We start from the raw sequence: 56,748 nt of genomic DNA on the forward strand, positions 1-56,748 counted from the left end.
TCTCTATCTTGACGATGAAGGGCGGATATCCGGAGGATATTGCTTACCGCTCCATTCATCAAATGAACAAGGTGGCGGCAACGCTGGGGGATTTATTCGGCTTAATAGTCGTGGCGGGCATCGGTCCCTCCAGTGCCGACGCCATGGACATTGCCTCCTCCTACGAAGCGGCGAAAGGGGCCATCGGCGGCATCGATCTGCTAAAGCTGAAGAGTGGAGCGGTGCTGGCCGGCGTTGATAAAACGCATGCTCCCGCTGCAAAGGACAATCCTTCGCTGACAAGCCGCATGATGATGATCCGAAGTGCCTTGGAGAGCGGCAGTATCCAAAACGCCAAAACCGTTTTGGGCGATTTCGTCAAGAAGTGGCGAGCATCAGACGGCTTCAGCCTAGGAGATGCGGACCGTACGATTCACGAGTTTATTATCCTGCTCAATGATATGGCGCTTGAGCTTGGCGTTCAACAAGAGCGGCTGCCAATGGGCGGCCTAAGCGGGCTGCGGGCCATCGGCCTGTCAACCGATTTTGCCGCAATGGACGCTTTCGATAAGCTGCTCTGCGATATTTTGGACTATTACAGCGCTGAAATGAGGAAATCGCAGACGGTGAATCAGCCGTTCGACGTTGGGGATATTAAGTCTTATATCGATAATCATTATTTTGAGGATATCAAAATATCGATGTTCGCGGAGAAGTATTTTTTAAGCAGAGAGTACTTAATGAAGCTGTTCAAGCAGCAGTTCGGCTACGGCATTCACGAGTATGTGCAGAAGGTCAGAATGGACAAGGCCAAAGAGCTGCTGGACGATCCTGGCCTGAAAATACAGGATATTTCAGAGATGCTTGGCTACAAGGACAAAAACTATTTCAGCAAGGCATTCCGGAACTATTATTCCGTATCGCCAACCGAGTATCGTGCCGGCAGCAGTAACGGATAAAAAGTGAACAAGCGGCATCACTACACTTTTTTACCCTTAACTATTCACTTATGTACATTCTTATCCTGTTTCTTTTTCCTTACAATAGGCAGCAAGAACAACAATCAACAAGGGAAATGGGGGCATCACCATGAAGAAAAAGATTTTATCGTTATCCGTCAGCATAGCGTTGGTTGTTGGCATTTTGTCCGCTTGCGGAGCCAATAACAATGGGCCTGCGAACAACGAGGGAGCCGCTAATAACGGGGCTGCCGGAGATAAACCGGTTACGATTAATATGTTTACCGCTTCTCCCGAATACACGGACGCTTTTAACGCATACATCGCTGAATACAAAAAAGTAAAGCCGAACGTGACGATCAACCTCGAAATCATGCAGGCCGACTATAACACGGTATTGAAGTCAAAGATTGCGGCAGGCAGCACGCCTGATGTATTCCAAACGACGGCTGGCGGCGATATCGACACCTTTGCCGAATACAGCGCGGATCTGACAAACGAGCCGCTTGCGGCAGCGATGACCGATTCCGTGAAAATCAACATGAGTTCCACTGACGGCAAGGTTCTCGGCCTTCCTGTAAAAGGAAATCTGATGAATATGGTTTACAACAAGAAGCTGCTTGCCGATGCAGGCATTACGGAAGTTCCAAAAACGACTTCCCAAATGGCAGAAGCAATTGCTAAGCTGGAAGCAAAAGGAATTACCCCGTTCGCCAACGCTTATAAAGAGTGGTGGGTGTGGAAGCATATTTTCCAAAACTTCGTGAACACTGCCGCTGAAGATGCGGGCACGACGCCGAAGGAATTGGTTGCTCAGTTCATTGCCGGAGAAACAACGTTCAAGGAACACCCTGTCTTGCAGGATAATTTTTTCAGCTTCATCGATACGACGGTTAAGCACGGCACGAATAAGCCGTTAGAGCGCGACAGCAACGCGGGCGTAAGCGACTTCGCTTCCGGCAAAGCCGCTTTCATGACCGGTAAAGGCGCATGGGATGAAGAAGCCATTAAGAAAATTAACCCGGACTTCGAATTGGGCATCGTAGGTTACCCTGTCAGCGAGAAAGCTGAGCAAAATCAGCTCATCACAGGCGCGGACCAAGCGCTTCGCATCAATAAGGATTCGGCTGCAGTGAACGAAACGATTGCGTTCTTCAACTGGCTGTATACTTCCGATTACGGTAAAGACTGGTTCTCCAGCGTTGCGAAGGTTATTCCTCCAATCAAGGATGCTCCGCTTCCAGACCTGGATATGCCGAAGCAAATGGAAGAGATTTTGAAATCGGAAAAATCGGGCGACCTGACGGTTAACTATTCCCTGGATACGTTCCATCAAAAGTTTGGCGAGCTGATGCAGGCCTACATTGGCGGCAGCAAATCGAAGGATCAGGCAATCGACGAAATACAGAAGGCTTGGATCCAATTCGGTTCTGCACAGTAAGCTTACCCATAAGTGAACCCTTGACTCAGCACTTTACGGTGCTGGGTTAAGCTGTTTATAGACCCTTAAAATCCGGGTGAAAGGATGAAATTGCAGTATGAGTAAACGAATTGAATTAGCGGAAAATGGACTATACCTCGTTTTCGAGGTGACGTATAGCGGAGATGTCCGGTTTCTCCATTTCGGAGCGCAGCCGCTTGATGAAAACATCATACAAGAGAAGCAGAAGCCGGGCTTTCGCCTGATGGAGCTTCAGCTGACGGGGGAGGACCGGGCGGAGTATCACGGGCGGACGCACCGGGCGTCTTACCCGGGTCTTCGTATGGTGTACGATTCGCATAACGACACCCGAAACGAGCTTGGACGTAAGCTGGAGATCGGCTTGCGGGATGAGGTCACGGGATTGAAGGCAGCGCAGCATCTGCAGTTTTACGATGGCGTACGGACGGTACGGAGCTGGACGGTGCTGAAGAACGAAGGGCAAGCGCCAGCCGAGGTGGAATATGTCTCATCTTTCGCTTTGACAGGTCTGGATAAGGAAGGCGAGCGGGATCGCGATGACAAAATGAGACTATACCTCGCCCATAACGGCTGGCAAAGCGAGCTGCAGTGGAGATCGTATACGCTGCCCGAGCTCGGCATGTCGCATTTGATCGACCGCGGCTCGAAGCGGGTATCCTGCAGCAATACCGGCTCATGGTCGGCGGCCGAGCATATTCCGATGGCTGTGCTGTATAACGAGGAAGCGGGTACGAGCTTGTTTTGGCAAATCGAGAATAATGGCTCGTGGCATTGGGAAATCATTGAGCAATCCGATCTGCTTACGGTGCTGATCAGCGGTCCGACGGAGCATGACAATCATTGGTGGCTGAAGCTGCAGCCGGGTGAGGAATTTGTTTCCGTACCGGTTGCGGCAGGGACCGTGGAGGGCGGCTTCGAGCAGGCGATCGACCAACTGACGGCCTATCGCCGGACAATCCGCAGACCGAACGAGGATAACGAGCTGCTTCGGGTTATTTTCAATGATTATATGAATTGTTTATGGGGCGCGCCTACGACAGAGAAGCTGCTTCCGCTTATCGATGCGGCGGCTGACGTAGGCTGCGAATACTTCTGTATCGACGCAGGATGGTATGCGCCAGGCGAATGGTGGGACGGCGTGGGCGAGTGGCTGCCCTCGGAGGAAAGATTCCCCGAGGGAATCAAATTCGTGCTCGACTACATCCGCGGGAAAGGACTTATTCCGGGTCTTTGGCTGGAGCTTGAAGTGATGGGAATCAACAGTCCGAAGCTTGCGGATACGGACGACAGCTGGTTTTTCATGCGCCATGGCAAACGAGTAAAGGACCGCAGCCGTTACCAGCTCGATTACCGCAATCCGAAGGTCATTGCCCATGCGGATGAGGTAATTCGCCGTTTGGTAGAGGATTACGGCGTCGGTTATATTAAGATGGATTACAATATCAATGCGGGAATAGGTACGGAAACAGCGTCTGACAGCGTCGGCGATGGCTTGCTTCAGCATAACCGTGTCTACTTAAGCTGGCTGGACAGCGTCTTTGCGCGATATCCCGAGCTAGTCATTGAGAACTGCTCGAGCGGAGGCATGCGCATGGATTATGCGATGCTGAGCCGCCATAGCATTCAGTCGACGAGTGACCAAGAGGATTACGTGAAATACGCGGCTATTGCAGCCAGCTCGCCGGCAGCGCTGACGCCGGAGCAATCGGCGATTTGGTCGTATCCGCTGCGCGAGGGCGACGATGAGGAAGTTATTTTCAACATGGTCAATGCCTTATTGCTTCGTGTACATCAGAGCGGCCATTTGGCTGAGCTGAGTCCAAGACGGCGCGAGCTGGTGAAAGAAGCACTGGATTACTACAAATCAATCCGCGGCGACATTCCCGAAGCGCTGCCGTTCTGGCCGATCGGGCTGCCGAAGCAGCAGGATGACTGGATCAGCTGCGGCTTGCGCCGCGGTGATCGGATTTACCTCGCCGTATGGCGCATTGCCGGCAATACGTCGGAAATTCAGTTGCCGCTCGAGAGATGGCAGGGTCGTGAATTGACCGTCACTTGCGCTTATCCGGCTGCGTCGCCCGGAACTGAGTCGAAGTGGAACAAGGCGGATGGTATGCTGCATGTCAGGCTGCCTGCTACCAAGACGGCGAGATTATTTGAGCTTCAAGTTAAGAGCTGAACATTTATGTTGTACTTCGGGACAAAGTAGCTTATCAAGAGCTCGGTGCCGATTATTTAGGTTCGCGTGAAAAGACCGTCGATTACTAGGTTCGAAAGATCCAAGAGATAGGATTTCAAGTTGAACTTGATCAATGGAAATGAGAAAGCCAACTCAGCTTCTAATTAGACGACTACTGGCTTTTTTAGCGGCTTTTGTGCAAACGGTTTGTCCGTATTTTTCCTCTAGTTCGGGGAAACGTATGGTTGAAGGAGGATGAAAAGGATGCGCATAAAAATCGCTTTGTGGTTGCTGGCTATTGCGTTGTGTTTGGCCGGAACAGGAAACGCCGCATTCGCCGCCAAGGAAGACGCCGAGCTCCAAGCTGCATTTGTCCGGGGCGGTGATCTGTGGGTTAAGATAGGCAGCAGGGAGAAGAAGCTTGCGGGCGGCCCCCATATCTACGATCCAAAATGGTCGTTTGACGGAGCATGGATAGCCTTTGCGAAGGGCGAGGCGCGACAAGAGCTATGGATCCTTGACATGCGGACTGGGCATGGCAGTCTTGTGTCAGCGGAAGGCGGGCTTAACTTTCAATGGTCGCCTAACGATAACAAGCTAGCCTATCAGACCGGGCAGCAATTGCAATATGTGGATGTGTCTCAACCGAATACACTGCTTGAGACCGCTGAGGGCATCGGCAATTATTCGTGGCTGCCGGACGGGAAGGGCTTCTTCGCCTCCTCGCAATCGGAACTGTTGACCGAAGGCTGGACGCCGATCAGTTTATATCAAATTCCGCTGCAGCAGCTGGGAGATCCGGGAAAATATGTGACGGTTCATGTGCTTCCTAAGCCATCCGATGATTTTTTTGCCGTCGGTACGAGTCCCTTCAAATGGTCCGCGGATGGGCGCTGGATCGCTTTTCTTGCTACGCCTACAGCTTCATTATCGGCTGACAGCAATACGCTGTGCGTCGTATCCTCCGACGGCGTCGTGTTTAGAACGCTGGATCAGATGGTGAATCATGAGCAGTGGTTTGAGTGGGGCCCGCGTGATGCGCAGTTAGCTTATATCGTGGGAGTAGGACGCGAGGCCGGCAGCAATAAAAGACTTAAAGTGCTGAAAGTCACCTCCGGCAAATCCGGGATTTATACGCCGGAGGGCTTCGTCGACAACGATTTTGCATGGCAGGGAGCTGAGCACATCGTAGTCTCGAGAGAGATGGAGCTGAAGCAAGCGGACGGACTGGCCGAGCGGAGTAATCCCCGTTTGCTCACTGTAGAGCTGGCTAGCGGGAAGCAATCGGTAATTACGAAGCCACCGGACGCATTTGGCGATTATAATCCGCAGTCACTGCCGGAGAAGCTGTCTTGGGTGAGAAGCGATTCGAAGACCGCGAATGTCATCGTCAGCCGTCCGAACGGATCCAAAGCGAAAAACTGGCTGACGAGCATCGATCAGCCCGACTCCTATTACGGACAGATGCGCTGGGACAGCGTGCTGAGATTTTTGATCAGGTAAGAAAGCACGGGCTGAAGGAGCAGCTGGCAAGCGGCTGTGGAGGATGGAGTTACTCTTAAAGAAAGCCCGCGGGCGCATCAACAAGTGCGCCTGCGGGCTGTTTTCGTTGTAGAGCACGGGTATGGAAAGAAACCGGGACCCTTTTCCCGGTTTTCATGATAAAGCGCCAAAGCCTCTAAGCATTTAGCCAATCGCTGCGGGCATAGTGCATTCATCTTAGCATGAGCGGTCTCATTGTTCTATATAATTAGGTATAAACTACCTTTTTTTTCGACAGGGTTGGGGGTGAGCGACATGTGGCTGGATTGCGCCATTATAGGCGGGGGACCGGCAGGTCTGAATGCGGCATTAGTGTTAGGCAGATCCAGGAGACATGTGCTGTTGTTCGATCATAACCGGCCTAGAAACGCCGTGACGCATGAGTCTCACGGCTTCATAACCAGGGATGGCATCCCGCCGAGGCGGTTTCGCGAGCTTGCCCATCAGGATATCGCCAAGTATCCTACCGTTACGATTAAGCCGGACAAGGCAATCGAAGTCACGCCTTATTACGGGGGATTTCGGATCAAGACGAGCAACGGCGTATGGTTTCAAGCCCGCACGATTATTTTAGCTGCAGGGTTAAAGGAATTTTTGCCGTCTGTGCCGGGCATCCAGCGTTTTTATGGAAGAAGCCTGTTCAGTTGCCCTTACTGCGATGGCTGGGAGCTGCGGGATAAGCCGATCGCCATCATTTCGGAAAGCGCGAATGCGTTCCATTCGGCCAAAATCGTCTATAACTGGAGCAAGGACATCCTCGTTTGTACGAATGGAGAGAACTGCTTAAGCGAGGCGCAGCAAGGGCAGCTTGAGAGGAAGGGCATACGGGTAAATCGGCATCGCATTAGAGAGTTAGTCGGCGAGAATGGAATGTTAAACAGGATTAGATTTGAAAATAACGCAGAAGTGAAGCGGACTGGCGGCTTTATATCCCCGCGGTGGGATCAGGCTGTTTCTTTCGGAGAAGCGCTTGGCTGCGCGATGACCTCCCAGGGCGGCTTCGTAACGGATGCTTTCGGGCGTACGAGCGTGAGAGGCGTATACGCTGCGGGAGATTCCTCCATCATTGCGCCGACTCAGCTCATTATTGCCGCAGGCGAAGGCAGCAAGGCCGCGATTGGCGCGAATACGGATTTGACGAATGAGGATTTTTATAACTAATTCGGTTACATAAGGCTTATAATTGGGTATTGCTCTTGTATAATCATTAAACTTATTCAAGGCTATGAGTGGCATCGAATAACGATTGGGATGTCGGAATCAAGAACATACCGACGGCTTCTGTATGCAAATGGAATTAGTGTATCTAAATCGACACTATTTCGTTAAAAGTCCTCTTTTCGAGCGAAATAGATACATCTTTTCCATTTGGATAAACAAAAAAGAATGAAACGTCGAAATTAGATACACATTTTCCAGTTATGATCATGCATGCATGCGGCTATTCCTCTCGGTAATCCTCGACAAGAAGCTCTATAGCGCCTGTCTCCGGATGAATGACGAAGCCATGCACCGGAATGGATTTCGGGAACAAGGGATGTTTGCGGATCATCTTCACGCTGTGCATGACACCCTCTTCCGGGCTGTGGAAGCCGCGCAGGAATTTATCCATGCGGATGCCGGAGTTCTCAAGCGTCTCAATCGCCAGCGGATCAACCCCGTATTCGGTGAATTTGCTGACCATAGCCTGCGTATCGAGATTCGTCATCCCGCAGCCATGGTGGCCGATCACAAGCATTTCGCGCGCGCCAAGCTCGTAGACCGCGACAAGGATGCTGCGCATCGCGCTCCCGAACGGCTGGGTCAGGATCGCGCCTGCATTTTTGATAAACTTGGCGTCGCCGTTTTTTATATTCAATGCTTTGGGCAACAGCTCGACGAGTCTTGTGTCCATACATGTGAGCACGACAATTTTTTTCTCAGGGAATTTATCAGTCAAATAGGCCTCGTACTGCTTCTCTTCGACAAACTGCTTGTTATACTCTAAAATATGCGGAATGATGGACATCGGTTTCCCTCCCATTGTGAAGCTTTTTATCTATTTCTATCTATTATTCATAGAAATGCTTGTATAGTCAACTGCCTGCAAGAAGAAAATGCTCGGTTTTCTTCCATCCAATGTAAAGAAGGCGGCATCCCTGATATATAACGGTCGATGCCTCTTCGTGATTAATTGTGCTTCGTCATATCCGACGCATGTATGATATGATTTCAAATAGATAGCAAGAAACTGCCATTTTTAAAAATGATAAATGTTTCATGTTTATGCGAAAGGAGTCATTTATTTTGGGAGATCAGCATTTCAAAGAAACGGTTGAGCTAACCTTGAAGGTAATCGGCGGCAAGTGGAAGCCCGTTATCCTATGCCATCTGACTGAGGGGACGCACCGCTTCGGCGAATTGAAGAGGGAGATGCCGGCGATTACGCAAAAAATGCTAACGCAGCAGTTGCGAGAGCTGGAGGAAGACGCGATTATTGATCGCAAAGTTTATTCGCAAGTGCCGCCTAAGGTAGAGTATTCTTTAACGCAGTATGGATCAACCGTCAAGGAGCTGCTGAATGTCATGTCCGAGTGGGGCGAGAAGCATCAACAGAGGGATGAATAATATGATCAAAAATGATTGGAATCGCTCCGCATAGTACCCAAACGGGTACTGCGTTACATGAAAGTGCGTACTGTTTTTTTTGACTGAGAGTATCTAGAATAAGGGTTGTCAGTCAAACAAAACCTATGAGGAGTGAACGATAAATGAAATTGCAATTAGCGTTAGACCTTGTCGATATCCCGGGAGCCATTGAAGTCGTGAAGGAAGTCGAGCCGTTCGTCGATGTTGTGGAAATCGGTACTCCGATCGTTATTAACGAAGGCTTGCATGCGGTAAAAGCGCTCAAGGAGGCTTTTCCTAACATGACCGTGCTTGCCGATTTAAAAATCATGGATGCAGGCGGCTACGAGGTGATGAAAGCTTCCGCGGCCGGTGCGGATATCGTTACGATTCTTGGCGTAGCGGAGGACGCGAGTATCAAGGGTGCGGTTGAAGAAGCGAGGAAGCAAGGCAAACAAATTTTGGTCGACATGATTGCCGTGAAAAATCTTGAGGAGCGCGCAGCGGAAGTCGATTCCTTCGGCGTTGATTATATCTGCGTTCATACGGGCTATGATCTTCAAGCAGCCGGCCAAAACTCCTTTGAAGACCTTCGTACGATCAAAGCCGTTGTCAAAAACGCGAAAACAGCCATTGCCGGCGGGATCAAGCTAAGCACGCTGCCCGAAGTTGTCGCGGCTTCGCCGGATCTGGTTATCGTTGGCGGCGGCATTACGGGCCAAGCGGATATGAAAGCGGCAGCCGCTGAGATGAAGCAGCTTATCGCGCAAGGATAATGGAACGCATGACGACGACTCCTTACGTTGCTGCGATCTTGAACGAGTTGAATCGTGCTGAGGATCAGCTTGCGGATGAGCAAGTAGAGCAATTGGCGGCTAGCATTACTGCGGCTGATCGCATCTTCGTTGCCGGCGCGGGACGCTCCGGGCTGATGATGCGCGCCTTCGCCATGCGGCTCATGCATCTTGGCCTGGACGCGTACGCGGTAGGCGACACGGTTACCCGGAGCTTTAAGAAGGGCGATCTGTTTATCATTGGATCAGGCTCGGGAGAGACCAAATCCATCGTGCCGATGGCGGAGAAGGCTCGCAGCCTTGGCGGGACGGTCGCCGCTCTGACGCTGTCTCCCTTCTCTGCAATCGGTCGGCTGGCGGATATCGCGGTCCGTCTGCCCGGCGCTCCGAAGGATCACGCGGACAATGAGGAAGCGACGATTCAGCCGATGGGCTCGCTCTTCGAGCAAATGCTGCTGCTCGTATGCGATGCCATTGTATTACGGCTAATGGAGATGCAGGATTTGCGGGGCAAGACGATGTACGGCAATCATGCTAATTTAGAGTAACCAATATGATGTAAGCAGGTACCTGTATACAAGAGACTGCCCGACACGGCCATTTTCGGCCCGCGGGCAGTCTCTTCTGATATATAAGCATGGATAACGGCGTCAGCCGGTGTAGCCTACATCTAATGTACCAATTCAGACCCTATGCAGTTGTAGAAAATATTATTGTAGATAAAAACCTGAGAGGGAGTGGAATCGGTAAAAAACTGTTAGAGCATGTGGAACAATTATGTATCTCAAAATGCTGTACGAAGATTATGTTACTAAGCGGTGCAAATAGGATTGCTGCACATGAGTTCTTCACGAAATATGGATATAGCGGAGTTGTCAGCAAAGGATTTAAAAAATATATTCCGATAACTTGATTCAACTAACGAAGAACTATAGCTTAATAAACATAATGAAAAGGCAGTCAATTTATGGTATGAGAGAATTCGATAGGGGTTTAGAAGGACCCGGCGAAAGAATTCGAGAAAATACCTTTGTCGCCTTCATTCATGAACGAATTGTCGGGTACATAAAAGGGCGCCTTCTATGTATGGATAGGGTATAATATATAGGCAGAAGTAAACCCTAATAAGAGCTTCCTTGTGTTGATATGAAAAGAAAAACCTAAGATACAAAAGAAAAAAGGAGATACGATGACAGAGAAAAAAGCAATTACAGAAACAGGATGGAATTTCGACAACAGTTATGCTCGTCTGCCGAAATCAGTTTTTACCAGACAAGACCCCACCCCTGTACGCTCACCGAAGTTGATCATTCTTAATGATCCGTTGGCAACATCCCTGGGGTTGAACGTCGAGGCGCTGCAAAGCAATGATGGCGTAGCGGTGCTTGCTGGCAACCAGATTCCTGAAGGCGCTCTGCCTCTTGCTCAAGCTTATGCAGGGCATCAATTCGGGCATTTCACCTTGTTAGGGGACGGCCGGGCTCTGCTGCTTGGCGAACAGATCACTCCGCCAGGTGAGCGGTTCGATATTCAGCTTAAGGGTTCAGGAAGAACGCCATACTCCCGCCGAGGCGATGGTCGTGCTGCACTTGGACCGATGCTGCGCGAATACATCATCAGTGAAGCGATGCATGCGCTTGGTATTGCTACCACCCGCAGTCTGGCGGTGGTGACAAGCGGTGAGACAGTAATCCGCGAAACCGGGCAGCCTGGTGCAATTCTGACCCGCGTGGCTGCCAGCCATCTGCGCGTCGGCACCTTTCAATACGTTTCAAATTGGGGCACTGCACAGGATCTCCAGGCACTGGCTGATTACACATTGCAAAGACATTTTCCAGAAGTTGACGCAGATGAGAACCGCTATCTTTTCCTGCTTCAGGAAGTGATCAAGCGTCAGGCCGGGCTGATTGCCAAATGGCAGCTCGTTGGCTTTATTCACGGGGTGATGAACACCGACAACATGGCCCTTAGCGGGGAAACCATTGATTATGGTCCTTGCGCCTTCATGGATGCCTATGACCCGGCAACGGTATTCAGTTCCATTGACATGCATGGCCGCTATGCCTATGGCAATCAGCCGCCTATTGCCGCGTGGAATCTCGCGAGATTTGCTGAAACCCTGTTGCCGCTGCTGCATGAGGGCGAGGAGCAGGCTGTCGAACTGGCCGAGGATGCGATTTCGGATTTTACCGAGCTGTATCACCGTAATTGGCTTGCGGGAATGAGGGGAAAACTGGGAATCTTTAACGAAGAGCAAGAGGATGAATCCCTTATTGAAGGCCTGCTCAATATGATGCAGAAGTATAGTGCGGACTACACCAATACCTTCCGCGCATTAACTTTTGATAAGCCTGAAGATACGGTTCTGTTCGGCGCCACGGAATTTGCTCAGTGGCATGAGCTGTGGCAGGCGAGACTAGCCAGGCAGCAGGAACCAAAAGCCTCCTCGCATCAGTTGATGCGCGTAAGCAATCCCGCACTAATTCCTCGCAACCACCGGGTAGAAGACGCACTGGAAGCCGCGGTGAAACAAGGAGACTACAGCGTGATGGAGCGGCTTCTTGATGTTCTTTCGAGTCCCTATGAGCACTCCCCCGAACAGGCTGATTACTCCACGCTGCCTGCGCTATCAACCAGTCCTTACCGAACCTTTTGTGGTACCTGATATAAATGCATTGATCCTGCCGAAGAGTTCATGAAGCGGTTGGAGAAGTAGACTTTGAAGATTAGCTAATGATCGCCTTATTTCTGCTCTCCTAGAGCAGGGACAGGGCGATTTGCATTTTCTTTTGCCATTCTTATGGTTTATTTCTCCGCAGGTCGCTCCCCTTGAAAATATTGCCCGCTCCGCAGGCCATCGACGAACGATTGCAGCCATTCATAATATTGGACAGCGTGGCGCATTTTATGCAAATCCTGCAAGCACGCCTGCCGCTCGTCATCCGGCGTGTCTAAGCTCAATATAAGCTCCTTCAGCTCCGGCATGACCTCGTTGATAGCGCCAAGCATCACGTCGATCTCCCGCTGCAGCTTGATTGTGAAAAAGTTCTGGAAGGCGTTGAAAAAATTCGTCTCGGCCACGTACAAGTCCTGCCGATCCCGCTTGTCCTCCAATCGGTCGACCATCCTCGATTCCATCAGCGAACGAACGGCGTAGCTCATATTGCTTTTGCTCATATTCATCTGGGTTTTCATCTCATCCAACGTCATCGGCCGATCCTCAAAAAACATAATGCCGTACAGCTGACCAAACGAATAGTTGGCTCCGTACAAGTCCATCGTTTGGGCGATGGCGTCAATGACCTGGCGGCGCCATTTCAGTCTTTGCTCGGATGGGTGTGGCGTTTCACTTGAGGACACGTTTGTCACTTCCTTGACCATAAAGTTCGTTGTTCGCAACATTCATAGTTTCATTATACAAGAAGCAGGAGCCGGTTACGAACCAATAAAATTGCCATCCTATTTACAAAAGCTTTAAGTTCGGTTGATGTTGCGTTAACCATTGAAAACAAATATTTGTGTACAATTATTTTTGTACAGAAATCAATAATAGTTTTAATTACCAATTATTTATCTATTATTAAAAAAATATTGAACGGAGAATATGAAGAGATGATACGAAGAAAATGGATAAAAGATGTGCACGCTTTACTGTTCACGCTGCCGGCTCTTGTGCCTCTCACGGTGTTTTGGCTTGCGCCGCTCGTCTATGTCTTTTATTTAAGCTTCACCGAATGGGATTTCATGAGCCCGGAAAAACCGTTTGTCGGATGGAGCAATTACAAGGAGCTGTTCGACAATCCCGCTTTTTACGACGCGCTTCGGGTGACGCTGCTGTTCTGTGCAGGCAATGTCGTGCCGACCTTGGTAGGCGGCTTGGCGCTTGCTCTGCTGCTGAACTGGAAGCTTGCCGGCTCATCGCTGTACAGGCTGCTCGTTTTTTCACCTTGGGTGACGCCAACCGTAGCGGTGTCGATCGTATGGTCGTGGATTTTCGAGCCGGATGTCGGTCTTGCTAATACGGTGCTGAATGCGCTTGGCTTCGACAGCGTCGGATGGCTGCAGGACCCGAAATGGGCGATGGCGGGTGTGCTGATCGTAACGGTGTGGAAATCGGTTGGCTGGGCGATGGTCTTTTATTTAGTCGCCTTGAAGAATGTACCGTCTGACTTGCTGGAAGCAGCGGCGCTGGATGGGGCCAACGAACGCCAAAAGTTTTTCCGTGTCACGCTGCCGCTCATTTCGCCAACAACGTTTTTCCTGTTCATCGTCCTGACGATCGAATCGCTGCAAGCTTATGACCAAATCAATGTCCTGACGCAAGGCGGCCCGTCGGGGACAACGCGTACGCTGCTTTATTTGTACTACCAATCCGCTTTTGAATCGTTTAACGTCGGACAGGCATCGTCGGTTGCGATCGTGCTTGTATTCTGCTGCGTCGCGCTGTCGCTCATTGCGTATGCGTTCAGCCGCAAAACGGTTCATTATCACTAAATGCTTGCCACGGGAAGGAGAAATGAAGCAACGATGAAAGAAATGAATGCTTCGAATAAGACAAATACAGTTAATGTCACGAAATTGCTTGGAACGGGTTTGCGCCACATCCTGCTGCTGGCGGTTGCCGTCATCATGGCGTTTCCGTTTTATTGGATGGCGACCAGCGCGCTCAAAACGAACGATGAAATATGGCAGTTCCCGCCGACCTTCTGGCCGGTTGATCCGCAATGGGGCAATTATGCCGAGGCGTGGCTCCAGGCGCCGTTCGGCCGTTATATGGCGAACAGCATTTTTGTCGCCGGAGCTATCGTCATCTGTCAAATTTTCAATTCGGCGATGATGGCTTATGCCATTACGCACATGAAATTCCGCCTGCGGGGTGCGTTCACCGGGCTGATTCTGCTAGGTTACATGATTCCAAGCACAGCTGTTTATTTGCCGAGTTATATCGTCTTGTCCGAGCTGCATTTGCTCGATTCCTACGGCGGTCTCATCCTGTCCAACTGCGTCAGCGTGTTTGCGATATTTTTGGTGCGGCAGGCATTTATGCAGGTTTCACATGAGCTTGTGGAAGCCGGTCAAATCGACGGGGCGTCGCATTTCCGCATATTGTGGACGATCGTGGCGCCGCTTACCCGCTCGACCTTTACGGTACTGGCTTTAACAACGTTCATTTCGCAATATAACAACTATTTCTGGCCGATGCTCATTACGAAAGATCCCGACTTGCGGCTTGTATCAGCAGGTTTGCGTGACTTTTTTATAGAAGGGGGTGCATACGGGCTCAAGTGGCCGCTTATTATGGCGGCGAGCGCTTTTACGATTTTACCGTTAATCGTGTTGTTCCTCGTCGGGCAAAAGGCGATTATGCGCAGCGTGAACTTTTCGGTCGGCGTGAACAAAGGGTAATTCAACATTAATTCTAAAAAAGGTGGAGAGAAAAACGATGTTACGAATCAAATCAGTATTGGCGATGTCGCTTGTATTATGTTTTATCGTGTTGACGGCTTGCGGACAAGCCGCGGATAAAAAAGCGGTTGGCAGCTCAGAGCAGCAGCAGACGGAAACCCCGGCGGCGGAGACGGCCCCAAAAGAGCCGGTTACGATCGAATTCTGGTACGGACTGGGCGGCAAGCTGGGCGAAAATATGAAAATCATCATCGAAAAGTTTAACGCTTCGCAAGAAGAAGTCATCGTCAAAGGAGTAGCTCAAGGAGACTACTCCGAAACGTTGAAAAAGCTGCAGGCGGCGATTGCGACCAGCCAAGTGCCGGCGGCCGTCCTGTCCTCCAATGTGGATTGGGCGCGCAAAGGCTTGTTCCAATCGATGGACGACTATATTGCGAAAGATGACGGCTTCAAAGCGGACGATTTCGTACAAACCTTTTTGAATCAAGGCAAGGTCGACGGCAAGCAATATTTCCTTCCGTTGTACGGCACAACGCAGGTGCTTTATTACAGCAAGGCCGCATTCGAGAAAAACGGCGTTAAGCCGGAAGATCTGAAAACGTGGGAAGGTTTGGCCGCAGCCGCAGCCAAAATGACGGTGAAGGACGGCGACAAAACGAAGTTTTACGGCTGGGAGCCGATGTGGGGCAGCGGCAACATGATGGATGCGGCGTACAGCAACGGAGGCCGTGTGCTGAGCGAGGACGGCAAGACGGTGATGATCGATTCGCCGGAATGGGTGCAAGCTTGGGACATGTTCCGCAAATGGATTCATGACGATAAGATCATGCGTATTCACTCCGGCGGCCAAGGCTGGGAATATTGGTACAAAACAATCGACGATGTGATGAAAGGCCGGGCGGCCGGGTATACCGGCTCGAGCGGCGACCAAGGCGACCTCGACTTCAACATTGTAGCGGCACTGGAGCAGCCGGGCTGGGAAGGCAAAGGCGAAGGACGTCCCGAAGCGGGCGCGATTCTTGCCGGCATTCCGGCGAAAGCGAGCGACGAGCAAAAGCAAGCCGCGTATAAATGGTTCACGTTCTTTACAAGCGCGGAGAATACTGCATTCTGGTCGATGAACACAGGGTATATCGCCGTACGTCAATCGGCGTTGGAAGATCCGGCGTTCAAAGCGTACAGCGACAAAAATCCACAGGCGAAGGTTCCGCTCATGCAAGCGTCGCACGCCACCGACCCGTTCAAGGATCCGACGGGAGGAAAAATTACCGATGCGTTAAAAATAGCTGCGGATAAAGTTCAAATCGAGAACGTGCCGGCTGCCGAAGCGTTGAAAGAAGCGAAAGAAGCTGCGCAAAAGGAATTGGACAAAAAATTGCAGGGGAACTAATGTGGAACAAGGCGACCGAGCGGGAACGTTCCGCTCGGTTGTTGTTTGTTTTAGGGTTAACTGTACAAGAATATTTGAATAATAGTGAATTATCGGCATGGTTTTTTATATTTACTAAGTATTATTATTACTTTCTTCTTATCGTTAAAAAAATATTGAACGATAAATGAATCGCATGTTAATATATATAGCAAACGAAATGAAGTGAATGAATGGGGGGCAGCGGATGCCGCATTTGCTGATCGGCAGTAACAAGGTTGAGATAGACGGAATTCTGTTTGATAAAGACGGGACATTGCTTGATTTTGTCGGGTTATGGGGTTTTTGGAGCGAAGTGATGCTGCGCTGCTTCAACAAGCGTTTGGCGGAACGCGGGCTTGAGCTGCCGCCGGATATCGTACCCGCCTTATGGGGGACCGTTCACGATGCGGAAGGCCGAATCGTCGGGTACGACCGGAAAGGCGCACTGGCTATGGGCACGGTCGGCGACATGCTGGCGATCGTCGCTTGGCAGGCCTGCCGTCTTGGATTGTCGTGGGCTGAAGCGATGGTCATCGCCCGTGAATGCAAAGAAGCGGCGGATGCAGAAATCGAGCGGGAACGTCCAGCACGGCCCTTGCCCGGAGCGGTTGATTTTCTGAAGCAGTGCCGGCAAATCGGGCTGCCGATGGGCATCGTTACCGCGGATGAAACGGCGGCTGCGGAGCTGCATCTCGGATGGATGGGCATCCGCGACCTGTTCGATATTGTCGTTGGCACCGACCAGACTGAACGCGGCAAGCCTTTTCCGGATATGCTGCTTCTCGCTTGCCGGGAGTTGAAGCTTCAGCCGTCCCGGGTGGCGGTCATCGGCGATACGAACGGCGATATGGTAATGGGGAAGTCGGCAGGCGCCGCCATCTCTGTCGGACTGTCGGTGTCCCATGAGGGGGATGAGGGCGCGATCCCCGACGCTGACGTTGTCATAACAACGTACGGGCAAATGAGTATTGCAGGTCAAACAGATGAAGGGTGAGAACGTCTTGGGCTGGATTTATTTATCGCTGGCGATCGTGCTGGAATTGTCAGGGACAGTGTCGATGAAGCTGTCCGAAGGCTTTACGCGGTTATGGCCTTCTATTCTGATGTTTTTATTTTACGGCGCGAGCTTCACATTTTTGAATTTCGCGCTTACTTCCATTCCAGTGGGTGTCGCTTACGCTATTTGGTCGGGCGTTGGCATTGTGCTCATTACACTGGCCGGTTTTTTCGTATTTCATGATCGGGTGCCGCTGTCTTCAATGATATGGATTATGGTCATTATTATCGGAATTGTTGGATTGAAAGTAAGCGGCAAGCCTTCATAATTCAGCAGAACCTGAATCGATTACGGGGAGATGTCTACGATATGGAACATTCATACAAAGCGCCGGCAGAACAACCGGTCATTCGCTTCCAGGTCATTACAGATACGCATGTTACGACAGATCCCGAGCATGTGTACAATTTCCATTTCGGCCAAGCGTTGCGCGATATTAAGGCGACCGCTCCGGACAGCATCGGCATTATGCATGTCGGCGATTTGACCGATTCCGGCGCCGATGCGGAGTACGCTGAGGTGCGCCGCATCTGGAACGAGAACAAAGCCGGACTGCCCGATTTGTTGACGACGTCCGGCAATCACGATGTTTCCACAGGGGACTGGCGCGCGCGGATCGAGAACTTTCTGGGCCAAACAGGCATGTCGGGCGCTTATCACGATCATTGGATCAACGGCTATCATTTTATTTTTCTCGGTACGGAAGACGGGACTAACGGATTTGCCGACTTGTCGGAAACGCAGTTGGCCTGGCTCGATGCCAAATTGGCGGAGGAGGCAGCTTCCGGCAAACCGAAGTTCGTTTTCCTGCACCAGCCTTTAATGAATACCGTTGCCGGCTCCTCGGAAACCCAAGGCTGGTACGGAGTCAACCAGGACAAAGAGACGAAGGCGATCCTGGCCCGCCACCCGCAAACGATTTTATTCACGGGCCATACGCATTGGGTGTTCGGCTCGCCCAATACGATCCATGGAGGCAACGGAACGGCGACCATGTTTAACGCTAGCTCGGTCGCGTATTTGTGGACGGACGAGGACGTCGAAAAAGCGGGCAGCGAAGGCTTTTTCGTGGAAGTGTACGAGGACCGCGTACTTGTCAGAGGCCGCGATTTTATAACTGGCACTTGGGTAGAAGAAGCACAGTTTACGGTACCGAATGCATTGGTGCTTTAATTTTTCGTGATGTTGAGTCATTAGTGCAAGCCCCCGGCTTGTTCCTTGTCGGAGCAGCCGGGGCTTTTTTTGATTTTGCTTCGTATGTAAGCTCGCACATAAACACGTGGTGCGGGGTACCCCTGATTCGCTGTGTTGTTTCGGGAAGGACTGATTTACCTTCAAAACCTTGTCCTTCTAGCCTGAACCAACGGATATACGTGCTATGATGGATTTATACAGCAACTCCACGCTCCCAGGACTGCAGCGGTATAGAAAATCGCAACTGCAGTCTGACAAGCTCGCCCGTCAGGGGAGCTTGATTCTTGTGATGCTCCGCTTCAGCACTCGTATCGTCATGCTGCCGTCAGCCGCATGCACTAGATAGCGGCCTAACGAAGCAGCGACAGGTCGAAGCGAGGCACGAGCCCCTCTACGGCGGCACGTCCCAGCAGGGCTTCAATGGCAGCATAGCCGTCTTCACCGAGGTCCGAAGTGAACTCGTTGACATAGAGGTCAATGTGAGACTTGGCCACCTCCTGGGAAAGCTCCTGCGCATGCTGCATCACGTAAGCTTGCGAAGCCTGCGGATGGGTCCAAGCATAGTCAACGGAAGCCTGGATCCAGCCGGTAATCGCCGTGGTATCGAGCGTGCGGCGGGCAATAATCGCGCCCAGAGGAATGGGCAGGCCCGTATCGGACTCCCACCAGCTGCCAAGGTCGGTTAACAGGCTGAGTCCATACGAGGGATAAGTGAAGCGGGCTTCATGAATGACCAGTCCGGCGTCGATGCTGCCATCGCGAACGGCCGGCATAATTTCGTGAAAGGGCATGACGACAATTTCGCCGACGCCGCCCGGGACATGGCGCGCGGCCCATAGCCGGAACAAGAGGTAAGCGGTCGAGCGCTCGCTCGGAACGGCTACCCGTTTGCCGGAGAGCATGGCTGGAGTACTCGTTTCCGCCGGGCGGCCGCTCGTCAGGACCAGCGGTCCGCAGCCTCTGCCGAGGGCGCCGCCGCAGGGCAGCAGCCTGTATTCGGACAATACCCACGGCAATGCGGCGTATGAAATTTTCATTACTTCAGGGCCTTCCGAGTTTGCGGCCCAATTGTTCGTTATGTCGATATCCGCATACGTAACGTCCAGCACCGGCGCGCCGGGGACGAGCCCGTGTACCCAAGCATGGAAGACGAACGTGTCGTTCGGACATGGGGAAAAAGCAATATTCATTGAATAACCTCCCGAATGGCTTTAGTTGCTGCTTCCAAGGCTGCGAGCGCATCGCCGATCCGCCAAGCCGCGCGGTCGCGCGGACCGACCGGATTCGAGATCGCCCGAAGCTCGACCACTGGAATGCCGAAGCCCGAGGCGGCAACGGCAACGCCATGGCCTTCCATCCCTTCGGAAGCCGCGCCGGGCACCCGCCCGGCAAGCGCGGCGGTCGTCTCTGCGGAGCCTGTCGCGGTCGTCACGGTGAGTGCGGGGCCGGTGCAGACGGACAGGCCTGCCGAGTAAATCGCATCATATACCCGGTTGCTCCAAGCCTCGTTCACCTCTATACGCGACGAGCCGAAGCCCAGCTCGTCCAAGCTAAGGAAGCCGCAATCCGGCGTCTCGGCGCCAAGATCGGCGGCAACGATGCTGTCTGCGACCACGAGCGAGCCAATGTCCGCTTTGCCGCCGAAGCCGCCGCCGATGCCGGCGCTTATGACGAGGCGGTATGCTCCAGGCGCCGCGGCAAGCGCCGCTGCCGTACTTGCGGCTGAGGCCGCCGAGCCAACCCCGGCGGCTATGACATGTGCACTCGAACCGCCTTGCAGTCCGCGCTGCACAGCTTCTTTCTCGGCAGCAACGGCAGTCACAATCAGCACGCGGCCTCCTGGTCCGTGTTTTTCCCTGACCGGAGCAGCATGAGAATCGATATCGAATATTTGTGTCATCAGGTCATTATCTCCTTTGGCAAACGGGCTAGCCGATCGTTATTTTACCTTCAGGGAAGCGATATAGCTCCTTCTTCGAACGTGTGTTCAATGCAAACGCAAGCGTAACCGGTCCTAACCGGCCGACGAACATCAGCACGATCAGTATGATTTTACCCGTATCCGAAACATGCGACGTTAATCCGGCGGACATGCCGACGGTACAATAGGCGGAAGTTGCCTCGAACAGTATGGAGAGGAATGATACGCTTTCCGTAATCGACAGGAGCATCGTCCCAGCGCATATGATTGAAAATGCAAGCAAGGTGAACATGATCGCTTGATGAATTTGCCGCTTGGCAATGCGGTAGCGGAACAAGATGACATCCTCTCTGCCACGAATCATGGCGATCATAGCTCCAAGCAGGATCGCGAATGTCGTCACTCTAATCCCGCCGCCCGTGGAGCCTGGACCTGCGCCGATAAACATAAGCAGGACGAGGAAGAACTGGGTGACCTCCCGCAGCATGCCGGGATCCACCGTGCTAAGCCCCGCAGAACGCGCAGTTACTGATTGAAACGTCGCTCCCAGAAATTTGCCGGCGGCAGACAACGGCTGCAGCGTATGAGGGTTGGAAAATTCCAGAGCGAGAATAACAATGGTTCCAATAACGGTTAGCGCGCCGGTAAAGGACAAGACCACTTTACTATGTAAGCTGAACTTTTTAATTTTAGGATAGGTAACCAGCTCGGATATAACGATAAAGCCAATTCCCCCGAGGAAAATGAGCAGCATGGACACCACATTGACGAACGGATCCTCTACATAATGAATGAGACTGCTTGCTCTTTCAGGAAATTGGGCGAACAAATCGAATCCGGCATTGTTGAAGAAGGATATGCTATGGAAAATACCGAAGTAAAGCGCTTGTCCTGCCGGCATTTCCAGCATGAAATAACTGCTGAGCAGCACCGCTCCCGACAACTCTATGACTAAAGCATAGAGCAAAACCTTGCGAATCATGCGGACGATACCTTCCGTAGAGCCGTAATTCATCGATTCCTGCAGCACAAGACGCTCGCGGAACGAGATGCGCTTGCGGAAGAGCAAGGCAAATAAGGTAGCCATCGTCATAAAGCCCAAACCGCCGATCTGGGCAAGCGCGATAATAACGATTTGTCCAAACACGGAGAAATGGATGCCGGTGTTCAGGACGGGAAGGCCCGTTACGCAGGTCGCGCTGGCAGACATGAATAAGGCGTCAAGATAGGGTATGGAGGTGCCCTCCGCGATAGAAACCGGTCGAGATAAGAGCTGTGCGCCAATTAATATAATGAAAATAAAGCCGAAGGCCATGACCTGCGGCGGACTCGGTCTGAACCGCAGTCTGTTGCGTAAAGCTTCTAATTTTTGCATGGCGTCAGCTCACCTGCCTCTTTCGTGCTAGTATGGTTATTTTATTTCGTTAGCATGTACATGAGCGCTTTCATGCAAATGGACCATGTTACGGCCGCTGTGCTTGGAGCGATAAAGGGCGACGTCGGCTTCGCGCAGCAATACCTCAAGCGGCACTTCGGCCGTCTTGGCATCGGTCACGCCGAAGCTTGCCGAGAGCGAGATCGCCTTCGCCGAGCTGTACATCGGGGTGCTTGCAATCTCCCTGCGAATTTGCTCGGCGACCTGTCCGGCCTGCTGCAGCCCGGTGTCCGGCAGGCAAACGGCAAATTCCTCGCCGCCGTAACGTCCGAACAAAGCCTTAGGGTCAAGCTGCTGCTTGCAAATATTAACGATATGCAGCAAGGCAAAATCGCCAACGCTATGGCCGTAGCGGTCATTGATTTGCTTGAAATGATCGATGTCGAACAAAATGAAGGAGAGCGGCTGCTGCAATTGATTAGCCTTCGCGAGCAGGTCCCGGCTCTTGTCCATAAAGGTGGTTCGGTTATAGATGGTGGTAAGTCCGTCAATTTCGGCCAGATGGCGCAGCTTGTTCTTCAGCAAGGTATGCTCCGTGACATCGATCATGACAATCGTCCTTCCTGCCAGCTGACCGTTAGGCTTCAATAGATTTGATGCACGGATTCGGTAGTAGAAGGTTTCTTTCCCGCGAATCCATTTGAATTCCTGCTCGTACTGAAACTCGCTGTCCGGATTGGCATTAAAGGAAAATGCACCGGATTCAGCGCCTCGTTTCCAAATATCCTCGAGCTTCTTGCCGATAGCCAGCGGTGTGAGCGCAGGAATAATTTGTGCGGCCGCGCTGTTGAAGTCCATAATCTGATTCGATAAATTCAGCACCAGCACGCCATCGCGCATGCTTTCGAATATATGCTCGCGCGCGATTGGGGACACGGTGAGCATCCCGGTTGAGAAGATAGAAAAAATATAGAGAGCCGAAGTGATGCACATAAGCATGGGAACGGGATCAATGTCGAGGGGTGTTAGCCCCAGCACATAAGACAGCCCGCCCAACATGGGAAGAGAGATGCCGAATGCCATCGTCGCCATTTGTTTGCGATAGATCGATTTCGTTTTTCTCCAGTACCTCAGCAGTAGAAATAAGCTGGCGAACATAGAGCCGGACGTAAAGCTCCCATGGACGTAGTACCAAAATCCGGGAACGACATCGGTCATCGGAGTTGGCGCATCCGGCCGCAAATAAATCGATTTATAAAACAAATGGTGGTAATCGTTGGTTAAGACCATGAACAGCGTCAAGCATGGAATAACGAACAACCCCCAAGCTTTTTTGGGAGCAGTGAATTTCTCAAGTCCTACATAGTGCATGACGAGCAGTAAGCTTAATGGAGCAATAAAAGGCATTCCGATATATTCGACATTGATCCAGAACCGGATTTCCTGAAGCGTATCGCTGGCCAGCTCGAAGGCGAATGCAAAGGTGTATACGGCCGATAGCGATGTGGACCACATAAATGCATTCATGCCGGAAAAGTTCGTTCTATTGTAGAAAGCATAGATGGCCAGCAGCACGCTAAGCACGCCGGAAATAATGACAATGATCATATATTGAGAGATTAGAGAATTCATAGGCATCGGCATAGATGGCTCCAAATGTTGCGGAATTGTTGGTTTTCTTAGAAGCAGCCGGAGAAAGATTCGAAGGCTACTCAAACATTTTATCATAGGGGCTCGGTTTTCATCAAAACAAAAGGAAAAAGGACAGAAAGGCCGTTTCGCCTTAGCTGTCCGCAGGTAGTGAGATTTCAACGCAGGTGCCTTTGCCAAGCTCGCTGCGAAAGACGATGTTCCCTTTGTGGCCGGCAATGATTTGCTGGCTGACCATCAGACCGAGACCGTTGCCGCTGTCTTTCCTCGTGAAGAACGGCTCCCCGAGCCTCTGCAAATCCTCCGCGGCAATGCCGCAGCCCTGATCGATAAAACGCAGCATAATGGCTTCCGCTCCGGCCCGTGCAAGCTCTACGGTAAGCTCACCGCCGGCAGCCATGGCTTCCATCCCGTTCTTCATGACGTTGACGAAAACTTGCTTAAGCTGATTAGCTTCGCCAATGACCGTGGGCAGGTCGCTCTCAGACGATAATATAAGCTGAACGTTGTTCATCTTCGCTTCCGATTCAAGCAGCATCATTATATCGTTTACGATGCTTTGCACGTTCACAGGCTGGTAGCGGCTGGCCTGAGGCTTGGCGAAAACGAGAAATTCGCTCACGATCATATTGATTTGATCAAGCTCGTTAAGCATGATATCCAGATGCGTCCGGGACAACGAGCCGGATTGCTTCTGCAGCTGTACGAAGCCGCGCAGCGTGGTGAGCGGATTACGAACCTCATGCGCGACGCCTGCCGCGATTTGTCCGACTACCGATAGCTTCTCCGAGCGCCTGATCATTTCCTCCGTCTGCTTACGGGACGTTATATTACGCGAGATGGAAGCAATCGCGATAATCGAGCCCAGCTCGTCGCGGATCGGCGATATGGTAATGCTGATGTCCATAGGTGTGCCCGACTTCGTGTAACGTACCGTTTCAATGTCGGTGACAGAACCGCCGCGCAGCACCGTAGCCTCAAGCTCGTTGTGCGAGCGTTCGTACTCGTCAGGCACATTATCGAGCGGCTGGCCGAGAATCTCCCGGCTGGTCCACCCGTACATCTTCTCAAAGGCTTTATTCACCTGGGTAATCCGGCCTGCCAGGTCGGCAACATGGATGGCATCCGACGTATGATTGACGAAGGATTCCAAGTATTGCTTCGTGCTTCGAAGCTCCTCTGCCGCATCCTTCAGCTGCGATGTATAGTCATGAAGATTATTGCCCATGGTGTCAACGCGAGAGGCGAGCAGCCCAAGCTCGTCCTTGCTCCGGATCGTAATGATTTCTCCGAAGTTTCCTTCGGCGATCGCATTTACTTTTCGGAAAATTTGGTTCAGGCCGCGCAGCATAAAGTCGGCGATAAAATAGCTGACCGCCATCGTGGCGAGAGTGAGTCCCAGCGAGATGAGCGTCTGCAAAAGCAGATGTCGATTGAGCGGCTCCTCGATCGTATCATTGTCAAAGGTAATGCCGATGACATATGTTTTGTCTATGATAATCGGAATGAAAGTTTTTAGCAGGTTTTTACCCTTTACGCTGCTTTTGGCCGAAACAGGCTCGCCGCTTGCGATAGCTTGCTGAATATAGAAGGCATCGTTCTCGGAGTCTTTAAACGTATAGGTGCCGAATGGAATGTCGCGAACGTCCAAATTATAAACGGGCATGCCTTGTTTCATTTTGATAATCGGGCTTTTTCCGAAAAATTGCGGGTCGAAGCCGGTGATTTCCAGCAGGCCTTTTTGGTCTGCCATGATTTTTTTAATAAGAGAGTCCGTACCGGTCGTTATATTGAAATCTTGAAGCGGTTTCGCGCTGACGAACGGATTGATCATATAATTGGTAGTGCCGTCGTAATAGTAGCCCCATTTCCGAACCTGCGAAGGATCCGTGGCGGCGAAGTTGAACGGCCCCGACCAGAAGTTCTCCAGCTTCTGACCCTCAGCAATCGTAACCTCGCCATTATCGAACAGCTGATGAAAGGCGGTATGCCAGTAATCCCATGTTTTGGAGCTGAAATCGATTTCGCTCGGTTCCGATGACCTGCGGGCGATGATATCGTCGCCTTCTCTTTGCCACAGCGTGATATGATCGACGCCGAGCCTCTTGCTAAGCTCTACGAGCTGCTCATTCTTTATGTTATTAATATCGGGATCGAGCAGAAGCTTGGCGGACATAGCGGCAGCTCGGAGCTTATCGCCTATGGTTTTCTCCATGAATTGCACGGCGCTTTCCGAGGTTTCGAGCGTACTGCCGATTTGCCCGGCAATGAAAGCAACCTGCTCCTCAACGCCTTTCTGAATTTCCGCTTTGGTCGAGAAGTAATAAATAATAATGCTAAGAGCCAATATGACGGCTACGATAATGGATATGGAAAAAGATAGCTTAGCTTTAATGGACAACCGGAATTCCCCCCATGAATCTAAGATGCACTTACTACAATTAGACATCGGGCGACAAAATCCTGTTTGGTTTGACATAAAAAAGGGAGAAACCATAAATCGGCTTCTTCCTCCGCGTTCCTGTATGCTGCGCGGTTATGCGCGAGTGAACTGTTCTTCTTCCAAATACTGCTCGGCTTCCTCATACGTTTCAAATGCGGATTCCAGGTTAAGGCCGGCATATAAATACCACAGGTCCTCTTCGAACAGCAGCGTCAGCACGGCATCGTCCGGCCCGATCCAGCGCTCCTCCTGCGGCGGCTTGCGTTTCTTTTTCTTGGCGCTGACCGGCTTCTCGGGAGGTGCGACCGAAAGGGAGCTGATCGACCGTTCGATGAGCGAGCGAAGTTCTTCTTCGCTGTAGTCGCGAATGTTGACGAGCCCTTTATCATCGGTGTCGACACCGTTTATCAAGCCAGCGAATACGTAGCCGTTGCCGCTGCGATGCAGATGATGCACGACCGACTTTTTCTCATGGGCGCTTTCCTCGTAATGAAAGTTTACCCGGCCGAGGGAAACGTCCTTGCGCTGCAATTCGGGAAAGGCTTCAATTATAGCGAGTTTTTGTTCGAACGATAACATCGGTTGACTGGCCCTCCTCAAAGGTTTGCAAAGCAAACCTGCTTCGTAAGCGTGTTCTTAGAATTGCTGACGATGCTTGTGATTATACCATACCGGAGGAGGAGACTGTTAAACGTCTTTTTTCTTAATGAATGGCGGGAGACGGAATCGATTTTTCCCGAATATGCTCGAATGCAACAAATTGCGAGAATAGTTCTTATGAAACGACATTTTACACCTCTTGTTTCCTGCTATGAAAGCGCTACAATTAGAGTATCAAGAGGCAGGAGGTGATAAGAATGAGCCAAGAACAAGAAGTAGTTCAGGATGGTGCGGAAGATGCCGCAGAACTGATTTCGGAAGAGGCTCCAACAGAAGAAGCAGTTGCAGAAATTGAGTCGGCAGAGGCTGTAGGGGCCGATGCAGAAGAAACGGAAGAAGCTGCGGCGGCTGTGGAAGAAGCAGCAGCGGAGGATGCGGAAGAAGAGGAGGCAGAGGAAGAAGCTGCCGAAGAATCGACTGAAGAGCAATAATGATATCTATCATTTTAAATTATAAAGAGGAAGACTGCTTTCGGGTCGTTTCGACGATCTGCTGCAGTCTTTTTTTTGTATGCGCTTCAATAAATATTTCCAATAATTAATTCCTTGTAAAAGGAGGATTCCAGCGTGCAATAGCCTCATGAATGTGCTACGATACCTTGTGCTTAACTTTTCATATATAGAAGAAGGTGACATCATGACAACGGCGGCAGCCGGGAACGGGCAAGGGGAGAAGGAGCAGAAGGGACTAAATCTCTTTTTTCTAACGTGGCCCATATTTTTGGAAATCTTTTTGTTTATGCTGATGGGTATTACCGATACGCTGATGCTGAGCGGAATTTCGGATAATGCGGTATCAGGCGTGGGAGCGGCGAATCAATATTTGCACATTGCCATTTTGCTTCTCGAAGTCATCGGCAACGGAGCGTCGATCGTTGTCGCGCAATATATCGGTTCACGGAAATTTATCGAGGCCGCAAAAATATCGGCGCTGGCGGTTACGCTCAACTTAGTCGCCGGATTGGCGATTAGTATCACATTCGTCCTATTTGGCGGACATTTGCTGCAGATGCTGAATTTACAGGGCGATATTTTGGAATATGCGAAAAGCTATCTCGCTATCGTAGGCGGCATGATCTTCCTGCAGGCGATTATCAACTCGGTTTCGGCTATCATTCGCGTTCATGGCTTTACGAAGGAAGCGATGCTCGTGTCGCTGGGAATGAACATCGTTCATATTGTCGGTAACTATCTGCTTATCTTCGGGAATTTCGGCTTTCCGGCAATGGGCGTTGAAGGTGCGGCGATTTCCTCGGTTGCCAGTCGCTTATTGGCGATTATCGTATTTTTCTGGATGCTGTATCGGATTATGTCGGTGAAAATTGAGCTTCGCTATTATCTTTCCTTGTCGAAGGAATACATCGCGAAAATATTGAAGATCGGCATTCCGTCAGCGCTTGAACAGGTCATGTATCAGGGCTGCCAAATTGTGTTTTTGTATTATGCGACATATCTGGGCGCGGCATCCTTGGCGGCCAAAAATTACGCGAACAACATTTCGATGTTTACTTATTTATTCGCATTCGCGATCGGCATGGGGACGGCGATTATCGTCGGCAGGCTGGTTGGCGCGGGCGAGCAAACGACGGCCTATCACCGGGTTTGGAAAAGCGTGCGCTGGGCCAGTGCGTTTACGCTCATTGCCGTCGCGCTCGTTATCGTATTCCGCGAGCCGCTTATGCGTATGTTCACAGACGATGAGGAGATCATTCGTTTGGGGATAAACGTGCTGCTGCTTAGCATCGTATTGGAAACGGGACGCACGATCAACATCATACTCGTCAATTCCTTACGGGCGTCGGGAGATGCGAAGTATCCGCTGTGGATCGGCATGGGCTCGATGGTCGCGATGAGCTTGCCGCTAGGCTATTTCCTGATTTTTTATCTGGACTTAGGTTTGGCGGGCATCTGGCTGGCGATTGCGGCGGATGAGTGGGTGCGTGCATTTATTATGTTTTTCCGCTGGCGCAGCCGGGCCTGGGAGAAGCATGCGCTGGTTGGACGCGAGCAAAAGGAGACAACGACTGCTTTGCAGTCGTAACGCGGTGTGAAGCCGCCTAAGCAAATGCGCGTAAAGCCGCTTGCTTGGGCGGCTTTTTTATGCTGACCCAGTATAGGGCGCCGAAAGGTGCCGGAGCGGGCGAAGTTACTGGACAAATCCAGTATAGGACGCCGAAAGTGTGCTGAGTGAGACACTAAAAAATACAATTGACAAAATAAAGGCCGCACCATAAAATATGCATATACAAAATAAAAGTTAGTTTATTGTTAAAAGTAAGTAAATGATAAAACAAACCTTAACCAAACAATTATAGGAGGAATTTTAAAATGGCAAAATCCCAATGGACTGTCGACCCCACGCACAGCAGCATTGATTTCTCGGTAAAACACATGATGATCGCTAAGGTAAAAGGCTCGTTCCATACGTTTGAGGCGAACATCGCAGCAGACGCCTACGATTTGACTTCGGCCGACATTCAGTTCAGCATTGACCTGAACAGCATCGACACGCGTAACAGCGACCGCGATAATCACTTGCGCTCCGCGGATTTTTTCGAAATCGAGAAATATCCGGCGCTTACATTCCAAGCAACGGCAATTACGAAAACAGATGACGGCGAATATTCCGTCACGGGCGATGTCAGCCTGCACGGCGTAACGCGCTCTGAAACTTTCGCAGCGGCCTTCGAGGGTGCGGGCAAGGATCCATGGGGCAACGAAAAAGTGGGCTTCAGCGCAACAGGCAGCCTCAAACGCAGCGACTATGGCCTCACGTACAATGCGGCGCTTGAAACAGGCGGCGTTCTGATCGGTGACGAAGTGAAAATCTTCATCGAAATTGAAGCTATCCAACAAGGATAATCGCCATAATTATCCTATATAGAGCGGCTTATCGGGATTTGCCTGATAGGCCGTTTTTTGTTGCCGCGAAGCGCCTTCAGAGTTAGGATAAGGGGAGGGAAAGCAAGTTAGGGGAGATACGACGCATGGAGCAAATCGATGCAAAATATATACGCAACATCGGCATTTTCGCGCATGTAGTGCAGGCGGAGCGGGCGCGCCGGGGCGTTAATCCGCTTGACCAATCGAAATATATATTGTCCGTGCGCAAGGCGCTTTTGGGCTCATAAACGATTCTTTTTTTAATCAACGAAAACAGAGTTTTCTTTACTGAAACCCCTCCGTGTTCATGCACCTTATATCCCGATTTTTATAGGATATAGAAATGACATGGGGGAGTCTGATTCTAATGGCCAGCTCGAAATGGAATCTGCACAAATTTTATAGCCAGAACGCTAGCATTAAGCAATTTCTGCCGGACACGGCTTTGTTGAGCCAAGAGACCTTACAGCAATTTATGGATAAATATTCATCGGTTTATATCAAGCCGGATTCCCGCCACGGCGGAAACGGAGTGATTCTCGCCCATAAGTCGGAAACCGGGTTTTCCTTCACCGCGATTAAAGGCAAGAAGGCAGAGAGCGAGTCGAATGTCAAAACAGTTGAAGAATTGTACCGTAAAATCGTTAAGTGCGCAATCGACGACAAATATATTATTCAGCAGGCCATTTCTTTAGCCGCCATTAATGGCCGTCCTTATGACATTCGTTCTATGATGATGCGAAAGCCAGGAAGCGCTTGGAAATTTTATGGGTACTTCGCCAAGGTTGCAGGGCCTGTTACGATTATCACCAATGTGGGCCGGTCCGGCGGTTATGTAATCACAATTGAAGAAGCGCTGCGCAAATCCCTTGGCTTGACTGATGCCCAGATTGAACAAAAAAAACAGAAAATGCTGGATTTAAGTCATAAAATAAGCAACCGTTTTAATAAGTACAAGGCTTCAACTACTCAGATCGGGATTGATTTTGCCATGGACGAGAAAGGAGATATTTGGATCATCGAAGTGAACTTTGACCTGCCCAATCATTCGGGCAACGCCTTCGGTAAGCTTCCCGATAAAACAAATTACTGGAGAATAAAGAAAATGAAACTATTTTTACGGTCGCTCAAACAAAAAAAGATAAATACCGGCAAACGCAAACAAGGAAAGGGATGACCGTCATGCCGGAAATTAAGCTTGCAGCCGTTGGGGATATCTTAATGATCGGGCCCATTCTCACTCATGCCAAACTTCAGGGCCAAGACAAGTATGATTTCAATCCTATTTTCGAGCAGGTCGCTCCTTGCCTCAACCAAGCCGATTTCGTTATCGGCAATCAGGAAACCCCTCTGGCTGGCAGGGAACCCCTTTATACGAAAAAAAATGCCCGTACCGGATTTTCCATGTTCAATTGCCCGGACGAACTGGCTTCAGCCTTGCGGGATTCCGGGTTTCATTTTTTGACTACAGCCAATAACCACTGCATGGACAGGGGAGAAGCGGGATTGACCCGGACGCTCGAGGTGCTGGATAAACACGGACTGGAACATACTGGTACCTTTGCCGCCAATCCCGGAGACGACAATCACTGGATCGGGGAAGTCAAGGGAATTCGTATGGGGATTCTCAGTTATACGAAATCCACCAACGGTATTCCGCTGCCCAAAAACAAGCCGTGGATGGTGAACATGCTCAATGTCAGAAATCCTGATAAGCTTCTTCAACACGTTCGCCGTTTAAAATGCTTGGTCGATGTAGTCATTGTTTGCATTCATGCCGGAACGGAATGCCGCCCATACCCGAATCCTTCACAGCGGCGTCTTGTTCAATTGCTTCTCGAGAACGGAGCGCATATCGTATTGGGCTGTCATCCCCATGTCATCCAACCGATGTTTACATTAAACGGCAAGTTCGCGATTTATTCTATGGGAAATTTCGCTTCTACCCGCTTATATAACAATTCCAACACGAATTGCGGGCTTATTCTGCAATTAACGATAGCGAAAGAACCCAACAGCCCAATCAAAGTCTCGAACGCCGGCTTGATTCCGACCTGGGTCACCCGACTCAAATCAGCTAACGGCATTCGGTATAAAATCCTTCCAATCCGGAAAACCATGAAGAGGCCGGTACCCGAACAATCAGGCAGCGACCGGGATTTAATGCAGAAGGTGTGGAAGAAAACCTCAGCGCGGCTTTAACAAGGGACCGTGGTTAGGCGATTATTGACGAGCTTATTTCTTGAAGCGAGTATGATCCCATCCGCCTGCCTTGCGGCCTGCCTCAATTGCTGAATGGAATCATGGTCCGGCGGGATGCTGTCGGGAGAATAGAACGGCAATGGTTGTTCAAATAAGTCAAACAGCAAGCTGGCACTTGTATATTCTGGATCGAATACGTTATAATACAAAAAATTAAACATCGGATCACGCCAGTGAAGAGAATCCAACTCGGAGGCGTTCTCGTCAAGGGGAAGAAGAAACTTCCCCCTAAGTTTACCGGACCCGCCCGTTATCGCGGAGCAAGAGGATTAAACGGCTGCGGCTGTTTAGTCAAATTGGGTGGCACCGCGAGTAAGAGCGCTCCTCGTCCCATAGGGATGAGGGCGCTTTTTGTATTTTTTTCTATAGAAAAGGAGCGTGGCGTCATGTTGGACATGAAATGGATCAGGCAAAATCACGAGCAGGTGCAAACGGTGGCGAGACAGAAGGGCATTAAGATTTCAATAGCGGAGCTGTTGGCTTGGGATGAGAAGAAGCGTCTGCTATTGCAGGAGACCGAGAGTCTGAGAGAGACGCGTAACAAGCTGTCGCAACAAATTGGAGCCTTCGTTCATCGAGGGGCCCTTGAGGAAGCGAATCAGATCAAGCAAAGGGTAAAGGAAAGCAATGAACGTTTAGCGGCTCTGGAAGCGGAGCTTGCGGGGGCGGAACGCGAATGCGATGCGCGGATGGCGCTTGTGCCGAACGTCGTTTCGCCAGACACGCCATACGGCAGGTCAGATGCGGACAATGTGGAAGTGAAACGGGTAGGCACAGCGCAGAACTTCGCATTTGAGCCGAAGGACCATATCGCTTTGGGCGAGCTTCATCAGTTGGTCGATATCCCGCGCGGGGTCAAGGCAGCCGGCACCCGCAGCTATTTCCTGAAGGGGGCGGGTGTCCTTCTCCACCGGGCCGTTCAACAGCTGGCCGTCGACCTGCTTCTGCGAAAAGGCTTTACGCTGTTAGAAGTACCTCTAATGGTACGCACGGAGACGATGAACCATACGGGCTTTTTCCCGCTGGGCGAGGACCAGACTTACCGGGTCGCCAGGGAGGATAAATGGCTGGCCGGCACGTCGGAGGTTCCGATGGTCGCTTATTACGCGAACGAGATCGTAGACGCCGAACAACCGATCAAGCTGGCGGCCGCATCGGTTTGCTTCCGAAGCGAGGTCGGCTCGGCGGGCAGAGACGTTCATGGGCTGTATCGCGTTCACCAGTTCGCGAAGGTGGAGCAGGTTATCCTTTGCAAAGCCGACCCGGAGCTGTCGGAGGCGCTGCTTCAGGAAATAACGGCTAATGCTGAAGAACTCCTGAAATGTCTGGAGCTCCCTTACCGGGTCATGGCGGTATGCACCGGCGACATGTCGCAAAAAACGTATAAGCAATACGATATTGAAACGTGGATGCCAAGCCGCGGGGCGTATGGGGAGACGCACTCGTCGTCGAATTTGCACGACTTCCAGGCTCGGCGCTCGAATATTCGTTATCGAGACGAAGATGGCGAGCTAAAGTACTGTCACACGCTCAACAACACGGCAGTTGCAAGTCCGCGCATTCTCATTCCGCTCCTCGAAAATCATCAGGAAGAGGATGGCTCGATTCGGATTCCAGCAGCGCTTCAGCCTTATATGAATGGACTAGAACGATTAATCATGAAGTAAACGCATGCGGCAAGGAGTTCAACGAAGAAAAGGAACGGAATCCATATGATGTATAAAAAAAGTTTATTTTTCAAATTGCTGGTCGGCATGCTCATTGCTGTGGTGGTGCCATTTGCACTATCCAATCTGATCTCGTATAAAACCACATCGGATTCGGTAGAAGAGCAGGTTATCGCGCTCAACCAGAATACGCTGGATATCGGCATGGACAATGTGAAGCGTTACTTGCTTAACCTTACCCAATTGTCGGTTGCGTTCTATAATGATCAAACGCTTATGAGTTATTTGCGGTCTAAGGAAACGGCCCCATACCAAATGCTTTACATTACCGATAAAATTTCAACCTTGCACAACAGCTATTCCGAATTAAAGGCGGTACGTTACGTTAGCGCAGCAAGCGGACAGACGTACATGAACTCGCATTCTACACTGCTCGAGCTGTCCCTTCAGCTGTCGCCTTCGGAAATTCCGAAGAAAGAGGGAGAGAATTGGGATGTAAGCCGAGGGTATGAAGTGATGATGCTTGGCGAGGAGCGGGTATTGGCTTTCCATAAACCGCTCGTCGATTACCCGAGGCCCGCCGTTCTCGGGCTCGTTTCCCTTTATGTAGGACAAACGGAAATCTCCAGCATCATTCGTCCATTGTCCGATGCCCAAAGGGGAGAAGAGGTATTTCTATATATACAAAAGCAATTCGAGCTGCTTTCTGCATCCGGCCGGGAACCGGGCGTGGAGTTTGACGGACCTCAGTCTCAGCCGGAGTATTGGGGTGCGCGCGGATATATAAAGGGAAAACTGGACGGACAAAAAGGAGTATTCGTATACGTTCAGGACCGGTATCAGAATTTACCGTTGTCCCTCGTCAAATTCGTACCAGCTGAAGTTATCAATGAGGCGGCCGAGAGAACCTTGAACTTTACGCTGGTTCTTCAACTCATCGCTCTCTTTTTTCTAATCGTTTTCGCTTCCATTTTATCTTACCGGACTATTGTTCCGATCAAGAGGCTGCTGCGCAACATTGTGCAATTGGAATCGGGAAATTTCCGCGTTAGGGAGACTTCCGGGCGTATGGACGAGATCGGCGTGCTGGAGCAGCGCTTCCAAACGATGGTCGGCAGACTGGACGATTTGATCAACAATGAATACCGCAGCAGATTGGAGCTTACAACTGCAAGGCTCAAAATGCTGCAGGCGCAAATTAACCCGCATTTTCTATATAATGCTTTGCAGTCGATCGGCACGATGGCCCTTCGCCACCGTGCCGACGAAATCAGCGATAAGATCGCCGAGCTCGGCGCAATTATGAGATACAGCATGGATTTGAAGTCGGAAACCGTGCGTCTGCAAAAGGAAATCGAGCATATCGAGCACTATTTGTCCCTGCAAACGGGCAGGTTTAGAAATAAGCTCTCCTACACGCTTTCCTGCCCGGTCGAGGCGCTGTCCATCAACGTTCCGAAGATGATCCTGCAGCCACTGGTGGAAAACAGCATTATTCACGGCATTGAGAGGGGCAAGGGAACAGGAACGCTTCATATCGGCATTGAGTTGGGTCAGGGTCTCGTAATTCGGGTTATGGATACCGGGAAAGGAATCGAACCTGAAGTGCTGGAACGAATCAGAATGAGCTACGAGAAGCGTCAATTACAAGGATCCGATGAAGGCGGTATCGGGCTCCTCAATGTGCTGTACCGATTGCATTTGTCTTACGGAGCGGATTTCGAATGGGAAATTAGCAGCATTCCTTATGAAGCAACCGTAATTACGTTTCGTTTTCCGGTTGAAGCTGGCAGCGAAGGAGGGGAACGGCATTGAAAGTATTGATCGTGGATGATGAAGAACATGTGCGGGAAGGCATTGACCTAGCCGTCGATTGGGAAAAATTCGGAATTTCCGAACGGCTGCAGGCGGAGGATGGCCGGCAGGCGCTCGACTTATTACGGCTTCATAAGCCTGCCATTATGTTTTGCGACATGTGTATGCCGGGCATGGACGGTACGGAGCTTTTGCGCCAGCTGCGTGAGGAATGCTTCGATACACAAGTCATAGTAGTCAGCGGGCATGATAATTATCAGTACACGCGTGCTGCGATTCGGGCGAATGGACTCGATTATTTGCTCAAACCTTTTTCCAAACGAGATCTGGAGCAAGTTCTCGAACAAGCCGTAACGGCTTGGAAAAACCGGGAAATCAATCTGCTGGAAGAGCGGGAAACCGGCTTCAAGATCAAGCGGGCAGACGCCTTGGTCGATGAGCAGAAGCTGGCCGCTTATTTAAAAGGGGAATCCGCCTTTCATGAGGGTGTACGGGGACTGCTGTATAAAGTGGGTCTTTCCTCAGAACGGCTAAGAGTGGCGCTCATACTGCCTTGCAACCGCATGGATCTTGTGGACAGGCGATTTAAGGGCGATAGGGAGCTGTTTGTTTTTGCGGTCAATAATATTGCACATGAAACGCTTAGAGCGTACGGCGCCCATTACTTATGCAGGCTCGATGACTATCAGTGGATTCTGCTGACGGACTTGACCGGCAGCTACCGGTCAGCTTTAGAGCATCGGCGCTGCATGGAGAAGGTAACGAAAGCATGGCGGGAAATTCTGGGGCTGGACGCGCTTATAGGAATAAGCGATTCGGAGGCTGACGCTGCCGGAATTTTGGGCGCGATTGGTGAAGCCCGGTCTGCCTTATTGAAGTCCGAAATAGGGGGAGATTCCGCTAGAGCGGAAATCGCCCCGGGTGAGCCCCCGCGGTTGACGGATCAACAGTTTCTGCTGCAAACCACGCTTGATACCGGCAACAAGGCTTATGCGGCCGAGATTATTCGCGCTTTCGTTCGAAAGCTCCGGCAGAGAGGAACGCTTCGGCTGAAGGATTTGCAGGCCTGCACGATCGAAGCCAATCTCCTATTGGAGAGGGCCAGCCGGCTGATGCATTCAAGCAAGGTGGCGGCGGATCTTCTGATGCCGCTATGGATCAGCAATTTAAACGAATGGGAGAGGACATTCATCCAGCATTGGTGGACCCTCATGGAGGAACAAGGGCAGGGCGGCATGGGCAACCGCGGCGTGGAGGCGATCCGGGAGTATATCGAACGTCATTTTCATGAGGATCTGTCGCTGTCGTTTTTGTCGGAACGATTTCATTTCAGTCCGCAGTATATCGCTAAGAAATTCAAGGAGCTGTACAATACGACCGTGATGACTGCTTTAACCGAGCTTCGGATGGATAAGGCCAGGTCTTTGCTCCAATTTACGGACAAGCCGGTTTCGGAAATCGCCAATTCCCTCGGTTACGACGACGAGAATTACTTCGGTAAAGTGTTCAAGAAACTGCAGGGCGTCTCCCCTCTTCAGTTCCGGAAGCAGCACCGAGATTCATAGATTCCTTTTTTGGGCGAATATATTCCCTGCCCCTGCGCATGCGGAAAAGATACAATCGGAGTGTAAACAAGCTTCATTCTAATTCAAGGGGGATAAAACGAATGAAAAAGTTGATTTCTACGGTCTGCACCATGGCATTGCTTATGATTTCCTTAGCGGGCTGCGCAGGCGGAGGGGATGCTCCGAAAAACAACGCCGCTTCTCCGAACAGTACGACCAATTCAGGTTCAGGGGAAAAAGTGACCCTTAAGCTGCTGCAGTTCAAAGCGGAAATCACCGATAAAGTAAAAGCGATGACTGACGACTACATGAAAGAAAATCCGAATATCGTTATTGAATCGCAAGTGACAAAGGATTACGAAACGATTCTTAAAACCCGCTTCGCTTCCGGAGATGAACCGGATATCTTCATGACCAAAGCATTCACCGACATTTCGGATTGGTCTGACAAGCTTGTCGACTTGTCTAACGAGTCTTGGATGAGCAAGGTATCCCCTTCCGCAGTGGCGGGTATGACGGTTGACGGCAAAAAACTGGGCTTCCCGATTGCCTTTGAGGGTTACGGCTTCATCTACAACAAGGAACTGTTTGCCAAAGCGGGCATCGACAAGGTGCCGACAACGCTGACAGAGCTTAAGCAGCTGAACGAAAAACTGAAGGCGGCCGGCATATCGACTTATGCAGAAGGCTACAAAGAATGGTGGATACTTGGACAGCATCTGTTTAATCTGCCGTTCGCCGCTGAAACAGATCCGACAGCTTCCATCGAAAATATCAATAAAGGCCAGCTGAAAGTCAAAGATATCGCCAATATGAACGGGTTCTTCGATGTGCTTGACTTGACCGTAAAATACGGCAAAGGAGCGGAATCCGTCGGTGTCAGCTACGACAACCAGGTATCCGATTTCTCATCCGGCAAAACGGCCATGATGCAGCAGGGAGTATGGACCATTGATTCCATCATGAAAATCAACCCGGATATTCAAATGGGCATGTTCGCGATTCCGCTGAACGATAACGCTGCTGAAACGAAAATGCCAGTCGGCGTTCCCGGCTATTATGTCCTTAACAAAAATTCCAAGCACGTGGACGAAACGAAAAAATTTCTGACATGGCTGCATGAAAACGGGCAAAAGTATTTGGTCGATTCCTTTAAGCTGATTCCTGCTTTCACCGATCTGAAGACGACGCCGGAGCTCGGACCTTTGGCGAACGATCTGAGCGCCTACGTGGAGAAAGACCAAACGCTTCCTTGGGCACACGCGCTATGGCCGTCCGGTGCGAACCAAGAGTTTGCGAAGCCGCTTCAGGCATACGTGGGCGGTCAAATGACGAAAGATCAAGCTATCGAAGAAGTTCAGAACATTTGGAATGCCCGCATAAAACAGTAATCCATACTTCACCGTGACTATTCGATGTATGGCTTCCGCAAAAGGGGTCATACATCGAATGGTTTATAGAAAGATAAAGGAGACGGACAAGATGAAATCAGGAACGCGTAAGCTATGGACGTATGTGGTATTTGTCGCGCCTGCCTTGTTTTTTTTCACGCTGATCATTCTGGTGCCGTTTCTGCGGGCCATTCTATATTCATTTCAGGATTGGAACGGAATCAACAGCGATATCGCCTGGGCCGGCTGGGACAACTATGCGGCGATTTTGAAGGACACCGGGTTCCACAAGTCGTTTGCTTTTACGCTTAAATTTGTGTTTGTCACTACCATTTTGTTGAATCTGTTCGGATTTTTGCTTGCTTTGGTGCTGAACATGTCTCTGAAAAGCCGTAATCTTCTCCGGACCGCTTTTTTCCTTCCCTACGTCATCGGACCTGTCATCATCGGCTTCATATGGCAGTTCATTTTCACGAATCTGTTCGCGGAAATAGGCAAAGTCACCGAGTGGTCTATGTTTATGAAAAACTGGCTCAGCTTGCCGAGCTATGCCTTCTGGTCGTTAGTCATTGTCACCGTATGGCATTCCGTCGGATATTTCATGGTTATTTACCTGGCGGCGCTTCAGGGCGTTCCGGCGGATTTGCTGGAGGCTGCGGAAATCGACGGGGCCGGAAGATGGAAGCGTATGCTGAACGTCGTGCTGCCGCTCATTCGTCCGGCGATAACGATCAACTTGTTTTTGGCGATTTCATCCGGGTTCAAGGCTTTTGATTTGAACTTCGCCCTGACAAGAGGCGGGCCGTTCGGATCGACGGAATCGATCGCGTATCACATTTACTTGGACGCATTCACGAAGAACTTGTTTACTCTGGCTTCGGCGAAAGCGGTCGTATTCTTCCTTGTGCTGGCGGGTATAACTCTTGTGCAGGTGTCGGTAATGAAACGCAAGGAGGTAGAAATGTGAAAAACGTTCGCTACAACATAAGTACTCTCGGACTCGAACTGCTCATGATTGCGCTGGCGCTAATGTTCTTTTTTCCGCTGTACATGACGTTTATTAACGGCTTCAAATCCTATAACGAGGTCGTGACCTCCGTCGTAGCGCTTCCTGAGGTGTTCCAGCTTGAAAATTTCATCACGGTATGGAAGCAGCTCCAATTTTTCGGCGTGTTCATGAACTCTATCATCATCACTGTCGTGTCCGTAGCAGGCACTCTGCTTATCAGCTCGATGGCCGCTTACCAACTGGTCCGCCGTCCGGGCAGGGTAAGCAATGTAATTTTTCTGTCCATTCTTGCGTCATTGATCATTCCGTTCCAAACCTTGATGGTTCCTCTTGTGAAGGTAGCCAAGGATCTGGGCTTTATCAATTCGCTTCACGGCATTATCATTATGTACTGGGGCTTCGGCGTTCCGCTTGCGCTGTTCCTGTATCACGGCTTCATCAAGGGAATTCCGCGAGAGTTGGAGGAGGCGGCTCACATTGACGGATGCGGCACGTTCGGTGTGTTTTTCAAGATCCTGCTTCCTCTGCTCAAGCCGATCACCACGACAATCGCTATTTTACATTCACTCTGGATTTGGAACGACTTCCTGCTTCCGCTAATTACGCTGAGCAGCAACAGCACCAGAACGATCCCGCTGGCGGCAAACATTTATTTCGGCCAATATACGAATGAATGGCATCTGGCGATGGCGGCTTTAACGATGGCCGTTGTACCGATCATCCTGTTCTTCCTGTTCATGCAGCGGTACATTATCCAAGGAATTACGGCCGGTGCGGTAAAAGGCTAGCAGATCCTAATGTATGTGCAAAAAATGAGGTGTGATGAGTGGGTTATGTGCTGCTGTTCCTGGCGTAACACGCAAAATATTTTCGCAAGGTGACTGCTGCAGAATCTGCATTGCAGCACAAAGTAAAGTGTCCGCGTAATGAGTATAATGTTGTTTTGCTGTGATGCCTGTTTTACCATCCTTTGCCGCACTCTTCCCTTAGCTCAGGAAGCGGAATGCAGAGCTTCCTGAGCCGAGGGGAGAGTGTAGCAAAGGATGGAGAATGGACAAATGCCGCAATACTTAAGCGGAAAAATAAGCAGATAAGCAAAACAGCCACTCCCGTCCAAGGACAGGAGAGGCTGTTTGCGCTTAGAGCACCTGCTCGAGGAAGCGGGCGGCGCGTTCGCTTTGCGGTTTGGTGAAGAACTGCTCCGGCTTCGTCCGTTCGACGAGCTTGCCGTCGTCGAGGAAATAAATCGTGTCTGCGGCTTCGCGGGCGAACTTCATTTCATGCGTTACGATGAGCATCGTCATCCCGCTGTCCGCAAGGCCGCGAATGACGTTCAGCACTTCCTTGACCATCTCGGGATCGAGCGCCGAGGTCGGCTCGTCGAACAGCATGATGTCCGGCTCCATCGCGAGGCTGCGGGCGATGGCGACCCGCTGCTTCTGGCCGCCGGACAAACGGGACGGGTAGCTGTCCGCTTTGTCGGATAAGCCTACGCGAGCAAGCAGCTCCTTCGCTTTCGCGCGCGCTTCCTCGATCGGCATCCCTTTGACCTGAGTCGGCGCGAACGTAATGTTGTCGATCACCGTCATATGAGGAAACAGGTGGAAATGCTGAAACACCATACCGATCCGCTGCCGCACGCGGGCAATGTCGGTTTTGGGGTCGGTAATCGCAATGCCGTCGATTGTGATCGTACCGGAGGTCGGCGTCTCGAGCATATTCATGCAGCGAAGAAAGGTGGACTTGCCTGATCCGGACGGTCCGATCACCGCGACTACCTCTCCTTTTTCCACTGCAGTAGAAATTCCTTTCAAAACCTGATTCTTGCCGAAGGTTTTCGTTAAGTCGGTCACATTAATCACTGCGGCGAAGCCTCCTTTCAAGCATGCGGGCAAACGAGGTTAAGATAAGCACGAGCACGTAGTAAATGGCGGCGACGAGCAGCAGCGCCTCAAAGGCGCGGAATGTACTTGCCCGCACCACATCGGCGCGGCGCATTAGCTCGGTCACGCCAATAACCGATACGAGCGAGGATTCCTTAAGCAAGGCTACGCATTCATTCACGAGCGCGGGCAAAATCGTACGCAGCGCCTGCGGAAAAATGATGCGGACCATCATTTTGCGGTAAGGAACGCCGAGCGCGATCGCCGCTTCCCGCTGTCCTTTATCAACGGCCATAATGCCGCCGCGGATCGTTTCGGACAAATAGGCGGCCGAGTTGAGGCCGAATGCCAGGCCTGCAGCCATCAGCGCCGGTATGTCAAAGCCGAGCAGCTGCGGGGTAGCATAATAGATGAGCGTTAGCTGAACGAGCAGCGGCGTTCCGCGGAATACCGAGGTATAAGCGGTAGCGAACCACTCAAGCGGCTTAATGCCGGAGATTTTGAATAACGACAAAACAGTACCCCAAACAAGGCCGAACAGCGCGGATACGAGTGTGAACAGCAGCGTCACGTATACGCCTTTCAATATATAGGGAATGTATCCCTTCAGTACGCTAAAGTCGATATTGAGATTAAGAAGCCTATCGGCAGGCTCCTCCTGCTCGGGAAACCATTTGCGGGCGATTTCATCGAGCTTGCCGCTTTCTTGCATGTCCGCCAGCACGCCGTTAAAAGAGTCAACGAGCCGGCTGTTTTTTGGAAAAGCAATGGCGTACCCGTTTTCCTCCAGATCCGCCGGCAGAAAGTGCATCGCAAGATCGGCATTTGCGTTAGTCATTTCTACTGCGACCGCATCTTCCACGATGGCGGCGTCGATCCGTCCAGAGTTCAGCTCCTGAATGAGGTCCGGTATTTTGTTCAGCTTCTTCAGCTGAGCGCCTTCAATCGTTTCGGCGAAAATATCCTGGGTAGAGCCAAGCTGGGTTCCTACAAGCTTGCCAGCGAGGGATTCCAGCGTTTCTAGCGGCGCCGACTTTTTGGAAACGATCGTATTGCGGGCCGCGTAATAGAAATCAGAGAAATCGACGTTTTGCCTGCGCTCGTCCGTTGCGGACATGGCGGACATGACGAAGTCGACGCGGCCGGTTTGAAGCGCGGCAATAAGACCGTTGAAGTCCATGCTCGCGATTTCCAGTTCATATCCGAGCTGGCCGGTGATATACTTGGCTATATCGATATCCATGCCGATGATTTCGCCGTTGTTCTTGGCGTCTACGCTTTCATAGGGCGGATAATCGGGCGATGTGCCCATAACGAGCTTCTTTTTCGGTTCGGCCGGGGCAGCGATAGACGCGCTTTCCGCGCTTACGGTGCGTGAGTCCGTTTTTCCCGTTGGAAAGGCTTGTCCGATAACCAGAAACAGCACCACGAAGGCGATGAGCGATACGTAAAGGTAGTTAAGTTTTTTTCTGTTCATCATGTCCTCTTTCTTCGATTTTCTAACACCGTATGCATGTGGATAGTCGCGCTTAACTGAGAATTATTGTTATAATATCCATATGTAATGAAATCTATTTTGCCCAGGCACCATGAAGGAAAAGAACAAATTGCGCAATCGTAATTAGCCAAAAAGGTATACGCGCCGAAGGCGGAGGGCGGCGTATAAAACGAAGGAGACGATCAAATGTCAGTTGGTGTATTAGCCCACTTATTCGGCAGCCTGCCTTACAAGGAGCTTGCCCCGAAAGTAGCCGAAAGCGGCTTCAAGCATGTGCAGCTAGCTTTATGGAAAGCGATTAGCGATATCAATTTCAGTAAGCCGGGCAACTTGAGCCCGGGCCTTGCGAATGCGGTCGGCGAGCAGTTCGATAAGCATGGCGTTTCGATTTCCGTGCTGGGCTGTTACGTGCATTTGTTCGATCGGAATGAAGAGCAGCGGCGGGCTAACGTGAACCGCTTCAAGGAGCTGCTGCGGTACGCGAAGTTTTTCGGAGCGCCAATGGTAGCGGCGGAGACCGGACGCAATGAGGGCAACGATTACACCGACCGTGATTGGTCGATTATGAGGGTGACACTGGAGGAGCTTGTCGAGGAAGCCGAGAAGTGGGGCGTATTCGTCGGGCTGGAGGCGGCGAACGATCATCTGATCGGCACCGCTCCCGAGCTGGCGCGGATACTGAAGGAGGTTCCTTCTTCGAATGTCGGCGTTGTCATCGATCCCGGCAACCTGCTGACGGCGGACAATTTTGCCCGGCAGAATGAAGTGATCGGGGAAGCGTTCGAGCTTCTCGGCAGCCGCATCATTGCGGCCCATGCGAAGGACCGGATGCTGCTGGACGACGGCTCGCTCGGCGTAGTCCCAGCCGGCTTCGGCACGATGAATTATGAGTTGTATATGAAGCTGCTCAATCAATACAAGCCGCATGTGCACATCATCATGGAGGAAGCGAAGGAGTACCAGATGGCGCAGGCGAAGGGGTTTATTGAGGAGATTCGCGGGCGGGTGTAGGACGGTAGAGGTTGGAAACAGCAGTTCTGAAGGGAAAGCCTTCTGGGCTGCTTTTTTTTGTGTGCTTTCCGCCTTATATAAGGTTTGAGCAATATTAATTTGGCTATAACCTTGCACTAGCATCTCGAGTATTTCCCTCTCAGTGGGCGTTAGCTTCTGCAAAATAACCTCTCTTTTCAGTCTCACATATTCGTCCATTAAAATTTCAAGAGACACTCCGTCTTGCATCACGGATCGAATCACAAGAGACAAGTTAAGAATATTGGATTTAGGAATACAGTTCACCACGCCTGCGTTGAATGCCTCCAGTATGGTTTCTCTACATGTAAGCTCATCCAATAAAATGATTTTAGCAGGTTTAATATGATTCATATCGGCAGCTATCTCGATTCCATGTCGTTTAATTCTACATATATCATTACTCATGACAACGAGATCAGCACTCTGGAATTGATCTAATGCTTCTTCTTTATTTTTTGCATAACCAATAATGTGAATATCATCTTCAATTGACAAGTAATCAAAAATATAATTTTGCCATGCCGGGTCGTCTTCAACAATTAGCACACGAATCAACGCCATGAAATCTCTCCTCGAAGGCATCTTTTATTAATACTTTGGATACGGGGACGTATTTCCTGCTTCCTTCCAAAAGTATACTTATCAAGAAAAGCTTATGCAACGCAATTATGATTGGTATTTTCCGCAATGGGTTTTGCGGTCCGCCAAATCACGGGACGCATCCCGAACTGCTCGCAGCAAAGGGCAAGTACTACGAATTATGGAAGGATCAACTGCCGGGGATCGAGAACACACATTCCGAGCAGCCTCAATATGCAGTTGCAATAGGCGGGGGTTAGCAGCATGAGAGCGATTATTCGAAACATGGCGGATATGTCGGACAGCAGGGAAATGATGGAGGCTCGCACGAGCCCGGCTATAACGGCTTTTATTGCTATATTGCTAATCCTTATCGTTGCCGCGTTGTCATGGTCCTTTATTGGGGAAATTGATGAAGTGGCGAAGGCTCCGGGTGTCGTTAGACCCAACGAAAAAGTAAGCACCATACAGACCTCCTCCCTAGGTCAAATCGACAAAGTATTCGTTCAAGAAGGCATGCAGGTTGAAAGCGGTATGAAGCTGATTAGCTTAGAGCAGCAAGAACTTCAGATAGAACTAGACAATCGTATAGCAGAATTGGATAAACTGGAGCTTGAATTTGACATGCTGCAGCGTTATAAGCAGAGCATTGAAACCAGTGAAAACTTATTTACAGCGGAAAACACAGATGAAGCTTATTATTATGATTTAGTGGAGCATTTTCAATTGGAATACCGTCAGAAAGAGCTGGAATATCGATCCGCCAGCCAGCAAATGAGCACGGCTAAGTCTGAAGTTATACAGTCTCAAGATTCGATAGAGCTAAGCATACGCTCCAGTCAGCAAAAAGTAGAGCAGGAGAAAAAAACGCTAAACCGAAATATGAAGCTCCTTACTGCGGATTTTGAGCAAGAGAAGAAGCTTAAGCTGTCGATGCAATCCTATACAGCTACGAGCAGCAGCTTGAGGAGCTAAGTAACAGCTTGTCGTTACTAAACGAAAAGCAGAGCTCGGCTGCATTAGAACTGGAAGCCTTAATTTTGCAGCAGCATCAGTTGACTGATAAGCAGCAGGACTTGCTAAATCAGGAAGGACTGACAAGCCAATCCGAATTGACGGCTTTGGAGAAATATAAGCTGGATCGAGTGGTCCAGATTCAAATGACTGTTAAAGAGAAAGAAAAGAGGCTGGACGCTCTAAAAGAAAATGTAGACCAGCTAAAAATGGCAATCGATAAGCGAACACTAACTTCTCCTGTCTCTGGAACAGTGAATGTACTCAAAGAGATGAGTGCGGGCGGGATCGTTCAGGCCGGAGAATCATTGTTAACCATTATTCCATCCAATGAAACGAAGTATAAGCTGAGCATAGCGGTACCCAACCATGAAATTGGCAAGATTGCGATAGGCAATAAGGTTGAACTGAATTTTCAAGCTTTTCCTAAACAAAGCTTTGGTTCTTTATCGGGGGTCATTACTTCCATTGCTACAGACGCGAGCGTGCAGCAGGATGGGTTGAGTTATTATGTGGTTGAGGCATCCATTCCGAATGAGCCGCTTACAAACCGGAAAGGCGAGCGTGGGGAAATTCGCGTCGGCATGACCGCAGAGGCTTATGTCATTACAGATTCCAAAAAAATCATTCATTATTTGCTTGAGAAAATTAATTTGAGGGAATAGCGAGGGGTATTGGAATGTGGAAGCGTGGGGCGGTTATCTTTTTATTAGGCGTTCTTGTTTTCGTTATGATAAGGCCTTCAAGCGCGACCGGCAGTGCGGGGCAAGGAAATGCTGTTCAGATTCTTAATAAAGAGATCATTAGTGAATTGGCTTTAAAAAATTACTTGGATATTAAAATAGCGCAATTAGGAGTAGATTCCTCACAGGCTGAATTGTTCAAAGCATGATTAATCATTCTTTCAATCAGTTTTTGAATGCTCAAAGCGCCGAACAATATCATGCTATGCTGAAGGAGAAGGAGATTAATCTGACTTCCTTAAGCAACAATATTCGGTCGTTAACGTCGAAGAACAATTTAGCTTATCTGGAGCTGGAGAAAACAAAGCAGCTTGTCCGCTATTATTCCGTTCAACAATATTATCGTGTTGTAAGTATGAAGAATAGCCTGGAAGCGGTGGAGCTTGAAGCTGCTTATTTAGAACAGGGCATCGAGGATGCCGTCCTTTTAAACAAGCATGGTCTTGTCTCTGAGATTGAGCTGGACAAGGTGAGAAATGAGTGGGGGGAACAAAATAACGAATTCGAACGATTGCTTCATCAGTATGAAGCGCAAGTAGAACGGTTGAAAAGCGAGCTTGGAATAGCCGCTGAGCAGAAGGTTCAAATCGATTCTATTGAGGTTGGCTTTCCGGAGAATACCAGCTTGGCGCTATTGTTGAAGTTGGATGAGAATTACGAGCTTCGCAGAGCTGATGAAGAGATACGCAGCGCAAAAGAGATATATGACGAGTTATTGAATAAAGATCTATTCTTGGCGGGCTACTATTTAAATGCCTGGAACAGGAAAAAAGAAGAGAAGGAGATTGTAAAAAAACAGTTGGAACAGTTGCTCAAGCAGATGGAGTATGAAGGTCAGGCTCTTTATAAGGAGCTGGAGCAGCTTTCGCAAAAACAATCGGAGATCGTGCAAACGGAAAAAGACCATGCGAAGCTGTTGGCTGCCGGACGAATAACGACCAGAGATGTAGAGGACTTGAAGTTGAAGATGGATCTATTGAGGCTGAATGTCGAGAATGCAAAGCTTAACTACGTCATGTTTCAAGTAAAACAGCAGTTGGCAGTAAAAGGTGTATTGATAAAAGGGTAACCATAGGTAAATTAAAATTGCAAAATAACAATTTCAAGCTGGAAAGTATGTCTGCGAAAGGAGTAACAACACATTCACACACTTTTTCTACAATTGTATCCGATTTGTTCCATACTCTCCGATTACACTGAACACGTAAACCAAATTCGAGTGAATGAAGGAGAGAGTTAAAATGAAGAAGAAATTTGCGGCGTTGATGGTTTGTTTGATGATGTTTGCAGGAGTAGGAAGCGCTTATGCCAATGGGGCGGCGCCTGCTCAGCCGGTGAATGAAAGCATGATGGAAAGCGGCGAAACAGCGTTTCATGTCAACAAGTTCGAGGTGCTGAAAGAGTTCCGGGATGAACTGCACCAAATCAACGCTTTGCGGGCAGAACGGCTCGGACTGAAAAAGCAAATCGTGCAAAAGCAGGACCAAATCCTTGATTTGACCCTAACGGCCAGAGAAAACGGCGACAAGGAAGCGTTGAAACAAGCTGCCGGGGTTAAGAAACAAATCCATACGGTCAATGCGGAGCTGGATGCTTTGTGGAAAAAGGTGGGCAACGAAAAGAAAGCATTCAAGCTAGCCATTAAAGACGGCAGCAAGGAGCAAGCTCAGAAGCATATCGACAGCGCGATCGCCATCTTTGGCGAAATCAACGGAAAGCTAGGACAAAAAGTCGGATTGTTCGATCAAATCATAGCCATTCTGAGCTGATTCCATCCATAAGCTCGGATCTGCGTATCTGCGGAAAAGGACAGGGAAACCTGTCCTTTTTCTCACGTTAAGGAAAGATAGGATGCTATAATAGACATGAAAGAAGGAGGGTGCCCGGATGAAACACATATTTGTCGTGGATGACGAGAAGAGCATCAGAGACATTCTGAAAAAGTATATCGAAAATGAAGGCTATAAAGTGACCCTGTTCGACAACGGCAATACCGTGCTGCCGGAAATCGGACGAATGAAACCTGATTTGCTGGTCATCGACATTATGATGCCCGGGATCAATGGTATGGATTTATGCAAACAAATACGCAAAACGAGCGAAGTTCCGATCATTTTCGTCACCGCCAAAGGCGAGGAGCTTGATCGGGTGCTTGGTCTGGAGCTGGGGGCCGATGATTACCTGACCAAACCGTTCAGCCCGCGGGAGCTGATGGCGCGTATCAAAAACATTTTCAAACGGCTGGAAAAAACATATCCGAATTCCTCGGGAGTCGGACTTAAAGATATAGAGCTGCAGAAGGACCGCAGAATGGTGCAGAAAGACGGGAAGGAAATCAGACTGACGACGAAAGAGTATGAGCTCTTCGAATTTTTGGCCGAGCATCGGAGCTTGCCTTTTACGAGAGAGCAGCTGGTGCAAAAAATATGGGGATACGACTATTTGGGCGATGACCGGCTGATCGACGATCTGGTCAAACGAATCCGGAAAAAGCTCGCCGAGCACGGATCGGCCGTTCAAATCACGACAGTTTGGGGGTACGGCTACCGCCTTGACGGATAACTTGAAAATCGGTACGAAGCTGCAGCTGAGCAATTTTGCTTTGATTATAACAGTGCTGGTCGTTACTGCGCTGTCGTTTCAGTTTTTATCCTCGCGTTATTTGGTAAACGAAGCCAGGCGGCAGATGAAAGACGATGCGGAGTCGATCATCCAGACGTTGAATAAGGTGCAGCGTCTTTCAGATCAGAGCGTCGCCGAGCGGATGGCCGGCCGCAAGGAGCTGCGGTTGACAGGACAGGTGCTGTATTCGAAGATCGTCGTGTTCGACAGTGCCAACCGGATCGTATACACCAATGTCAGCACGGACGACATCAAGATGTTGAAGCAGCTGGACCAGCAGGACAATTCGGACTATCTTGCAGTCAGGCGGCCGATTGTTGCGGTGGACGGGGTGAAGAAAGGCCGTATTCTGCTTGCGGCAAAAATCAAGGATGTCAGCAGTTTGAACCGCCTGCTGCAGGGGGCGCAGTTTGTCAGCATCGTCATCGGAGGGGCATTCGCGCTCGGGATGGGATTTTTGCTTGGCCGGAGCATCTCGAAGCCGATCCGCTCATTGGCGGCCGGCATGCGAAGATTTTCTCCGAAGAAGGAGCTGCCCGAAATTGCCGTTCATTCACGGGACGAGATTGGAGAGTTGGCGGATTCCTTTATCGACATGGCGAATAAACTGTGTGCGAACGATCGGATGCAAACCGACTTTTTGCAGAACGCTTCCCATGAACTGAAAACGCCGCTTATGGCCATTCAGGGCAACGCAGAAGCCATCAAGGACGGAATTGTACAAGGGCGCGAGGCGGAGGAAAGCTTGGACGTCATCATTGATGAATGCCAGCGGTTGAAGGCGGTTGTGGACGAACTGATTTATTTGACCAAGCTCGATCATGTGACGGAGACGTTTCGTTTCGACGAGATACCGATCGGACAAGTGATTGCAGAAGCGGTAACTGCCGTACAGGGATTGGCTGAACAAAAAAGAATCCGCGTGGCCGTCACGGGGGATGTCGATGCGGCAGGCATGTTTGACCGGGAAAAGCTGAAGAGGGCATTCATCAACATTGTCGGCAACGGAATCCGGTATGCCGAGTCGAATATCGTTCTGAATGCGGTTCGTTCCGGAAATCATATGGAAATATCATGTACGGATGACGGGAAAGGGTTTTTGCCCGGCGAAGAAGCGCGTATCTTCGACCGTTTCTATAAAGGAGCGAATGGCGGAACGGGTATCGGTCTGGCGATCACCAAAGCGATCGTCGAAGCGCATGGCGGTTCTATCGAAGCGTTTCATGGGAAGAAGGCGGGAGCCGTTATCCGCATGACATTGCCGCTGAGGAGAAGCGTGTAAAGAAATAGAAAGAGGTGAGCGGGAAATCACTCACCTCTTGATGATTAACGGTTTACCTCTACTTGAAGATGGTATTTGTTGAAAACCTCGATTCAGAATAATCATTCTATTGGTTTCCCCAAGTCTCATGAAAGATAAGAGCGTTGAGCTCCCTTCTTTTTTCCCAATTAGCTGATTCTAATATCGGATTTGAGGGGTAATGATCCGTATACCCGACGGATAACAAAGCTACCGGCTCAATGTGCGGAGGAATATCTAAAATTTCACGTACGTCATTTTTTTTGTAAAAGCTGACCCAGCCCATTGCTAAACCTTCGGCACAAGCTGCAAGCCACATATTTTGTATGGCACAAGCTGTAGATAAAATATCGGTTTCCGGTATAGAATTTCGTCCTAAAACATGAGCGCCTCCTCGAGTGGGGTCACACGTAACGCATATCGTCACTGGTGCTTGTTTTAAACCTTCCACTTTTAAACTCAAAAACTGGTCCTGCCGATTCCTTTCGTAATGAATGGCAAGTGCTCTTCTTTCTTTGTCTGCCGCCCAAGCCAGTTGTGCTTTTTTTTCTTCTTGCGTAACCATAATAAAATTCCATGGCTGCATAAAACCCACTGAAGGACCATGGTGTGCTGCATTTAACAAATTCATTATGGATTCATGGGGAATGGGGTCAGGTAAAAACGTTCTGATATCTCTTCTTTTATATATGATCTTGTACAATGCTTCTTTTTCTTGTTCGCTGAACATTTATATCCCCCAATTATGAAATGAATTTCATTTCGGCCTTAAGCCTTTAAAATTACAGCACGTTCAAGTGTGGAATCACAAGTCCGCCGTACGCGAATGCGATAACGATTACGATTGCAGGGTGGATCCTGCGGAACTGCATCGCCCAGAAGGCGGCGGCCGCAATGATGAGCGATTGAAGAATGCCGATCGATTCTACGGAGCTCTCAGCCATTTGCCACGTTAGAAGCAGCATCATGATCGCGATGACAGGCTGTACGAGCAAGGTCATCCCTTTGACGACCGGCGATTGACGATGCTTCTGCAGCACTTTAAGCAGCAGGATAAGCGCTGCTGCGGAAGGCACGATCGTTGCCGCCAAAGTGACAATCGAACCGACCCAGCCGCCGACGTCGTAGCCGACGAACGCAGCGATCTTCGTTGCGATTGGACCCGGGAGCGCATTGCCTAAAGCTAGTATGTTTGAAAATTCTACAGGTGTCGCCCACTCGTGGTTGGTCACGATTTCCCGGTACATAAGCGGGATCGAAGCGGGGCCGCCGCCGTATCCGAGCACGTTAGCGATGAAGAATCCGATAATTAAATTAATCCAATCCACGCGTTGCGCCCTCCTTTTGCTGCTTTCTCTGCTGAAGGGCGGCAACTGTCCGCAGGTGTAAAGCGCCGTAACCCAGGAATAAAATAATGACGATGGCAGGATGGAGATGAATGCCCTGCAGCAGTCCAAATGCTAAAGCGAAGCAACCGAAGCCGATGTATTTGCCGAGTCCTTTGACGGCCCGTTCGCCGAATTCATAAGCCATCATGCCCAGCATAACGGCAATGACGGGTGTTACCGCGCCGATCATCCCTTGTATGAAGGCGGCGCTGCTTAGAAACTGTACAAATGTCAGCAGCAAAATCATCGCTAGACCGGAAGGGACGATATGTGCGAGCACCGATACGATTGCTCCAAGCGTTCCCTTCTCCCGATAACCGAGGTAAGCGGCTATTTTTGTCGCGATCGGTCCCGGCAATGCGTTTGCCAGCGCAAGTATTTCCCCGAATTCCTCGTCTTCCAGCCATTTATAATTCATAACTGCCTCATAACGAATAAGCGGAATAACCGAGGGTCCTCCTCCATAGCCGATAATTCCTGTCTTCATCATCGCCCAGGCGAGCTGCATGTAAGAGTTGCTCATCCGTTTGCTCCCTATCATCTACAGCCTCATCCCCATTCGGCTCTTATAACGGTTTATAAGCACCTGACAGTCGACGCTCATAATGCCGGGTAACGGATACAGCTTCTCTCTAAGAAAGAGCTCCATCTCCTGATTGTTGCGGAACAGCCCGTGCATATGCAATTTGCTTGGCCCCGTCATATGGTAAAGACTTGTAACAAAAGGTTCCGTGGATAGCTGGTCGGCAACGGCATGCAGGTGCTTCGGCTCGACCTCTACGTTAAAAAAAGCGGACACGCGAATGCCGATTTTTTCCGGATTAATGACGGCCGCAAACCGTTCGATCACGCCTGCATCCATCAAAGCGTTAATACGGGACTGGACGGCAACGCGGGATAAGCCGATTTCCTTGGCGAGGTCCGTATAAGAGATTCTGCCATTCAAATTAAGCTCCGCTATGATTTTGCGGTCGATATCGTCAATCTCTATCGTGACGAGTTCTTCACCAGCTTTCGCTTGCATTAGAAATCAACTCCATTCCATGTGGGAGAAAGTTCAAGTTGTATTGTAATATCTATTTTTAATTACCATATGTATAAATATAAACACTAATTCATTTGTTTTCAATATAATTCAGCAAAAATGATTGCATTTTAGTTGCCTATCAATCTAATGGATGGTATTTTTAAGACATGCCATATGTTAGTTCATCTATCATTTTATATTCATATAGGGGTGATCGCGGTGAATCAGTCCGTTATCGGAACAAAAGCAATGGTCGTAAGCCCGCATTATTTAGCGACGGCGGCAGGCGCGCGCATTTTGGAGCAGGGCGGCAATGCGTTTGACGCGGCGGTCGCCGTCAGCGCCTGTCTGGCTGTCGTTTATCCTCATATGACGAGTCTCGGGGGAGACTCCTTCTGGCTTGGCTATCATCATTCGGAGGGCAAGGTGCGCGGCTATAACGCCAGCGGGCGCTCCGGCTGCAAGGCGAATATCGGCGCTTATGCAGGCCTCGCTGCCATTCCGCATCGAGGCGTCGGCAGCATTGTGACCGTACCGGGCATGGTCGACGGCTGGGATGCGGTTCACCGCGAGTATGGGCGTCTAACCTGGGCGCAGGTGCTGGCGCCTGCCATCGATTATGCCGGGAATGGTTTTCCGATGTCGGAGGATCAGTACGCGAATACGGTGCATAATGAAGCGGTGCTGGCCCGCGCGCTCGAGACGGCGGACATTTATCTGCCTGGCGGCCAAGCGGTCAAGCCCGGCATCCGCTTCAAGCAGCCGGCGCTTGCGGGGACGCTGCGGCGGCTGGCCGAGCACGGGCGGGACGAATTTTACAAGGGAGAGACGGCGAAGGAAATCGTGAGCTTTCTGGGCCGCCATGACGGCTTGCTGACGGCTGACGATTTCGCGGATCATCGCGGCGATTGGGTAACGCCCGTCGAAGGCTCTTACAGGGGTTATTCGCTGTATCAAATGCCTCCGAATTCGCAGGGCTTCTCCGGCATTATGGCGCTGCATATTTTGGAGCAGTTCAATCTGCGCGATATCGAGCACGGCTCACATGATTATTACCAGCTTTGCGTGGAGGCGCTGAAGCTGAGCTTCCGTGACCGCAACAACTATTTATCCGATCCGGCGTTTACGAACGTGCCGCTCGAGCAGCTGCTGGATAAGGGCTATGCCGCCAAGCTGGCGGCTTCCATTGAGCTGAACCGCGCTTCGTCCGTGCAATCGGAGGCGCTCGGCAGCGATACGGCTTATGCGGCCGTCGTGGACGAGGAAGGGAATTCCGTCTCCTTCATTCAAAGCCTGTATTTTGAGTTCGGCTCGGGCGTAGTTGCCGGGAATACGGGCATCCTGCTTCAAAACCGGGGCTCCTTCTTCTCGCTTGACCCGAATCATGTCAACAGCTTGAAGCCGGCGAAGCGTACATTCCATACGTTGATGCCGGCGATGGCCTGCAGGGAAGGCAAGCCTGCCGTGCTCTACGGCACGCAGGGCGGCGAAGGGCAGCCGCAGACGCAAACGGCTATTTTCACACGGATGATCGATTACGGCATGAATCCGCAGCAGGCGATTAACGAGCCGCGATGGGTATGGGGCCGCACATGGGGCGAGCCGACGCAGGAGTTGAAAATCGAGGGCAGAGTTTCCGATGAGGTACTGGCTTCGCTTGCTGCGGCGGGGCATCTCGTGCGGAAGGTGAAGGATTTTGACGGCATTATGGGGCATGCCCATGCAATACTGCGCGACGAACAGGGCTTTCTGCAGGGCGGCTCGGATCCGCGCTGCGACGGCGCGGCAGTCGGCTGGTAGCCCGAAATGTGCAGGAGGGGAACGGGGAAAATGGAGCAGCGAGGGAAAGCTTACATGAATGAACATATCGTCCTTGAGCCGACGGGGAAAGGCCGCTTAAGCGGCAAAACGTTTGCGGTCAAGGATGTGTTTGATATAGCCGGGCATACCTCATCGGCGGGCAACCCGGATTGGCTGCGGACGCATCGGCCTGCGAACGGCCATGCGGCCGTTATTGGCCGGCTGTTGGGCAGCGGAGCAAGGCTGGAGGGGACGACGATTACCGATGAGATGATGTACAGCGTTAACGGGGAAAATGCGCATTACGGAACGCCGGTAAATCCGAAGGCGCCGGGGCGCATTCCCGGCGGGTCCTCTAGCGGCTCGGCGTCCGTCGTAGCCGCCGGGCTGGCCGATTTCGCGATCGGCACCGATACGGGCGGCTCGGTTCGCGTGCCGGCTGCTTATTGCGGCATATACGGCATTCGTCCGACGCACGGGGCGGTGGATTCGGATGGATTGATCCCGCTTGCGCCCAGCTTCGATACCGTGGGCTGGATGGCGCGCGACGCGCAGACGATGCTGGAGGTAGGGCGCGTTCTGCTTGAGTCCCCTGCGGCGTGTTCAGGAGGAGCGTTCCAGCGGGTTTTATTCGCCGAAGACTTGTGGGCATTGCCGGACGAGCACTCGATGCAGGCGCTGCAAGGCTATGTTCCTATGCTGCGCTCCTTAGCAGAGAGCCATGAGCAAACGGTGCTTGCGCCCGAAGGGCTCCAGGCTTGGATGAACGCCTTCCGCCGCATGCAAGCCATCGAAATTTGGCGCGGGCATGGCGGGTGGGTGACACGCGAGCAGCCTTCCTTCGGTCCGGGCATCGCGGAGCGTTTTGCCTGGGCGGCTACGCTTAAACCGGAGGAGCATGGCGATGCTTTCGCCAAGCGTGAAGAGGTGCGGACGCTGCTTGAGCAGCTGCTTGGCAAGAATACCGTGCTTGTCGCTCCGACGGTTCCGGCGATTGCTCCCCTGCTTGGCTTATCGGGAGAGGAAGCCGAGCGGCGCCGGGCTCATACACTGCAGATGAGCTGCGCGGCCGGACTGGCCGGATTTCCGCAAATGACGGTTCCGGTTCCAGGGGAGCTGGGCTGTCCGATCGGATTATCCTTTATTGCAGGACCCCACCAGGACCTCCGGCTGCTGGAGTGGGTAGCAGACCTTGCGGATGAACGAATACGGCGAATAAGCCTGGGAGGGAGCGTATAACGATGAAACTAGGCCCGCAGTTTGTGACGAAGGATGAATTTCCCGATCCGTTGGCCATTCAAGTAGAAACCGCGATAAACGGCGAGGCTGCCCATCGGAACACCGTGTTCAATATGAGATTCCGTCCTTATTTTGCGGTTGCCTTTCATTCGCAGGTGATGACGCTGCTGCCAGGCGATATTATACTGACAGGCACCCCGGGGGCAGTCGTCATTCGAGACGGCGACATCGTGGAGTGCCGGATCGACGGCTTCGAGCCGCTCCTTAATCCGGTTCGGGATTAAGTGCGGAGGGCTCTCATGCTTAACATGCTTTAGCTTGTTAGTTCCGCCATTACTCCGCCGATAACTGTTCTGTAACATCAGCTTGCTGGTGGAAGCAAAACATGCTATAAATAAGTAAGTTAATATACAGATTTATTGGAGGCGAGATGATGATCAACGTTTTTCCAGCTGCAGAGCGGCATTCGGCGGATCTGGGCTGGCTGCGCAGCCAGCCCAGCTTCTCATTTGGCGAATATTATGACCCGAATCGAACAGGCTTCGGCGTGATGCGCGTCTGCAATGACGATTATTTGGCACCGGGACGCGGCTTCGGCGCTCATCCGCACAGCGATATGGAAATTGTATCAATCGTATTGAACGGAAAAATCCGGCATGAGGATAATTTAGGCAACTCCGTCGTTTCCTCGTTTGGCGAGGTGCAGCGCATGTCGGCTGGAAGCGGCGTGATTCATACCGAATTTAATGCGTCCGAGGACGAGGAGCTTCGCCTGCTGCAGCTTTGGTTCATGCCGGAGGAGCGCGGCGTGACCCCTTCCTACGAAGCAACCAAATACGATATCGAAAAGCTGCATAACGCGCTTCTGCCGGTCGTCTCGGATCAAGCGTCCGACCAGGTGGCATGGATCGGCCAAAACATGACGGTCTACTTGAGCAAGCTTGAGCAGGGGAAGCAGCTGTCGTATGTAGCGGCAGCGGATCGCAGGCTGTTTTTATATATCATTGAAGGCCGGCTGAAGGCGCACGGAGAGACGCTGTCGGCAGGAGATACGGCGCAAATGGTGCAGGTAAGCGGATTGGAGCTGACGGCGGAGGAGCCGGCGTTTTTCATGCTGATTGATCTGCCGTAGGAGCGTCCTATGATGGATAAATCCAGTAACTTCGAGCTGGAAGCGCTGTATGAGCGCCCTATGATGGACAAATCCATCTTTTGAAGCAGGAGGGAGACCCTAATGAAGCAAACATTTCTGGTGAAACACGCGGTAGGCGGACGGATGTTTATTGACTCGAACAAGCAGGAGTTAAAGTATACGTTTGCTCCGCAAGGAGAGGGCTGGCTTTTTATGGTCGATGTGCCGTGGAGCGAGGCGATTGAGGAGCTGCTGGCGCGC

General features: G+C 50.8%; 57 protein-coding genes and 1 pseudogene (2 of these 58 running past the window's edge). 42 read left to right on the forward strand and 16 right to left on the reverse strand.

Translation table 11 applies throughout. The annotated features are described in order from the left end of the window. The 5 genes from L1N85_RS06645 to L1N85_RS06665 form a co-directional block, all read left to right on the forward strand. Positions 1 to 938 carry the 3' portion of a response regulator transcription factor gene (locus L1N85_RS06645; RefSeq protein ID WP_235236328.1) on the forward strand. 709 nt of this gene lie to the left of the window's left edge, so 938 of the gene's 1,647 nt are visible here — the last part of the coding sequence; its start codon lies beyond the left edge, outside the window; its stop codon occupies positions 936 to 938. Between the two features lie 130 nt (positions 939 to 1,068). After that, on the forward strand, positions 1,069 to 2,379 hold the full coding sequence (locus L1N85_RS06650; RefSeq protein WP_235236330.1) for a type 2 periplasmic-binding domain-containing protein: 1,311 nt from the start codon (positions 1,069 to 1,071) through the stop codon (positions 2,377 to 2,379). 97 nt (positions 2,380 to 2,476) lie between these two features. After that, entirely contained in the window at positions 2,477 to 4,579 is a 2,103-nt protein-coding gene (locus tag L1N85_RS06655; protein WP_235236332.1) for a glycoside hydrolase family 36 protein, read from the forward strand. Between the two features lie 264 nt (positions 4,580 to 4,843). Next, positions 4,844 to 6,082: a TolB-like translocation protein gene (locus tag L1N85_RS06660; RefSeq protein WP_235236334.1), complete on the forward strand. Its 1,239-nt coding sequence runs from the start codon at positions 4,844 to 4,846 to the stop codon at positions 6,080 to 6,082. 294 nt (positions 6,083 to 6,376) lie between these two features. Next, positions 6,377 to 7,282 carry an NAD(P)/FAD-dependent oxidoreductase gene (locus L1N85_RS06665; RefSeq protein ID WP_235236336.1) on the forward strand — a complete coding sequence of 302 codons (906 nt, stop codon included), beginning with the start codon at positions 6,377 to 6,379 and terminating at the stop codon, positions 7,280 to 7,282. Between the two features lie 280 nt (positions 7,283 to 7,562). Here the strand turns inward: L1N85_RS06665 and L1N85_RS06670 are convergent, their stop codons facing one another. Further along, on the reverse strand, positions 7,563 to 8,129 hold the full coding sequence (locus tag L1N85_RS06670; RefSeq protein ID WP_235236339.1) for a beta-class carbonic anhydrase: 567 nt from the start codon (positions 8,127 to 8,129) through the stop codon (positions 7,563 to 7,565). Positions 8,130 to 8,386: 257 nt separating this feature from the next. On the opposite strand from L1N85_RS06670, the gene L1N85_RS06675 reads away from it, so the two are divergent. The 5 genes from L1N85_RS06675 to L1N85_RS06695 all read left to right on the forward strand — a co-directional run bounded on the left by L1N85_RS06675 (position 8,387) and on the right by L1N85_RS06695 (position 12,187). Then, positions 8,387 to 8,728, forward strand: a complete 342-nt coding sequence (locus tag L1N85_RS06675) for a winged helix-turn-helix transcriptional regulator (protein WP_235236527.1) — start codon at positions 8,387 to 8,389, stop codon at positions 8,726 to 8,728. Positions 8,729 to 8,871: 143 nt separating this feature from the next. Continuing rightward, positions 8,872 to 9,504 carry a 3-hexulose-6-phosphate synthase gene (gene hxlA / locus L1N85_RS06680; RefSeq protein WP_235236341.1) on the forward strand — a complete coding sequence of 211 codons (633 nt, stop codon included), beginning with the start codon at positions 8,872 to 8,874 and terminating at the stop codon, positions 9,502 to 9,504. Between the two features lie 8 nt (positions 9,505 to 9,512). Then, positions 9,513 to 10,070 (forward strand): 6-phospho-3-hexuloisomerase, encoded by a 558-nt coding sequence (gene hxlB, locus L1N85_RS06685; protein WP_235236343.1) that lies wholly within the window; start codon positions 9,513 to 9,515, stop codon positions 10,068 to 10,070. 89 nt (positions 10,071 to 10,159) lie between these two features. After that, the gene (locus L1N85_RS06690) at positions 10,160 to 10,435 is read left to right on the forward strand and encodes a GNAT family N-acetyltransferase (RefSeq protein ID WP_407946331.1); all 276 of its coding nucleotides are present in this window, start codon (positions 10,160 to 10,162) and stop codon (positions 10,433 to 10,435) included. 276 nt (positions 10,436 to 10,711) lie between these two features. After that, positions 10,712 to 12,187: a protein adenylyltransferase SelO gene (locus L1N85_RS06695; protein WP_235236347.1), complete on the forward strand. Its 1,476-nt coding sequence runs from the start codon at positions 10,712 to 10,714 to the stop codon at positions 12,185 to 12,187. 140 nt (positions 12,188 to 12,327) lie between these two features. On the opposite strand, the gene L1N85_RS06700 is transcribed toward L1N85_RS06695, so the two are convergent. Then, positions 12,328 to 12,903: a GbsR/MarR family transcriptional regulator gene (locus L1N85_RS06700; protein ID WP_407946337.1), complete on the reverse strand. Its 576-nt coding sequence runs from the start codon at positions 12,901 to 12,903 to the stop codon at positions 12,328 to 12,330. A 231-nt stretch (positions 12,904 to 13,134) separates the two neighbouring features. On the opposite strand from L1N85_RS06700, the gene L1N85_RS06705 reads away from it, so the two are divergent. From L1N85_RS06705 to L1N85_RS06735, 7 genes are all read left to right on the forward strand, one after another. Beyond that, complete coding sequence (locus L1N85_RS06705; protein WP_235236351.1) at positions 13,135 to 14,016, forward strand: carbohydrate ABC transporter permease; 882 nt, start codon at positions 13,135 to 13,137, stop codon at positions 14,014 to 14,016. Positions 14,017 to 14,058: 42 nt separating this feature from the next. Beyond that, on the forward strand, positions 14,059 to 14,928 hold the full coding sequence (locus tag L1N85_RS06710) for a carbohydrate ABC transporter permease (RefSeq protein ID WP_235236529.1): 870 nt from the start codon (positions 14,059 to 14,061) through the stop codon (positions 14,926 to 14,928). Positions 14,929 to 14,965: 37 nt separating this feature from the next. Then, complete coding sequence (locus L1N85_RS06715; RefSeq protein ID WP_235236353.1) at positions 14,966 to 16,318, forward strand: ABC transporter substrate-binding protein; 1,353 nt, start codon at positions 14,966 to 14,968, stop codon at positions 16,316 to 16,318. A gap of 226 nt (positions 16,319 to 16,544) precedes the next feature. After that, positions 16,545 to 17,333, forward strand: coding sequence for an HAD family hydrolase (locus tag L1N85_RS06720; protein WP_235236355.1), 789 nt, complete (start codon positions 16,545 to 16,547; stop codon positions 17,331 to 17,333). Next, the gene (locus tag L1N85_RS06725) at positions 17,323 to 17,664 is read left to right on the forward strand and encodes a DMT family transporter (RefSeq protein WP_235236357.1); all 342 of its coding nucleotides are present in this window, start codon (positions 17,323 to 17,325) and stop codon (positions 17,662 to 17,664) included. The genes L1N85_RS06720 and L1N85_RS06725 overlap by 11 nt, the downstream gene beginning before the upstream one ends. A gap of 41 nt (positions 17,665 to 17,705) precedes the next feature. Further along, positions 17,706 to 18,569 carry a metallophosphoesterase family protein gene (locus L1N85_RS06730; RefSeq protein WP_235236359.1) on the forward strand — a complete coding sequence of 288 codons (864 nt, stop codon included), beginning with the start codon at positions 17,706 to 17,708 and terminating at the stop codon, positions 18,567 to 18,569. Between the two features lie 205 nt (positions 18,570 to 18,774). Next, positions 18,775 to 18,936 carry a hypothetical protein gene (locus tag L1N85_RS06735; protein ID WP_235236362.1) on the forward strand — a complete coding sequence of 54 codons (162 nt, stop codon included), beginning with the start codon at positions 18,775 to 18,777 and terminating at the stop codon, positions 18,934 to 18,936. 4 nt (positions 18,937 to 18,940) lie between these two features. On the opposite strand, the gene L1N85_RS06740 is transcribed toward L1N85_RS06735, so the two are convergent. The 6 genes from L1N85_RS06740 to L1N85_RS06765 form a co-directional block, all read right to left on the reverse strand. After that, entirely contained in the window at positions 18,941 to 19,780 is an 840-nt protein-coding gene (locus L1N85_RS06740) for a 1,4-dihydroxy-6-naphthoate synthase (RefSeq protein ID WP_235236369.1), read from the reverse strand. Further along, positions 19,777 to 20,490 (reverse strand): futalosine hydrolase, encoded by a 714-nt coding sequence (locus tag L1N85_RS06745; RefSeq protein ID WP_235236371.1) that lies wholly within the window; start codon positions 20,488 to 20,490, stop codon positions 19,777 to 19,779. Before L1N85_RS06745 ends, L1N85_RS06740 begins: the two co-directional genes overlap by 4 nt. Positions 20,491 to 20,518: 28 nt before the next feature. Further along, a complete protein-coding gene (locus L1N85_RS06750) occupies positions 20,519 to 21,886 on the reverse strand; it encodes a TrkH family potassium uptake protein (protein ID WP_235236373.1) in 1,368 nt (455 codons plus the stop codon). 36 nt (positions 21,887 to 21,922) lie between these two features. Continuing rightward, positions 21,923 to 23,524, reverse strand: a complete 1,602-nt coding sequence (locus L1N85_RS06755; RefSeq protein WP_235236375.1) for a histidine kinase N-terminal 7TM domain-containing diguanylate cyclase — start codon at positions 23,522 to 23,524, stop codon at positions 21,923 to 21,925. Positions 23,525 to 23,669: 145 nt separating this feature from the next. After that, positions 23,670 to 25,937 carry a PAS domain S-box protein gene (locus L1N85_RS06760; RefSeq protein WP_235236377.1) on the reverse strand — a complete coding sequence of 756 codons (2,268 nt, stop codon included), beginning with the start codon at positions 25,935 to 25,937 and terminating at the stop codon, positions 23,670 to 23,672. Between the two features lie 135 nt (positions 25,938 to 26,072). Beyond that, positions 26,073 to 26,558, reverse strand: coding sequence for a hypothetical protein (locus L1N85_RS06765; RefSeq protein ID WP_235236379.1), 486 nt, complete (start codon positions 26,556 to 26,558; stop codon positions 26,073 to 26,075). A gap of 278 nt (positions 26,559 to 26,836) precedes the next feature. Here L1N85_RS06765 and L1N85_RS06770 point away from each other — a divergent pair, with 278 nt between their 5' ends. From L1N85_RS06770 to L1N85_RS06795, 6 genes are all read left to right on the forward strand, one after another. Then, entirely contained in the window at positions 26,837 to 27,070 is a 234-nt protein-coding gene (locus L1N85_RS06770; RefSeq protein ID WP_235236381.1) for a hypothetical protein, read from the forward strand. 154 nt (positions 27,071 to 27,224) lie between these two features. Next, positions 27,225 to 28,679, forward strand: a complete 1,455-nt coding sequence (locus L1N85_RS06775; RefSeq protein ID WP_407946338.1) for an MATE family efflux transporter — start codon at positions 27,225 to 27,227, stop codon at positions 28,677 to 28,679. Positions 28,680 to 28,966: 287 nt separating this feature from the next. Further along, on the forward strand, positions 28,967 to 29,500 hold the full coding sequence (locus tag L1N85_RS06780) for a YceI family protein (protein WP_235236385.1): 534 nt from the start codon (positions 28,967 to 28,969) through the stop codon (positions 29,498 to 29,500). 125 nt (positions 29,501 to 29,625) lie between these two features. Beyond that, positions 29,626 to 29,769 carry a hypothetical protein gene (locus L1N85_RS06785; RefSeq protein WP_235236387.1) on the forward strand — a complete coding sequence of 48 codons (144 nt, stop codon included), beginning with the start codon at positions 29,626 to 29,628 and terminating at the stop codon, positions 29,767 to 29,769. Positions 29,770 to 29,888: 119 nt separating this feature from the next. Then, positions 29,889 to 30,698 carry a YheC/YheD family protein gene (locus L1N85_RS06790; protein ID WP_235236389.1) on the forward strand — a complete coding sequence of 270 codons (810 nt, stop codon included), beginning with the start codon at positions 29,889 to 29,891 and terminating at the stop codon, positions 30,696 to 30,698. 5 nt (positions 30,699 to 30,703) lie between these two features. Next, entirely contained in the window at positions 30,704 to 31,723 is a 1,020-nt protein-coding gene (locus tag L1N85_RS06795) for a CapA family protein (protein WP_235236390.1), read from the forward strand. Here L1N85_RS06795 and L1N85_RS06800 read toward each other — a convergent pair. Continuing rightward, complete coding sequence (locus tag L1N85_RS06800; RefSeq protein WP_235236393.1) at positions 31,720 to 31,944, reverse strand: NAD(P)H-dependent oxidoreductase; 225 nt, start codon at positions 31,942 to 31,944, stop codon at positions 31,720 to 31,722. The genes L1N85_RS06795 and L1N85_RS06800 overlap by 4 nt on opposite strands. Before the next feature lie 225 nt (positions 31,945 to 32,169). On the opposite strand from L1N85_RS06800, the gene serS reads away from it, so the two are divergent. The 6 genes from serS (at position 32,170) to L1N85_RS06830 (ending at position 40,018) form a co-directional block, all read left to right on the forward strand. Continuing rightward, a complete protein-coding gene (serS, locus tag L1N85_RS06805; protein ID WP_235236400.1) occupies positions 32,170 to 33,450 on the forward strand; it encodes a serine--tRNA ligase in 1,281 nt (426 codons plus the stop codon). A 45-nt stretch (positions 33,451 to 33,495) separates the two neighbouring features. Continuing rightward, complete coding sequence (locus tag L1N85_RS06810; protein ID WP_235236402.1) at positions 33,496 to 35,265, forward strand: sensor histidine kinase; 1,770 nt, start codon at positions 33,496 to 33,498, stop codon at positions 35,263 to 35,265. Beyond that, a complete protein-coding gene (locus L1N85_RS06815) occupies positions 35,262 to 36,830 on the forward strand; it encodes a response regulator transcription factor (protein WP_235236404.1) in 1,569 nt (522 codons plus the stop codon). Before L1N85_RS06810 ends, L1N85_RS06815 begins: the two co-directional genes overlap by 4 nt. A 101-nt stretch (positions 36,831 to 36,931) precedes the next feature. Continuing rightward, positions 36,932 to 38,221, forward strand: a complete 1,290-nt coding sequence (locus L1N85_RS06820; RefSeq protein ID WP_235236406.1) for an ABC transporter substrate-binding protein — start codon at positions 36,932 to 36,934, stop codon at positions 38,219 to 38,221. A 91-nt stretch (positions 38,222 to 38,312) separates the two neighbouring features. Then, positions 38,313 to 39,188 (forward strand): carbohydrate ABC transporter permease, encoded by an 876-nt coding sequence (locus tag L1N85_RS06825; RefSeq protein ID WP_235236408.1) that lies wholly within the window; start codon positions 38,313 to 38,315, stop codon positions 39,186 to 39,188. Between the two features lie 44 nt (positions 39,189 to 39,232). Continuing rightward, a complete protein-coding gene (locus L1N85_RS06830; protein WP_268818174.1) occupies positions 39,233 to 40,018 on the forward strand; it encodes a carbohydrate ABC transporter permease in 786 nt (261 codons plus the stop codon). Between the two features lie 351 nt (positions 40,019 to 40,369). Here the strand turns inward: L1N85_RS06830 and L1N85_RS06835 are convergent, their stop codons facing one another. Together L1N85_RS06835 and L1N85_RS06840 are read right to left on the reverse strand one after the other, a co-directional pair. Next, entirely contained in the window at positions 40,370 to 41,092 is a 723-nt protein-coding gene (locus tag L1N85_RS06835; RefSeq protein ID WP_235236412.1) for an amino acid ABC transporter ATP-binding protein, read from the reverse strand. After that, complete coding sequence (locus tag L1N85_RS06840) at positions 41,085 to 42,593, reverse strand: ABC transporter substrate-binding protein/permease (protein ID WP_235236415.1); 1,509 nt, start codon at positions 42,591 to 42,593, stop codon at positions 41,085 to 41,087. Before L1N85_RS06840 ends, L1N85_RS06835 begins: the two co-directional genes overlap by 8 nt. A gap of 204 nt (positions 42,594 to 42,797) precedes the next feature. Between L1N85_RS06840 and L1N85_RS06845 the strand changes: the two genes are divergently transcribed. Then, a complete protein-coding gene (locus L1N85_RS06845) occupies positions 42,798 to 43,622 on the forward strand; it encodes a sugar phosphate isomerase/epimerase family protein (protein ID WP_235236416.1) in 825 nt (274 codons plus the stop codon). 276 nt (positions 43,623 to 43,898) lie between these two features. Here the strand turns inward: L1N85_RS06845 and L1N85_RS27840 are convergent. After that, positions 43,899 to 44,225 (reverse strand): annotated as a pseudogene (locus L1N85_RS27840) (response regulator); the annotation flags it as partial. 261 nt (positions 44,226 to 44,486) lie between these two features. Between L1N85_RS27840 and L1N85_RS06850 the strand changes: the two are divergent. The 7 genes from L1N85_RS06850 to L1N85_RS06880 all read left to right on the forward strand — a co-directional run bounded on the left by L1N85_RS06850 (position 44,487) and on the right by L1N85_RS06880 (position 49,883). Beyond that, complete coding sequence (locus L1N85_RS06850) at positions 44,487 to 45,197, forward strand: HlyD family secretion protein (RefSeq protein WP_235236418.1); 711 nt, start codon at positions 44,487 to 44,489, stop codon at positions 45,195 to 45,197. Between the two features lie 8 nt (positions 45,198 to 45,205). Further along, positions 45,206 to 45,901: an HlyD family efflux transporter periplasmic adaptor subunit gene (locus tag L1N85_RS06855; protein ID WP_235236419.1), complete on the forward strand. Its 696-nt coding sequence runs from the start codon at positions 45,206 to 45,208 to the stop codon at positions 45,899 to 45,901. Positions 45,902 to 45,915: 14 nt separating this feature from the next. Further along, positions 45,916 to 46,128, forward strand: coding sequence for a hypothetical protein (locus tag L1N85_RS06860; protein WP_235236422.1), 213 nt, complete (start codon positions 45,916 to 45,918; stop codon positions 46,126 to 46,128). After that, positions 46,125 to 47,048, forward strand: coding sequence for a TolC family protein (locus tag L1N85_RS06865; RefSeq protein ID WP_235236424.1), 924 nt, complete (start codon positions 46,125 to 46,127; stop codon positions 47,046 to 47,048). Before L1N85_RS06860 ends, L1N85_RS06865 begins: the two co-directional genes overlap by 4 nt. A 172-nt stretch (positions 47,049 to 47,220) precedes the next feature. Continuing rightward, positions 47,221 to 47,748 carry a hypothetical protein gene (locus L1N85_RS06870; RefSeq protein ID WP_235236426.1) on the forward strand — a complete coding sequence of 176 codons (528 nt, stop codon included), beginning with the start codon at positions 47,221 to 47,223 and terminating at the stop codon, positions 47,746 to 47,748. 118 nt (positions 47,749 to 47,866) lie between these two features. Beyond that, positions 47,867 to 48,541, forward strand: a complete 675-nt coding sequence (locus tag L1N85_RS06875; RefSeq protein WP_235236428.1) for a response regulator transcription factor — start codon at positions 47,867 to 47,869, stop codon at positions 48,539 to 48,541. Continuing rightward, on the forward strand, positions 48,531 to 49,883 hold the full coding sequence (locus L1N85_RS06880) for a sensor histidine kinase (protein WP_235236430.1): 1,353 nt from the start codon (positions 48,531 to 48,533) through the stop codon (positions 49,881 to 49,883). Before L1N85_RS06875 ends, L1N85_RS06880 begins: the two co-directional genes overlap by 11 nt. A 106-nt stretch (positions 49,884 to 49,989) precedes the next feature. Here the strand turns inward: L1N85_RS06880 and bluB are convergent, their stop codons facing one another. From bluB to L1N85_RS06900, 4 genes are read right to left on the reverse strand one after another with little or no spacing between them, the layout of a single operon-like run. Continuing rightward, on the reverse strand, positions 49,990 to 50,631 hold the full coding sequence (bluB, locus tag L1N85_RS06885) for a 5,6-dimethylbenzimidazole synthase (RefSeq protein WP_235236432.1): 642 nt from the start codon (positions 50,629 to 50,631) through the stop codon (positions 49,990 to 49,992). Positions 50,632 to 50,683: 52 nt separating this feature from the next. Further along, on the reverse strand, positions 50,684 to 51,229 hold the full coding sequence (locus tag L1N85_RS06890; protein ID WP_235236434.1) for a chromate transporter: 546 nt from the start codon (positions 51,227 to 51,229) through the stop codon (positions 50,684 to 50,686). After that, positions 51,216 to 51,812, reverse strand: coding sequence for a chromate transporter (locus L1N85_RS06895; protein WP_235236435.1), 597 nt, complete (start codon positions 51,810 to 51,812; stop codon positions 51,216 to 51,218). The genes L1N85_RS06890 and L1N85_RS06895 overlap by 14 nt, the downstream gene beginning before the upstream one ends. Before the next feature lie 18 nt (positions 51,813 to 51,830). Continuing rightward, positions 51,831 to 52,313, reverse strand: a complete 483-nt coding sequence (locus tag L1N85_RS06900; RefSeq protein WP_235236443.1) for an Lrp/AsnC family transcriptional regulator — start codon at positions 52,311 to 52,313, stop codon at positions 51,831 to 51,833. 177 nt (positions 52,314 to 52,490) lie between these two features. Here L1N85_RS06900 and ggt point away from each other — a divergent pair, with 177 nt between their 5' ends. The 5 genes from ggt to L1N85_RS06925 form a co-directional block, all read left to right on the forward strand. Further along, positions 52,491 to 54,116, forward strand: a complete 1,626-nt coding sequence (ggt, locus tag L1N85_RS06905; protein ID WP_235236445.1) for a gamma-glutamyltransferase — start codon at positions 52,491 to 52,493, stop codon at positions 54,114 to 54,116. A 30-nt stretch (positions 54,117 to 54,146) separates the two neighbouring features. Continuing rightward, on the forward strand, positions 54,147 to 55,355 hold the full coding sequence (locus L1N85_RS06910) for an amidase (protein ID WP_235236447.1): 1,209 nt from the start codon (positions 54,147 to 54,149) through the stop codon (positions 55,353 to 55,355). A gap of 2 nt (positions 55,356 to 55,357) precedes the next feature. After that, positions 55,358 to 55,639 carry a fumarylacetoacetate hydrolase family protein gene (locus L1N85_RS06915; protein WP_235236455.1) on the forward strand — a complete coding sequence of 94 codons (282 nt, stop codon included), beginning with the start codon at positions 55,358 to 55,360 and terminating at the stop codon, positions 55,637 to 55,639. Positions 55,640 to 55,788: 149 nt separating this feature from the next. Continuing rightward, positions 55,789 to 56,487, forward strand: a complete 699-nt coding sequence (locus L1N85_RS06920; RefSeq protein WP_235236531.1) for a pirin family protein — start codon at positions 55,789 to 55,791, stop codon at positions 56,485 to 56,487. 102 nt (positions 56,488 to 56,589) lie between these two features. Beyond that, a protein-coding gene (locus tag L1N85_RS06925; protein ID WP_235236457.1) for a hypothetical protein crosses the window boundary here: on the forward strand, positions 56,590 to 56,748 show its start. Its footprint extends 168 nt past the window's final position; 159 of the gene's 327 nt are visible here — the first part of the coding sequence; its start codon is at positions 56,590 to 56,592; its stop codon lies beyond the right edge, outside the window.

It is taken from the genome of Paenibacillus alkaliterrae, from assembly GCF_021532375.1.
Taxonomy (GTDB): domain Bacteria; phylum Bacillota; class Bacilli; order Paenibacillales; family Paenibacillaceae; genus Pristimantibacillus; species Pristimantibacillus alkaliterrae.

Coding starts and splice junctions, on each gene's coding strand:
- L1N85_RS06650 (WP_235236330.1), top strand. CDS start 1,069: ATGAAGAAAAAGATTTTATCGTTATCCGTCAGCATAGCGTTGGTTGTT.
- L1N85_RS06655 (WP_235236332.1), top strand. CDS start 2,477: ATGAGTAAACGAATTGAATTAGCGGAAAATGGACTATACCTCGTTTTC.
- L1N85_RS06660 (WP_235236334.1), top strand. CDS start 4,844: ATGCGCATAAAAATCGCTTTGTGGTTGCTGGCTATTGCGTTGTGTTTG.
- L1N85_RS06665 (WP_235236336.1), top strand. CDS start 6,377: ATGTGGCTGGATTGCGCCATTATAGGCGGGGGACCGGCAGGTCTGAAT.
- L1N85_RS06670 (WP_235236339.1), bottom strand. CDS start 8,129: ATGTCCATCATTCCGCATATTTTAGAGTATAACAAGCAGTTTGTCGAA.
- L1N85_RS06675 (WP_235236527.1), top strand. CDS start 8,387: ATGCGAAAGGAGTCATTTATTTTGGGAGATCAGCATTTCAAAGAAACG.
- hxlA (WP_235236341.1), top strand. CDS start 8,872: ATGAAATTGCAATTAGCGTTAGACCTTGTCGATATCCCGGGAGCCATT.
- hxlB (WP_235236343.1), top strand. CDS start 9,513: ATGACGACGACTCCTTACGTTGCTGCGATCTTGAACGAGTTGAATCGT.
- L1N85_RS06690 (WP_407946331.1), top strand. CDS start 10,160: ATGGATAACGGCGTCAGCCGGTGTAGCCTACATCTAATGTACCAATTC.
- L1N85_RS06695 (WP_235236347.1), top strand. CDS start 10,712: ATGACAGAGAAAAAAGCAATTACAGAAACAGGATGGAATTTCGACAAC.
- L1N85_RS06700 (WP_407946337.1), bottom strand. CDS start 12,903: ATGGTCAAGGAAGTGACAAACGTGTCCTCAAGTGAAACGCCACACCCA.
- L1N85_RS06705 (WP_235236351.1), top strand. CDS start 13,135: ATGATACGAAGAAAATGGATAAAAGATGTGCACGCTTTACTGTTCACG.
- L1N85_RS06710 (WP_235236529.1), top strand. CDS start 14,059: ATGAATGCTTCGAATAAGACAAATACAGTTAATGTCACGAAATTGCTT.
- L1N85_RS06715 (WP_235236353.1), top strand. CDS start 14,966: ATGTTACGAATCAAATCAGTATTGGCGATGTCGCTTGTATTATGTTTT.
- L1N85_RS06720 (WP_235236355.1), top strand. CDS start 16,545: ATGCCGCATTTGCTGATCGGCAGTAACAAGGTTGAGATAGACGGAATT.
- L1N85_RS06725 (WP_235236357.1), top strand. CDS start 17,323: ATGAAGGGTGAGAACGTCTTGGGCTGGATTTATTTATCGCTGGCGATC.
- L1N85_RS06730 (WP_235236359.1), top strand. CDS start 17,706: ATGGAACATTCATACAAAGCGCCGGCAGAACAACCGGTCATTCGCTTC.
- L1N85_RS06735 (WP_235236362.1), top strand. CDS start 18,775: ATGATGGATTTATACAGCAACTCCACGCTCCCAGGACTGCAGCGGTAT.
- L1N85_RS06740 (WP_235236369.1), bottom strand. CDS start 19,780: ATGAATATTGCTTTTTCCCCATGTCCGAACGACACGTTCGTCTTCCAT.
- L1N85_RS06745 (WP_235236371.1), bottom strand. CDS start 20,490: ATGACACAAATATTCGATATCGATTCTCATGCTGCTCCGGTCAGGGAA.
- L1N85_RS06750 (WP_235236373.1), bottom strand. CDS start 21,886: ATGCAAAAATTAGAAGCTTTACGCAACAGACTGCGGTTCAGACCGAGT.
- L1N85_RS06755 (WP_235236375.1), bottom strand. CDS start 23,524: ATGCCTATGAATTCTCTAATCTCTCAATATATGATCATTGTCATTATT.
- L1N85_RS06765 (WP_235236379.1), bottom strand. CDS start 26,558: ATGTTATCGTTCGAACAAAAACTCGCTATAATTGAAGCCTTTCCCGAA.
- L1N85_RS06770 (WP_235236381.1), top strand. CDS start 26,837: ATGAGCCAAGAACAAGAAGTAGTTCAGGATGGTGCGGAAGATGCCGCA.
- L1N85_RS06780 (WP_235236385.1), top strand. CDS start 28,967: ATGGCAAAATCCCAATGGACTGTCGACCCCACGCACAGCAGCATTGAT.
- L1N85_RS06785 (WP_235236387.1), top strand. CDS start 29,626: ATGGAGCAAATCGATGCAAAATATATACGCAACATCGGCATTTTCGCG.
- L1N85_RS06790 (WP_235236389.1), top strand. CDS start 29,889: ATGGCCAGCTCGAAATGGAATCTGCACAAATTTTATAGCCAGAACGCT.
- L1N85_RS06795 (WP_235236390.1), top strand. CDS start 30,704: ATGCCGGAAATTAAGCTTGCAGCCGTTGGGGATATCTTAATGATCGGG.
- L1N85_RS06800 (WP_235236393.1), bottom strand. CDS start 31,944: ATGTTTAATTTTTTGTATTATAACGTATTCGATCCAGAATATACAAGT.
- serS (WP_235236400.1), top strand. CDS start 32,170: ATGTTGGACATGAAATGGATCAGGCAAAATCACGAGCAGGTGCAAACG.
- L1N85_RS06810 (WP_235236402.1), top strand. CDS start 33,496: ATGATGTATAAAAAAAGTTTATTTTTCAAATTGCTGGTCGGCATGCTC.
- L1N85_RS06820 (WP_235236406.1), top strand. CDS start 36,932: ATGAAAAAGTTGATTTCTACGGTCTGCACCATGGCATTGCTTATGATT.
- L1N85_RS06825 (WP_235236408.1), top strand. CDS start 38,313: ATGAAATCAGGAACGCGTAAGCTATGGACGTATGTGGTATTTGTCGCG.
- L1N85_RS06830 (WP_268818174.1), top strand. CDS start 39,233: ATGATTGCGCTGGCGCTAATGTTCTTTTTTCCGCTGTACATGACGTTT.
- L1N85_RS06840 (WP_235236415.1), bottom strand. CDS start 42,593: ATGATGAACAGAAAAAAACTTAACTACCTTTACGTATCGCTCATCGCC.
- L1N85_RS06845 (WP_235236416.1), top strand. CDS start 42,798: ATGTCAGTTGGTGTATTAGCCCACTTATTCGGCAGCCTGCCTTACAAG.
- L1N85_RS06850 (WP_235236418.1), top strand. CDS start 44,487: ATGAGAGCGATTATTCGAAACATGGCGGATATGTCGGACAGCAGGGAA.
- L1N85_RS06860 (WP_235236422.1), top strand. CDS start 45,916: ATGTGGAAGCGTGGGGCGGTTATCTTTTTATTAGGCGTTCTTGTTTTC.
- L1N85_RS06865 (WP_235236424.1), top strand. CDS start 46,125: ATGATTAATCATTCTTTCAATCAGTTTTTGAATGCTCAAAGCGCCGAA.
- L1N85_RS06870 (WP_235236426.1), top strand. CDS start 47,221: ATGAAGAAGAAATTTGCGGCGTTGATGGTTTGTTTGATGATGTTTGCA.
- L1N85_RS06875 (WP_235236428.1), top strand. CDS start 47,867: ATGAAACACATATTTGTCGTGGATGACGAGAAGAGCATCAGAGACATT.
- bluB (WP_235236432.1), bottom strand. CDS start 50,631: ATGTTCAGCGAACAAGAAAAAGAAGCATTGTACAAGATCATATATAAA.
- L1N85_RS06895 (WP_235236435.1), bottom strand. CDS start 51,812: ATGAGCAACTCTTACATGCAGCTCGCCTGGGCGATGATGAAGACAGGA.
- L1N85_RS06900 (WP_235236443.1), bottom strand. CDS start 52,313: ATGCAAGCGAAAGCTGGTGAAGAACTCGTCACGATAGAGATTGACGAT.
- ggt (WP_235236445.1), top strand. CDS start 52,491: ATGTTAGTTCATCTATCATTTTATATTCATATAGGGGTGATCGCGGTG.
- L1N85_RS06910 (WP_235236447.1), top strand. CDS start 54,147: ATGGAGCAGCGAGGGAAAGCTTACATGAATGAACATATCGTCCTTGAG.
- L1N85_RS06915 (WP_235236455.1), top strand. CDS start 55,358: ATGAAACTAGGCCCGCAGTTTGTGACGAAGGATGAATTTCCCGATCCG.
- L1N85_RS06920 (WP_235236531.1), top strand. CDS start 55,789: ATGATCAACGTTTTTCCAGCTGCAGAGCGGCATTCGGCGGATCTGGGC.